This window comes from Brevundimonas sp. FG8 (assembly GCF_057808845.1).
On sequence record NZ_JBMDIU010000005.1, the window covers coordinates 1 to 55,448 of the forward strand.

The following is a 55,448-nucleotide window of genomic DNA, read 5'->3' on the forward strand; positions in this document are numbered from 1 at the left end:
CTGGGTCAGGAATCGCCCGAAGGCCTTTCGGCCCGTCTGATCGAGGGCACGACGCTGGCCGACCCGGCGGTGCGTCGCGCGCTGTGGGAAGGCGGGCTGGCGGCCATCGAGGCTTCGGATGATCCGCTGATCCAGTACCTGCTGCGCATCCAGGAGCCGACCCGCGCGGTTCGCGCCGCTTGGGAAGAGCAGGTGCAGGCCCCGACCGACCGCGCCTCGGAACGCCTCGCCGCCCTGCGCTTCGAGACCTATGGCGACACCGTCTATCCGGACGCCACCGGCACCCTGCGCCTGACCTACGGCCAGATCGAGGGGACAGACGTTCCGGGACAGCGGTTCGGCGCCTTCACCACCTTCGACGGCCTGTGGGACCGCGCGACCGGCGCCGCTCCGTTCGACGTGGCGCCGAAGCTGCTGGCCGCGCGCGACCGGATCGACGGATCGACCGTGCTCAACATGGCCGTGTCCTCCGACACCATCGGCGGCTCGTCGGGCAGCCCTGTCGTGACGGCGGCGGGCGAGATCGTGGGGGCGAACTTCGACTCCACCGTCCTGACCCAGCGCAACGCCTACGGCTATGATCGCAATGTCAACCGCTCGGTCATCGTGACCACCGGCGCGGTGACCACGGCCCTGCGCGATGTCTACGGCATGCAGTGGCTGGTGGAGGAACTCGGGGTCCGCTGAAGAGGGCTCGGTGGCTGTTGGCTAGTGGGCGACCTGCTTCGCCGTCCAGACAGAAAGAAGCCCCGCTCGGCGATCCGGGCGGGGCTTTTCATTGTCTGCTCGATGGCTGTTGCGGGACACTCGCCACTCGCAACTCCCTAGAGCTGGCTCATCTTTTGCTGGGCCTTCGAGAAATACTGCCAGCCGGTCCACAGGGTGATGATCGCGGCGAGCCAGGTCAGCGTGACGGCGAAGGTCTCGAAATGGCCCTGCCATTCCGGGGTCGTGCCGTCCGGGTTGGTCAAACCGAAGGCATCCCACAGCAGGGTCAGTTGCAGGGCCCCCAGCGCCAGCATCTGCAGGGTGGTCTTCCACTTGGCCAGCAGGGTGACCGGCAGCTTGACCTTGCCCGCGACGGTCTCGCGCAGGGCCGACACGGCGAACTCACGGAACAGGATCAGGCCACAGGGAATGGCAATGCCCGGCAAGGAGCCCGAGGCCAACACGCCCAGAATGGCGCCGGTGATCAGAACCTTGTCGGCGATAGGGTCGAGAATGGCGCCCCAACGGGTGGTGGCGTGCCAACGGCGTGCCAGGAAGCCGTCGACCCAGTCGGTCGAGGCCGCGACGGCGAAGATCCAGAACGCCCAGACTCCGAAGCTGAGTTGCTGTTCGGGCGACAGGAAGCCGTCCATGAAACCGGGCGCCGCGCCCGCCAGCATCAGGAACATCACCACGCCCGCCAGCAGGCGCAGGCCGGTCAGGATGTTGGGGATGGGATTGGCGTGGTGGGTGGGGGTCATCGCAGCCTTCCGAAAGGGGACGTCCGGTGTGCCATGCTTCGCGAGGCGAGGCGAGGCGTCAGAGAGCCGCTAGGTCAGGGGTTCGAAGCGGCCCGGTCCCTTCAACGCGCGAAGGACGCCGTCGGCTATGCCGAAATGCAGGCCGATCAGCTTGATCTGGCCCGCGGCCTCGCGTTCGGCGATCCACGGGAAGGTGCGCAGGTTATCCAGCGACAGGCGAACCACCGCCTCTTCCGCCGCCTGCCCCTGCTCGTTCTCGGACACTTCCTCGCAGACCCGGCGCACGACAGGCGCGCCCTGCGCGACCCAAGGGGCGACGAAGTCCTGCACATTGTCCGGCGCGCCGTGGATCATGGCGTTCACCCCGCCGCACGAGGCGTGGCCCATGACCACGATGCGCGAGACGTTCAGCACCTTCACGCCGAACTCCAGCGCCGCCGACACCCCATGCAGATGACCGTCGGGCTCATACGGCGGAACCAGATTGGCGACGTTGCGCACCACGAACAGCTCGCCCGGCGCGGCGTCGAAGATCAGGGCCGGATCGGCGCGGCTGTCGGAACAGGCGACGATCAGGGTATGCGGCTTCTGCCCCTTGGCGAGCGCTTCATATTCGGCGCGGGCCTCGGGCCAGTGGTCTTTGCGGAAGCGGCGATAGCCGGCGGCGATCTGGTCGGTCATGGGGGCGGTATAGGCGATCCGCTGCGCTTGGGGGAGAGGGTGACGTTCGACCCCGTCAGCGCCCCCTGCGCCCTTGCCCGTCGATCAGGACCGCCTGCTGCCACGGGCTGGGCGCCTTGTCGGTGCGGTGGATGCAGCCGACCCAGCAACAGGGCCGTTTCTTGCCCTCCCGCAGTTCCTCGGCTGTTCGGACGATGCGCCGCTGACGCGTGGCGGGCTGTTTGGCGTCCTCGACCCAGCAGATGAACTCGTTGCGGCCCAGCGGCGTCAGCCCCTGCCACAACGCCAGCACCTCCGGATCGGTCTGCAGGGCGGTCCTCATGTCTTCGCCCGCGACATGGACCGTGCCCTCCGCGAACTCGCTCATGCAAACGCCCTTCCCGCTCGACGCCCTATCCTACCCCCCGGCGCCCGGGCGGAAAAACCCGTAAATTCGTTCGGCCAACGCCTGACTTACACCATCGACCTTGACCAGATCGGCGACCGAGGCGCGACCGACGCCCTTGGCGGAGCCGAAGGCGTGCAGCAAGGCCTTCTTCCGACCCGGACCGACCCCTTCGATCTCGTCCAGCGGGTTCTTCTTGATGTCCATCGAACGCCGCTTGGCGTGGGCGCCGTTGGCGAACCGGTGCGCCTCATCGCGCAGACGCTGGACGTAATAGAGAACCGGCGACTTCAGCGGCAGCATGAAGGGCGGTTTGCCTGGAATAAAGAAATGCTCCTTGCCCGCGTCGCGGTCCGGTCCCTTGGCCACGCCCACGGCCACAATGTCGTCCAGCCCCAGATCGGCAAGCACCGCCTGCACCTCGGCCAGTTGCCCGGCGCCGCCGTCGATCAGCAGAAGGTCGGGACGGTCGACCTCCTCGCCCTCGTCCTCATCCTTCACCAGACGACTGAAGCGACGGCGCATGACCTCGCGCATCATGCCGTAGTCGTCGCCGGGGGTCAGTTCGTCGCCCCGGATGTTGAACTTGCGGTACTGGTTCTTGAGGAAGCCCTCGGGTCCCGCGACCACCATGCCGCCGACGGCGTTGGTCCCCTGGATGTGGGCGTTATCGTAGATTTCGATCCGCTCCGGACGGCTCTCCAGACCGAAGGCCTCGCACAGCTCATCAAGGATTTTCGACTGGGCGGAGTTCTCGGCCAGCTTGCGGCCCAGCGCCTCGCGCGCGTTGGTCAGGGCGTGATCGACCAAGGCCTTGCGGTCGCCCCGAGCGGGCTTTTCGATGCTGACGACCCGGCGGCCGTCATCCAGCTTGGCCTTCATGGAGAAGGCCTCTTCCAGAAGTTCCTTCTCATGCGGGATCACATTGGACAGGATCTGCCGGGGCACCGGCTTGTCCTCGTAGAACTGGCCCAGGAAGGCGGCCAGGATTTCCGGATCGGTATCGGTCCGGTCCACGCGGGGGAAGTAGGCGCGGCCGCCCCAGTTCTGGCCGCCCCGATAGAAGAAGACCTGCACACAGGCCTGACCGCCATCGGAGTACAGGGCGAAGACATCCGCCTCGGCCACGCCCTCGGCGCTGACCGAATTCTCCATCGAAATGGCCGACAGGGCGCGGATGCGGTCACGGACACGGGCGGCCTGTTCGAAATCCAGATCGTCCGAAGCCGCCTGCATCTCGGCGGACAGCCGCCCGATCACCGCGCGCGACTTGCCGCGCAGGAAGGCCTCGGCCTCATCGACCAGACCTTCATAGTCCTCCAGCGAGATCAACCCCGTGCAGGGCGCCGAGCAGCGCTTGATCTGGTGCAGCATGCAGGGTCGCGTCCGGGTCTCGTAGACGCTGTCCGAACAGGACCGCAGCAGGAAGGCCTTCTGCAGGGTCGTCAGGGTCCGGTTCACCGCCCAGGTCGAGGCGAAGGGGCCGAAATAGTCGCCCTTGATCGTGTGCGCCCCGCGGTGCTTTCGAACCTGCGGCGCCCGGTGATCGCGACGGATCATCAGTTCGGCGAAGGACTTGTCGTCGCGCAGCACCACGTTGAAGCGGGGCTTCAGTTTCTTGATGAAGTTGGATTCCAGCAGCAGGGCCTCGGTCTCGGACGCCGTGACCACCAGCTCCATCGAGCGGGTCAACGAGACCATCAGGCCGATGCGCTGGGTATGGAACCGCCCCTGCGCATACTGAAGGATGCGCTTCTTGATCGACCGCGCCTTGCCCACATACAGGCAGGCCCCGTCTTCGCCGTACATGCGATAGACGCCCGGCTTGTCGGGCGCGCGGCGCGCCTCATCCCTGATCAGGTCGGCGGCCTGCAAGGGCGAATCGGTGGCGGGCATCTCCTCGGTCATCGGGCGCAATATAGGCGTCCCCGCGCCGCCGCGAAGCGTCAGCAGTCGATCAGAACCGACGAACCATCACGACGCCCGCGATGACCAGCGCCACGCCGGCCATGCGGCCGAGACTGATCGGGTTCTGCGGCGTGCCGAAGGCGCCGAAATGGTCGAGGATCAGGCCGATCAGAAGTTGCCCCGCCACCATCAGGGTGATGGTCAGGGCGACGCCCAGACGCGGTACGCCCCAGGCGGCGGCGACCACGAAGATGGCGCCGTACAGACCGCCGATCCATGCGTACCAGGGCAGGGCGCGCGCGGCGGTCAGGTCCGGCTTGGCCTGCAGGATCATGGCGATGATGCCCAGCGCCGCCGTGCCGACCGCGAAGGAGACGAAGGCCGCGTTCACCGGCGAGCCGACGGCGGTCATCAACTTCGCATTGGTCGGCGCCTGAAGCGCGGTGGCGCCGCCGGCGAAGACGACAGCGATCATGGACAGCAGCATCGGGTTCATGCCGCCATGGCTATCACCCTTGTCGACGGCGCGCACCGGGTCTCAGCGACCGAGAATGAACCGGACGGCGCGTTCTCCCTCCGCGTCGCCTGCCTGACCGAACTCGACATTGATGTCGCGGTGGCTGTCGTCCGGAGCGACGATGACCTGCGCCTGACCGCCCGCGCGAGTCAGGGCGGCGGCCAGCGCCTCGCTCTGGCCCCGGGCGTCATCACGGCTGGAGATGTAGAAGATCAGATAGGGCGGATAGCGCACGCCCGCCCGGACAAGCAGGGTCGGCGACAAGGCCGCGGCGTTGTCGCCGAAGGCTTCCGAATAGAGATTGCCCAGGAGGCGTCCGGCGAGCCCGTTTCCACGGTCCCCGGTGGCGTCATAGCCCGCGCCGTCCAGCAGAATCACCCCCGCCAGATCGGACGGCTGAAGCCCCACACCGGCCAGATAGGTCGGATCGGCCCCGACCAACGCCGCCAGGTGGGCTCCGGCGGAATGGCCCATCAGGAAGAGCGGGCGGCCCGGATGGGTCCGCTTCAGCGCCGCGACGGCGGCGGCGACGTCCTGCGCCTGCTCACGCGGCGTGACCTGGGGCACCAGCCGATAGCCGATGGAGGCGAGGATCAGCCCGTGCCTTTGGGCGTACTCCGGCAGGCTGTGCACCATGGCCTTATCGCCCATCGACCAGCCGCCGCCGTGAATATAGGCGAGCACCGGTCCCGTCCCGGCTCCGGCGTAGAGATCATAGGCCTGCTTCGGATCGGAGCCGGTCGAGATCGAGGTGTGCGGGGCATTGGACCGGCCGCTCTCGACGGCGCGATCGGCCCGACGGCGGCGACGATCCCCCCGACGCGGACGGTCCTGTGCGGCGGCCGTTCCGGCGGCGAAGGCGGCGGCGAGCCCGATCATCAGGGCGGTGCGGCGATGCAGTTCACGCATGGTGTGTCTCCTGAAGCCCCCGGAGTCTCCAACGCCAAGCTTGGCCGGTTCCGTCGCTACCAGTGCGGCGTCGCCTCAGCCTCGCCGAACACCTCCGCCAATCGCGCTCGCGTCGAACGATGCGCGTCCTCGGGCAGGGCGGCCGGATCGAACCAGCCGATCTCGGCGATCTCCCCATGGCTGGAGCGCTCCGTCATCGTGAACCGGTCCATCCGGTAGACCAACACATGGTCGCCCCGGAAATAACGCTCGTTCGAATGAACACTGACCAGAACAGGCCGCCCCTCGACGATCAGACCGGCCTCCTCGCGCATTTCCCGGATCAGGGCGTCCTCGGCCGTCTGTCCGCGCTCCACCCCGCCGCCGGGCAGCCACCAGCCGTGGACATAGGTGTGCTTGACCAGCAGCACCCGCCCCTCGCCGTCCACCGCCACGCCCCGAACGCCCAGCGTCATGCCCCGGGTCGCCCGCGCAAAGGCGAAAAACAGGGACCGGGTGAAGGGCTCGATACGCGCGCGCCATGTCGTCATGCGACGACGATAGGCCCTGATGCGTTCTTGAACAGCAGGGCCGGTGCCTTTATTGCCGGTCGCATCAAGGAGCTTTCCATGCTGGCCCTCTACATCATCCTCGGCTTCGTCGTCGTTCTCGGCGTCATCAACTTCATCGAGTTTGGCCGGGTTGACTAAGCCCGCCGCCGATCGCGGCGCCGCGCTGGTCACCGGCGGCGGCAAGCGGATCGGCAAGGCGATCTGTCTGGAGCTGGCGCGCGCCGGCTTCGACGTTGTGATCCATTATCGCGGATCGAAAGACGCGGCGCAGGCCGTGGCCGATGAGGTGCGCGCTCTGGGCCGCCGGGCGGCCACCGTGCAGGGCGACCTGTCCATCGAAACCGAAGTGTGCGGGATCGTCCCCGCCGCCGTCGAGGCCCTCGGCCCGCTGACCGTGCTGGTGAACAACGCCTCGGTGTTCGAAGATGACCGGGTCGGTGCGCTGGAGCGCGATATCTGGGACGCCCACATCGAGACCAATCTGCGGGCGCCTATCGTCCTGTCCGAGGCCTTCGCGGCCCAGGCGCCCGACGGCGGCAGCATCGTCAATCTGCTGGATCAGCGGGTTCTGAAGCCCGATCCCCGCTTCTTCTCCTACGCCCTGTCGCGCAATGGCCTGTGGTGGGCGACGCGGACGATGGCGCAGGCCCTCGCGCCGCGCATCCGGGTGAACGGCGTCGGTCCCGGGCCGACCCTGCCCTCCATCCATCAGAGCCCCGAAGACTTCGCCGCCGAGGCCGCCGCCGTGCCCCTACAGAAGGCTGGAAGTCCTGAGGCCGTGGCCGCCGCCGTGCGTTGGCTGATTGAAGCCGATCTCGTGACGGGCCAGATGATCGCCGTCGACGGGGGCCAGCATCTGGCCTGGCAAACCCCGGACATCGTGGAGTAGCCCGTGGCAGCCCCGTCCCCACTTCCCTTCCCTGTTTCCGGCGCTCCGGTGCGCGAGGGCCTGACCGTCTTCGTCCGCGGGCTCGAAGTCGCCGCAGGCATCGGCGTCTATGATCACGAACAGGGCCGCCTGCAGCGACTGGTGATCGACGTGACGCTCGAGATGGCGCCCGCGCCGATCGAACGACTGGGCGACACGATCAACTACGAGACCGTCGCCGAGGCCGCCCGCGCCATCGTGGCGGCAGGGCACATCGGACTGGTCGAGACCTTTGCCGAACGGCTGGCGCTGGCCATGCTTGAGGACGCGCGCGTGCGCCGCTGCGCCGTGCGGATCGAAAAGCCGGGCGCCCTTGGAGGCGAAGCGGTTCCGGGCTGCGAGCTGGTTCTGGCCCGCTAGACGCCGGGTCGATCAGGACGCCACAGGTTGCGCCGCGCGAACGGGGCCGTCATACCTGACGGTGGACTTGAAGGACCTCCGATGGCCGAACCGGGCGATCCGCAACACCCTGATGATCATGACGATCATGTCGGTTTCTCTTCCGCGGCCTCGCTGCAGGGCCGCGCCCGCGAGGTCGCGCCGGAGCCCGGGCCGGAGCCGGAACCCGAACCCACGCCGGACCCCGAACCGGCGCCTGTCACCGCCATCAAGCCTGAGCGTGAGCCGGACCTGTTCGACCCGGCCCCGCCGCGCCCGGTGATCGAGACGCCCGAACCCGTGATCCCGCCGCCCGCGCCCGAGGCGGCGCCGAAGCCGAAGTCGCGTCCGGCCTCCGCCGATTCGATCTTTGAACCCTCGCCAGGCTTCACCGGCCGTTCGAAGGATCGGGAAGAGGTCCGCGATCCCCCCGGCGGCGGCACGGGCCTGTACTCGGTTTATGCGCTGATCCTGCTGGCCGTACCGACGGTCGGGGTGTCGGCGATGATCGCCCTGCTGGCCGTCACCGGCCGCCCGGGGCCGGAAGACGACCTGTCACGCTCGCACTTCATCTTCCAGCAGCGCACCCTGTGGGCCGCCGCCATCGCGGTCATGGCGGGGGTGATCCTGCTGGCCGCGCCGTTCGGCCTCGGCGTGCCCCTGCTGTTCCTCGCGGCGCTGTGGGTGGTGCTGCGCGGCGCCGTCGGCGTCTGGACCCTCAAGGCCGGCAAGCCCGTCACCCGCCCGCGCGGCTGGTGGATCTGAGGCCAGACTTCGGGAACGCGAAGCCGATCAGCGGATTGCAGCCGTGACGGCCGGCAAAGACCGGTCAGGAGTGTCCCATGACCACCTTCCGCGATGTCCCCGCCGAGCAACGTTTCGAACAGGACTTCACCGACACCGAAGGACAGGTGCGGCTCGTCTTCGCCGACTATGCGGTTCAGGGCGATACGCGCGTGATCCTGCATGTGGAGGCCGATCCCGTCCTGCGCGGCGGCGGCGCGGCGGGCCGGTTCATGCAGTCACTGGCCGCTCACGCGCGGAACGAGGGCCTGAAGCTCCAGCCGCGATGCAGCTATGCGATGCTGTGGCACCGACGCCATCCGGAGTACGACGACCTGCTGGCGTAGGCCTCGCCGGCCGGCGCGCGGCGGCGGCGTCAGATCACCCGGCTGACGATGGCTTTCAGGGTCTCGGACTTCGACGGCAGGTCCGAGGCCAGACGCCCGGCGATCTCGCGCGCGCCGACCGGATAGGCGTCTCCGCCTTCCGCGATCTCCTTGGCCATGGCGGCGGCCTGCATCAGGACCACCTCCAGCGCCTCGACCTGCTCGACGGCCAGCGCCTTCGCCTCAAGCTGAAGCCGCTTCACGCGATCCGCGGTGCTTTCGGGCCGGCGCATGAGATCATAGACCTCGGCTTCGGCCTGGACGAGGCGCAGATCGGGCTGGGCAGGCGGGGTGCGCTTGGGCATGGCGGTCTCTCCTGACCAACCAATGCGGGCTGAGTCCGCGAGGTTCCCGTGTTGACCGAGCCCGGCTTCACAAAAGCGGGGCCGTGACTTTCTCGCCTCAGGTGAGTTCCGGTCAGGCCGCGTCTTCGCGGGCCTCGAAGCGGGCCTCGGCTTCACGAACCGCCTCGACAGCCCGGTCCACGACGTCAATCCCCGCGCCCGGCTTCACGCTTTCAACCGTCAGGATACGGCGGAAGGCGCGGGCGCCGGCGCGGCCGTGCATGACGCCCAGTACATGCCGGGTCATGTGCGCCAGATGCACCCCCTCCTCCAGCCGGGCGACCAGATAGGGACGATAGCGTTCCAGCGCCTCATACGCGTCCACGTCCGGGGTCGTGACACCGAACATGCGGCGGTCGGCCTGCCCCAGCAGCGCGGGCTCGTGATAGGCGGCCCGCCCCAGCATGACGCCGTCCAGTTGGATACCGTCATCGGCGGCCATGTGCGCCTCGGCCTCGTCGAGATTGGCGATGCCGCCGTTGATGCTGATCGACAGATGCGGACGCTCGCGCTTCAGACGACGCACCAGCGCGTAGTCGAGCGGCGGTACGTCCCGGTTCTCCTTGGGCGACAGCCCCTTCAGCCAGGCCTTGCGGGCATGGACGATGAAGGTGTCGATGCCCACGGCTGCGCTGGCGTCGACGGTGGCGAACAGGCTGACCTCGGAGTCCTGATCATCGACTCCGATGCGGCATTTGACGGTGGCCGGGACCGAGACGGCGCTTTTGATGGCCGCCATACAGTCAGCGACCAGCTCCGGCTCACGCATCAGGCAGGCGCCGAACTTGCCGGACTGGACCCGGTCCGAGGGGCAGCCGACGTTGAGATTGATCTCGTCATAACCGTACTGCTCGCCGATGCGGGCGGCCTCGGCCAACTGGGCGGGGTTCGAGCCACCGATCTGAAGCGCCACCGGATGCTCGACATCGGCGAAGCCCAGCAGCTTGTCGCGGTCGCCGTTCAGCACCGCCGGAGCCGTGACCATCTCGGTGTACAGCAGGGCGCGGCTCGACAGCGCGCGGTGGAACGCCCGGCAGTGCCGGTCGGTCCAGTCCATCATCGGGGCCACGGACAGCCTACGGTCGAGGATCTTCGACATGGTGTGGGGTTTGAGCGTTCAGGCGGGAGGTCAGGAGCGCGCTATATAGGCGAGACCGTCCCGAAACGCGATGTTCGCCCCGAAAGGCGCGGCGGAGCCGAAGCCCCGACCGGATGCAGCGCACCCGGCCGGGTCCCGGTCCGACTTTAGCGGATCGACTGTTCCTCGATCGGCAGGCCCAAGGCCTCCAGTTGCGGGCGCACCACCGAGGCGTCGCCGACGACGACCCAGACGAATTGGTCCGGATGGATGTCGCGGCGGGCGGCGGCATCCATCTGGGCGGCGGTCAGGGCCCGCGTGCGGCTGGCGAGGGTCGACTGATAGTCGTCCGGGCGGCCGTACAGGGCGTTCGAACGCAGGGCGCCGAGGATCTGGCCCGAGGTCTCGAAGCCGCCCGCCAGCGACCGGGTGTTGCCGTTGATGGTCCGCTCCAGCTCTGTCGGCGAAACGCCGTCGGTTTCCAGGAAGCGGTCGTACTGGGCGATCAGGGCCGCGACGGAGTCACCGGTGCGGTTGGCTTGGACCGGCGCATTCACGATGTAGGGCACGCGGTGTTCGAGCGCGTTGATGCCGCCCCGCACGCCGTAGGACCAGCCCTTGGTCTCACGCAGGTCCGAGTTGATCCGCGACAGGAAGTCCGAACCCAGCGTCACGTTCGCCGCGTTCAGCGCCAGCAGGTCATCGGTGCCAGACACCGGCAGGACCGCGCCGCCGTAGATCAGCGACTGGGGCGACTGCGGACGGTCGATCAGGACGATACGGTTGCGCGGCGCGGGGATCGGGGCCGAGAAGTCCTTGGTCCCCTTCGGCGTCGAGGGGGCGCGCCAGTCGCCGAAGGCGGCTTCCAGCTGCGGCGTGACCTCGGCCAGCGGCAGATCCGAGACGACGAAGATCGTCGCATTGTCCGGGCGCACCCAGGCGTCGTGCGTCGCGACCAGATCGGCGCGGGTCAGGGCGGTCAGGCTCGCTTCGTCCCCAGACCCCGTGAACGAACGGCCATAGGGGCTGTTCGGGCCGTAGATCAGCGGCGGCAGGGCGCGCGCGGCGATAGCGCCGGGGTTGGTGCGTTCGCTGGCCAGACCCGAAAGACGGGTGGCGCGGATACGCTCGACTTCCGACGGAGCGAACGCCGGGTTGCGCACGACGTCCGACAGCAGGGCCAAGGCCGGCGTCAGGTTGGCCGTCACCGTCGAAAGGTCGGCCGAGGTGCGGTCCATCGAGGCGCCGACGTTGATCGAGGCGCCGAGGCGTTCCTCCTCTTCAGCCAGCTGGTTGGCGTCCCGGGTCGTGGTGCCCTCGTCCAGCAGGTCCAGCATCATGGCTTGGGCGCCCAGTTGGTCTGCGCGGTCGGCGGCGAAGCCGGCATTGAACTCGACCGCGACACGGGTCACCGGAACGGTGTCGACCTGGGCGTAGACCACCTCGATGCCGTTCGACAGCCGGGTGCGTTCCACGGCCGGGAAGCTCAGGTCCGGCACCTGACCGACTTCCGGCATAGGCATGCGGGCGACGCGTTCGATTTCAGCGGCCGGGGCCGGAGCGGCGCCCGGCGGGCTGGCGGCGGCCTCGGTGTAGGCTTCACGCTCGCCCGGCGCGATGGTCATGTCGAAGACCGGGCGCGTCAGCCAGCGCTGCATGGCGGCCGTGACCTGGGCCGGGGTGACCGAGGCGTATTCGGCCAGTTCCTTCTTGTAGTGGTCGGGATCGCCCGCATACAGCTGGCCCTCCGCCAGCACGTTGGCCTTGCCGTTGACCTGCTCGAGGCTCTGGATACGGCGCGAAACATACTGGGTGGCGACGCGCGAGACTTCTTCCTCGGTCGGGCCGTTGGCGATGAAGTCGGTGACGATGGCGTCCAGACGACGGCCCACCTCGGCGGCGTCCTGCCCCGGCTTGACGTCAACCGAAATGTCGAAAATGCCGACACGGTGGAAGTCCGAGAGCGACGAGGAGACCGACACGGCAGTTTGTTCGTCACGCACCAGCTGGGTGTCGAGGCGCGAGGAGGCCAGCCCGCCGAGCACCTGGGCGGCGACGGCCAGCGGCACGGCGTCATCGCTCAGCAGCCCCGGAACGGCCCAACTGCGGGTCAGACGGGTGTTGGCGACGCGGTCATGCATCGTCGCCACGATCGGGGCGGCGAGGGTCGGGACGTCAGCCTCCGCCGGGGTGTTCACCGGACCGCGCGGGATCGGACCGAAATAGCGGTTCATCAGGGTGCGAGCGGTCGTCTCGTCAATGTCGCCCGACAGGACGACGATGGCGTTGTTCGGACCATAGTTATCGCGGAACCAGTTCCGCACCGTTTCAAGGCTGGCGGCGTCGAGGTCGGCCATCGAACCGATGGTCGAGTGACGGTAGGGGTGGCCTTCCGGGAAGAGAGCTTCCAGCTGTGCGTACTCGAACATGCCGTAGGGCTGGTTGTCGCCCTGACGCTTCTCGTTCTGGACCACGCCGCGCTGCAGATCGAGCACGTCCTGTCCGACCTCGCCGAGCAGATAGCCCATGCGGTCGCTTTCAAGGAACAGGGCCTGTTCCAGCGCCGGGGTCGGGACGGTCTGGAAATAGTTGGTGCGGTCGAACCAGGTCGTGCCGTTCAGGTTCGACGGCCCGAGGTTGCGCATGCGGCCGAGGTAGCTGCCCGGAGCGTTCTCCGAACCGCCGAACATCAGGTGTTCGAACAGGTGGGCGAAACCGGTCGATCCGGCGGGCTCGTCCTTCGAGCCGACATTGTACCAGACCGAAATCGCCACCACCGGCGCCTTGCGGTCCTCGTGCACGATCACGGTCAGACCGTTGTCCAGCTGGAAGCGCTTCCAGGGAATGTTCACCTCGGACACCAGCTGCGACACGGGGGCCGCCTGCGACCGGGCGGGCTGGGCGGCCGCGGCCGCGTGGCCCGCATGTCCGGCATGTCCTGCGTGCTGGGCGAAGGCGATCGTCGGCGATGCGACGGCGATAAGGGCGGCAAGCGATACGGCGCGGAACTTCATCTACAGGATCCTCGGTAAGCAAAAGCTGCCGGACCTTAACGACAACCTCCCCAGACACAATCCAGACACCTTGCAGACGCGACGACATATCGCGAACATTGGCCTTGGACGGGAGAGGCGCCATGGCGGGTTGCGGTCATCTCAACACCATCAACCGGGTCAGGCCGGGGTCGAAGGGCTGCGAGGAATGCCTGAAGACGGGCGGCTGGTGGGTGCATCTGCGCCTGTGCAGGACCTGCGGCCACGTCGGCTGTTGCGATGACAGTCCCAGCCGCCACGCCAGCGCCCACCACCGGGCCACCCAGCACCCGATCATCGAGGGCTATGACCCGCCGGAGGGTTGGGGCTGGTGCTATGTCGATGAAGCGTTCGTCGATCTGCCCGACCAGACGCCGCAGCTGGGGCCGATCCCGAAATTCTTCTGACGTCCCGTAACCGGCGCGATCAGGCGCCGGTCTTCTCGCGCTCGTCTTCTTCCTCCAGCGCCTCGGCGGCTTCCTCGTTGAGGGCCTGACCTTCGCGATGCGGCTTGATGTAGGGTTCGGGCTTGGTGGTGCGGATGTTGCCGCGCATCAGTGAACGCCCGCCTGTGATGCCCTCGACCATCTGGATCGACAGCCGCTCCTCGTCACGACGCCGGACATCCTCGATGGTCTCCCCGGCCTGTTCGTGGGTGAAGCCGAGATCAATCAGCACCTGATAACCGAACACCAGGGCGCTCTCGAAGGTCTCGCGCAGCTGATACTCCACCCCGGCCTGGACCAGACGGATGGCGTGGCCGCGGTCATAGGCCCGCACGAACAGCTTGGTCAGCGGGAACTCCGCCTTACCAGTTCCACGATCTTGTCGGCGTCTTCCTGCTTGTCGACACAGACCAGAATGGTCTCGGCCTTTTCCGCCCCTGACGCCCGCAGCACGTCCAGCCGGGTGCCGTCGCCATAGTAGACCTTGAAGCCGAAATTCCCGGCGGCCTGGATCATCTCCACGTCCATGTCGATGATCGACACGTCCACGTCGCGCGCCAGCAGGGGCTGGGACACGACCTGGGCGAAGCGGCCGAAGCCGATGATCAGCACGCGCTCCCGCAGGTTCTTCGCCTTGTCGACGCCGTCCGCCTCTTCCGGATTCAGGGTCTCGGCGGGCATGAAGCGGCTGACGAGGATGGTGGTGATCGGGGTCAGCATCATCGACAGGATGACCACCGCGCTGGCGATGGCGGCGATACGCCCGTCGAACACGCCGGTCGCCAGCGCCGCGCCGTACAGGACGAAGGCGAACTCCCCGCCTTGGGCGAACAGGACGGCGCGCTCGACCGCCTCGCGCTCGCTGGCCTTGAAGATGCGGGCGACGCCGTAGATGGCGACGGCCTTCACCGCCATGAAGGCGATCACGCCACCGATGACCACCTGCCACTCTGCCAGCACCACCGCGAGGTCCAGCGACATGCCGACGCTGAGGAAGAACAGGCCCAGAAGGATCGCGCGGAAGGGCTCCACATCCGCTTCCAGTTGATGGCGGAAGGTGGATTCCGACAGCAGCACCCCCGCCAGAAAGGCGCCCATGGCCATCGACAGGCCGCCGAGGTCCATCAGCCAGGCGGCGCCGACCACGACCAGCAGAGCCGCCGCCGTCATGACCTCGCGGCCACCGTAGCGAGCGAGGATGCGGAACACCGGGTTCATCAGGAACTTGCCCGCGAACAGCACGATGGCGATGGCTCCGACGGCGAGCAGAAGGGTGCGCCACAGCGGCGGCCCGCCTTCACCGGCCAGTCCCATGACCGAAGCCATCACCGCCACGATCGCCAGCAGCGGCACGATGGCGAGGTCTTCCAGCAGCAGGATGGAGATGGCGCGACTGCCCTGCGGCGAGCCCATCTGGCCCCGCTCGTCCAGCATCTGCATGATGACGGCGGTCGAGCTGAGCACGAAGCCCATGGCGACGATGAAGGACACGGGCGCGGAATAGCCGGCGGCCATGCCGGTCAGGGTCAGCAGCAGCCCGGTGCCCAGCACCTGGGCGGCGCCCAGGCCGAAGATGTCCTTGCGCAGACTCCACAATCGGGTTGGCCGCATCTCCAGTCCGATGATGAACAGGAAGATGACCACCCCGAACTCGGCGACGTGCAGGATCGTCTCCGGTTCCTTGAACAGCCCGACGCCGAACGGGCCGATGGCCAGACCGGCCGCCAGATAGCCCAGCACGGAACCCAGTTGCAGGCGTCGGAACAGCGGCACGGCGACCACGCCCGCCGCCAGCAGGGCCGCAACATGCCCAAGCTCAAGTCCGCCAGCCTCGGCCATGCGTCATCCCCTTTCGCGAATGCCCATAGTGGGGGTTGGCGGCCTGAATCGCCACCCCCGTAACGTCAGGCTTCGTCAGGATCGCGCGCCACAGTTTGGCCTGACCTTCACTGGCCAGATGAGCGAACCAGCAAGGGGAGAGACGCAATGACCGACCGTCCGTTGAAGTCCGCCGTCGTCGTGGCGATGAGCGCCCTGATGACCATCGGCGCCGCACCCGCGCCGATCAACGCCCCGCAACGAAATCTCGCCCGGGACGGCGAGGTGTCCGCCGCCGCCTGCGCCGAGGTCGGCATTACGCTGCGAACGCCGGACAGACCGGTGGCCGCGCCGCCTCGTCTGCAGGTGCGCCCGGCGCCGACGCCCCCTCCCCCCGCCGCGGAGGCCACCCAGATCGATGAAGTCGTCGTCACCGGAGCGCGTGTGCAGCGCGATCCGACCACGTCGCCCACGCCCTTGATAACCGTCACCAGAGAGGAACTGATGACGACGGGCCAGAGCACCGTCGTCGACTATCTGGCCACTGTGCCGGCCGCCTCAAACTCGGTCGTTGCGGGCGCGCCGCCGCCCGCTGTCCATGCCGACACCGAGCGCTATCCCGACGCACGCCCCAATCCGGTCCACCGGGTCGCTGACCAGCCGGTCTCGACCTTCTCCATCGACGTGGACACCGCCAGCTATTCGAACACCCGCCGCTTCATCAACGAAGGCCGCACGCCGCCCGCCGATGCGGTCCGGGTCGAGGAGCTGGTCAATTATTTCGACTATGGCTACGCCCGTCCCCGCTCGGCGCGGGAGCCGTTCGCGGTCACGACGGTGGTCGCTGCCTCGCCCTGGTCGCCGGGGCGTCAGATCGTGCATGTCGGGCTACAGGGTTATGAGTTGCCCGACGCCGAGCGTCGGCCGCTGAACCTGACCTTCCTGGTGGACGTCTCCGGCTCGATGGGCAGTCAGGACAAGCTGGATCTGGCGCAAAAGTCGATGAACCTGATCATCGACCGGCTGCGTCCGCAGGACCGCGTCGCCGTCACCTACTACGCCGAAGGCGCCGGTACGACCCTGGCCCCGACGCCGGGCGACCAGAAGCTGAAACTGCGCTGCGCGGTCGCCAGCCTTTACGCCTCGGGCGGCACCGCCGGGGCGACCGGCATGACCAACGCCTACGATCAGGCCCAGGTCAGTTTCGCCCGGGACAAGGTCAACCGCATCCTGATGTTCACGGACGGCGACTTCAACGTCGGCCAGACGAACAACCAGCGTCTTGAGGACTACGTCGCCGCCAGGCGCGAGACCGGCATCTACCTGTCCGTCTACGGCTTCGGCCGGGGCAACTACCAGGACGAACGGATGCAGACCATCGCACAGGCCGGGAACGGCACGGCGGCCTACGTCGATGGTCTGAACGAGGCGCGCCGCCTGTTCGGGCCGATGTTTGACCGGGGCGCCTTCCCCATCGCCGACGATGTGAAGATCCAGGTCGAGTTCAACCCCGCCCGCGTCGCCGAGTACCGCCTGATCGGCTACGAGACCCGCCTGCTGAACGAGGCCGACTTCAATAATGACCGCGTGGATGCGGGCGAGGTCGGGTCCGGCGCCTCGGTCACGGCCCTGTATGAAATCACCCCGGTCGGAGGCCCGAGCCAGATCCCCGAGCGCCGCTACGACCAGAACCGGGTCGGTGTCGGCGGCGGTGATGCATCGGGTGAGCTCGGCTTCGTACAGGTGCGCTACAAACTGCCCGGACAGGATCGTTCGCGCCTGATCCAGCAGGTGGTGTCGAACCGCGGGCGATCGGCCGCCTCGGCCCAGCCGCCGGAGAGCACCCGCTGGGCCATCGCGGTCGCGGCCTTCGGCCAGCGCCTGCGCGGCGACCCGTGGATGCCCGCCCAATATGGCTGGAACGAGATCGTGGAACAGGCGCAAGGCGCGCGTGGGCAGGACCCCTGGGGCGGCCGGGCCGAGTTCGTGCAACTGGTCCGCGCCGCGCAGGGTCTGCCGACCGGGCAGGCGGCGCCGTAGCCGTTTCCCGCCACCACTGACATGGCGTGGCGGGAGAGTTCCGGTAGGCTGCCTGCGTGACCGAAACGATCAGCCTCAGGACCGCCCGCCGCATCGCCCTGGCCGCGCAAGGTTTCGGACGGCTTCGTCCCGGTTCGCCGGGGCGGAGCCATGTCCGCGATCTCGTCCGCAAGCTGGGCGTGGTGCAGATCGACAGCGTCAATGTGGTGACGCGCACCCACTACCTGCCCGGCTTCTCACGCCTCGGACACTATCCGCGCGAGGCGCTGGAGGCCGAGGCCTGGGGGCCGAAGCGCAGCCTGTTCGAGTACTGGGGCCATGAGGCCTCGCTGATGCCGATGGAGCTTCAGCCCCTGTTCCGCTGGCGGATGCAGCGGGCGCAGGAGGGCGCGATGTGGACCGGCATCGCCCGCTTCGGACGCGAGCGACGGGACTATATCGACGGGGTGCTGGCCGAGATCCAACGGCGCGGGCCGGTCACCGGCGGCGACTTCGCGAGCGGCCCACGCGGACAACCGGGCTGGTGGGAGTGGTCGGACGGCAAGCGGGCGCTGGAGTGGTTGTTCTGGGCCGGGATGATCACGACCAAGACCCGCAATGGCTTCGAGCGGGTCTATGATTTGACCGAACGCGCCCTGCCCGCTCGCATCATCGACCTGCCAACGCCGGACGAGGCGGACGCCCAGCGCGAGCTGGTGCGTATCGCGGCGCGGGCGCTGGGGGTGGCGACCGAAGCGGACCTGCGCGACTGGTTCCGAATGCCGGTGGCCGAGACGAAGGCCCGGATCGCCGAACTGGTCGAGGCGGGCGAATTGACCCCGGTGCAGGTCAAGGGCTGGCGGCAGATCGCGTATCTGGCCCCCGACGCCAGGACGCCGCGCAAGGTGACGGGACAGGCCCTGCTGTCGCCGTTCGACAACCTGATCTGGGCGCGCGACCGCACCGAGCGGCTGTTCGGCGTGCGGGTGCGGCTGGAGATATACACCCCCGCCCACAAGCGCGAGCACGGGTACTATGTCCTGCCTTTCCTTGAGGACGAGGCGATCACCGCGCGGGTCGATCTGAAGTCCGACCGCAAGGCCGGGGTGCTGCTGGTGCAGGCCGCCTGGCGCGAGCCGGACACCACCCCTGACACCCCCATGCGCCTTGCGACTGAACTGAAGTTGATGGCCGGCTGGCTGGGGCTGGACCGCGTGAAGGTCGTCGGCAAGGGCGATCTGGCGGAGGCCCTGGAGAGCGCGCTCTGAGAAAAGGGGAGGCGCGCCCTTGATTAAGTGGACACCAGTGTCCACTTAGCCGCGATCATGGAACGTCCCCTCAGAAAAGACGCCGCGGATCGACGCGCCGCGTTGCTGGGCGCCGCCCGCGCGGTGTTCGCCGAGGAAGGCATCGACGCCCCGCTGGATCGCATCGCCGAACGGGCGGGCGTCGGGCGGGCGACCCTTTACCGGAACTTCCCCGGCCGGACCGAGATCGCCTTGGCGGTGCTGCTGGATGACGTGGCCGAACTGGGCGAGCTGTTCTCGCGGCCGACCGAAACCGACGCCTTCCTCGACTTCCTGACCGACCTGTCCGGACGACTGGTGCGCAACACGGCGCTGGGCGGGGTGGTGCGGGCCTCGCCATCCCCGGACATTCTGGCACCCCTGCGTCAGGCCATGGTCAGGGCGGCCATGCCTTCGCTCAAGCTGTCGCAGACCGCAGGGATCGTTCGCCCTGATCTGAAAGCCTCCGACATCCGGGTTCTGGCCGCCATGCTGGGCGGCGGCATTCACAACGCAAAGCCCGCCGAACGGAACGCCATCGCCCGACGAACGCTGGAGCTTGTGCTGGACGCGGTGAGGGCGCCCGCGGGAGGCGGGGCATGAGCCGTCAGAACTTCAACCTGCCCTGGGCGGAGTACGTCCAGACACTGAAGCCGCACGAGCGGCCGATGTTCCCCGGCTCGCCCGCCACGCCGGATCACACCCTCCCCTATCGCCTGGCCTATTTCACCGTCGGCATGCTGGTCACCGCGACCGGCGGCATCGGCGCGGCCATGGTCACGGCCAACACCCAACAGCTGGCCGGCGCGCTCGGCGTCACCACAACCGAGGCCGCGTGGCTGCCGGTGGTGTTCGTGATGACGAACGCCTGCATGAACCTGCTGCTGGTCAAGTTCCGCATGCAGTACGGCTTGCGGCTGTTCGCCCAGATTTTCCTGATCGCCTACGTCCTGATCGGGTTCGGCGCCCTGTTCTTCGAGGACTACCAATCGACGCTGATCGTCCGGGCCTTCGCGGGCATGGCGTCCGCGGCGCTGACCACGCTGGGCGTCCTCTACACCATTCAGGCCTTCCCGGCGGCGCACCGGTTGAAGGGGCTGGTGCTGGCTATCGGCGCATCGACGCTGGCCGTGCCCGCCGTTCGCATCTTCTCCAACCATCTGGTCGACCTGTCCGAGTGGCGCGGTTTTCACGTCTTCGAACTGGGCCTGTCCCTGTTGTCGCTCGCCGCCGTGTTCGCGCTGAAGGCGCCGCCGTCGGAGCGGTTCAGGGCGTTCGAGAAGCTGGACTTCCTGACCTTCGCCCTGTTTGCGCCGGGGATCGCCCTGCTGTGCGCGGTGCTGGGGCTGGGCCGGATCGTATGGTGGACCGAAGCCCCGTGGGTCGGCTGGGCGCTGGTCGGCTCGATCCTCCTGCTGACCACCGCCGTGGTGATCGAGTACAATCGCAAGACCCCGCTGATTAATCTGAAATGGATGGCCGGACCGGACATCATCCGACTGGCGCTGATCATCGTCGGCATACGGGTGGTGCTGTCGGAGCAAACCTATGGCGCGGTCGGCCTGCTGACCCAGATGGGTCTGGGCCCCGACCAGATGCACGGCCTGTTCCTGCTGATCCTGATCGCCACCGTGGCGGGATCACTGACCAGCGCCTTCACCATGAACCCGGCCAAGCTCTACAAGCCTATCGCCATCGCGCTCGCCATGATCGCGGTCGGGGCCTATCTCGACTCGCATGCGACGGTGCTGACGCGGCCGGCCCAGCTCTATTTCAGCCAGACCCTGCTGGCTTTCGCCGCCGCCTTCTTCATCGGTCCGGCCATGATGAGCGGCGTGGTGCAGGTGCTGCAGAAGGGCGCCCACAACTTCGTCAGCTTCATCGTCATCTTCGGCATCGGCCAGAACGTCGGCGGACTGCTGGGGTCGGCCGTGGTCGGCACGCTCCAGACCGTGCGCGAAAAATTCCACTCCAGCCAGCTGACGGAACAGATCAACCTTGGCGACCCCGACGTCACCCAGCGTCTGCAGCAACTGTCCGGCGCCTATGCCCGGGTGATCGGCGACCCCGCCCTGCGCACCGCCGAAGGCCAGGTCCTGCTGCAACAGCAGATCAGCCAGCAGGCCCATGTGCTGGCCTACAACGACGTCTTCCTGCTGATCGCGGTCTTCGCCGCCATCGGCTGCCTGTGGGTGACCTTCCATCATTTCAGACCCCGCATCGCCGCCCGTCGCGCCGCGCGACAGGCCGCGAGCGTCGACGCCGCATCGGCCGCCGCCGCCATCGACTGACCCCTTTCACGCCCCCCGAACCGTTATCCCCATGACCGACACCACCGCCCCCTCTCCCGCCCCGCAACCGGCGGCCCAACCGGCCCCGCCGCCTCCGGCCACCGCCCCGGTCGAACCGCCGAAGAAGCGCGTTCTGATCAGCGTCCTGCTGATCGCCATCGCGGTGGCCGGGGTGCTGCTGGTGCTGTGGGCTTGGCGACTGCCGCCGTTCACCTCGGGCGTCCAGCACACCGACAATGCCTATGTGCGTGGGCAGGTGACGGTGATCGCCCCGCAGGTGACCGGCTATGTCACATCGGTCGAGGTGCAGGACTTCCAGACGGTGACGCAGGGCCAGCTTCTGGCCACGGTGGATGACCGCATCTATCGCCAGCGTCTGGAGCAGGCGCGGGCCCAACTTCACGCGGCAGAGGCCGCGCTGGCCAACTCGACCCAGACCCGGAACTCGGCCCGCGGCTCCGTCGCCCAGAGCAATGCCAACATCGCCGCCGCCCGCGCCGCCGTCGCCAAGGCGCAGGCCGACCACAACCGCGCCCGCACCCTGTTCGAGGGCGGCTGGGTCGCGCAGGCGCAGGTGGACGTGACCCGCACCGCCCTTCAGGCCGCGCAGGCCCAGTTGGCGGCGGCGCAGGCCGCCACCGGCATCGCCGAGACCGGCGTGACCTCGGCCATCGTCAGCAGGGGCTCGCTGGAGGCGGCGGTCGAGAACGCCCGCGCCGCCGTGCATCTGGCCGAGATCGACCTGTCCAACACGCGTATCCTCGCGCCGCGCGACGGTCGTCTGGGCGAGATCACCGTGCGGCAGGGCCAGCAGGTCGCCGTCGGCGCCCAGCTGATGGCGCTGGTCCCGGACCGCATATGGGTGACGGCGAACTACAAGGAGAACCAGCTGCGCGACATCCGTGTCGGCCAGCCGGTCGAACTGTCGGTCGATGCGCTGGGCGGCCGCACCCTGACGGGCAAGGTCGAACAGATCGCCCCCGCGACAGGTTCGGAGTTCAGCGTCATCCGCCCCGACAACGCCACCGGCAACTTCACCAAGGTGGCGCAGCGGGTGCCGGTGCGGATCGCGCTTGATCCCGGTCAGGACGGGCTGGACCGTCTGCGCCCCGGCCTGTCGGTGGTGGCGCGGGTGGATACCCGGGCCGGCCGATAACAGTGAAAAGTGAGTGGTGAGTAGTGATTGGAAGGGCGACCGTTCCCGCCCGGCTACTCACCACTCACTCGTCACCACTCACCTGCGCCCTAGACGTCGAACTTCACGCCCTGAGCCAACGGCAGGGCGGAGCTGAAATTCACCGTCTGGGTCTGGCGACGCATATAGGCCTTCCACGCATCCGAGCCGGACTCACGACCGCCGCCGGTGTCCTTCTCGCCGCCGAAGGCCCCGCCGATCTCGGCGCCCGAGGGGCCGATGTTGACGTTGGCGATGCCGCAGTCCGAGCCCCAGGCCGACAGGAATTGCTCGGCCTCTCGCACGCTGTCGGTGAAGACACAGGAGGACAGGCCCTGCGGCACGGCGTTCTGAAGATCGACCGCCTGATTAAAGTCCGTCCAGCTCAGAACATAGAGGATCGGAGCGAAGGTCTCGTGCTCGACCACCGCCGTCTGGGCGGGCATGCGGACGATGGCGGGCTTGACGTAAACGCCCCCGGCCCCGACCCGACCGCCGCCGGTGATGATCTCGCCGCCCTGCTGCACGGCCTGTTCCAGCGCTGCCTCGAAAGCTTCGGCGGCAGGGATGTCGATCAGCGGACCGACCAGCGTCCCGGCCTCGCGCGGATCGCCGATGGGCAGGGTCTCGTAGGCGGCTTTCAGCCGGGCGATCAGCGCATCGGCCACGCTTTCATGCACCAGCAGACGGCGCAGGGTGGTGCAGCGCTGGCCCGCCGTACCGACCGCCGAGAAGGCGACCGCGCGCACGGCCATGTCGAGGTCCGCGCTCGGCGTCACGACCATGGCGTTGTTGCCGCCCAGTTCCAGCAGCGAGCGGCCCAGACGCGCCGCTACCGTCTGCGCCACCGCCTTGCCCATACGGGTCGAACCGGTGGCCGAAACCAGCGGGATGCGGGCGTCGGCGGCCAGCGCTTCGCCTGCCTCGCGCCCGCCGATGACCAGTTGTGACAGACCGTCGGGCGCATCCGCGAACCGGGCCAGCGCCCGCTCGAACACCGCCTGCGTACCCAACGCCGTCAGCGGCGTCTTCTCCGATGGCTTCCAGATCACGGGGTCGCCGCAGACCATCGCCAGACAGGCGTTCCACGCCCACACCGCGACCGGGAAGTTGAACGCCGAGATGACCAGCACCGGGCCCAGCGGCTGATACGTCTCGCGCATGTGGTGGCCCGGCCGTTCGCTGGCCAGCGTCAGGCCGTACAGCTGACGGGACAGGCCGACGGCGAAGTCGCAGATGTCGATCATCTCCTGAACCTCGCCGAGGCCCTCGGACACGATCTTCCCGGCTTCAAGCGTCACCAGTCGGGCGAGGTCGTCTTTCGACGCCCGCAGCTCCTCGCCGAACAGGCGGACCAGCTCTCCACGGCGCGGGGCCGGGACACGCTTCCATGCGCGGAAGGCGTCGACCGAGCGAGCGACGACGTCATCCAGATGCGGCGTCTCGACGACCGATCCGGCGGTCGATCCGTCGATGGGCGAGCGGGTCGGCAGATGGCCGGTCCAGACCGCATCGTCCACGCCCAGTCGCTTAAGGATGGCCTTCGCCTCGTTCGCCGCCGTCATCGTTCTTCTCCCAGCCCCTGAACGGCTGTAGCCCGGTGACGCCCGGGGCGGAAGCGGAACCGCCGCCATGCGCGCGGGTTCTTTAGCGCCCCCCCGACCAAGGAGAGACCCCGATGAAGGTTCGCGATCTGATGAGCAAGGACGTGCAGGTGGCTCGCCCCGGCGACACCCTGCAGGAGGTCGCCCGGCGTATGCACGACGGCGGCTTCGGCTTCATGCCCGTGGCCGACGGCGACGCCCTGATCGGCACGATCACCGACCGCGACATCGTCGTGCGGGCGGTCTCCAGCGGGGTTCCGACCACCGCGCCGGTCGTGGAGTTCATCTCCCGTGATCCCTACACCGCGCAGGACGACGACGATCTGAAAGCCGTTCTGGACGCCATGAGCCAGCGCCAGATCCGTCGCCTGCCGGTGCTGGACAAGAACAAGCGTCTGGTGGGCGTGGTCTCGCTCGGCGACCTGTCGACGCGGGTTAAGGAAAAGTACGCCGGCGAGGCCCTGGAAGACATCTCGCGCAACTGATCCGGCGCGGCGGTTAAGGTCTGCTTCACCCTTTCGCCAAACGGCCTGTTCATCGCCGTGCCCCATGGTGCGCTGTCGCAATAACGGGAGCGGACCATGGCGCGCGCGCAATTCCAGAAGGGCCAGAAGGTCTGGGTCGAGTGCGTCGGCGCATGGGCCCAGATCGAGAAGGTTCAGCCCGTCTGGGCCAAGGGCTTCGAGGAGCCCGTGCGCGTCACCTACGATGTGGGCCTCGGTCGCGAGTTTCTGGGCCACGAACTGCTGCTGCCCGCTGAGGACCCGGCCGCGGATCTGGGCCAGAACTGGCGTCTGATGCGCGCGCGGAACAAATGGCAGGCCGCGGAGGACACCCCCCACCATCCCTTCCCCGGCACCTATCCGGTCGTGGTCACCGACAAGGCCGACTGGGGCGGCTGGCGCGTGCCGGGCGCCGAGTATGACCGCGATCCCGACCAGATCGAATTCCAGGCGCGTCTGATCGCCGCCGCGCCGAAGCTGATGGCGCTGGCGACCCAGTTGCTGGCGTCGGTGGACGAGGCTCCGGACGACGCACCGCCCGAGATGCGCGCCCTCGCCAAGGAGGCCCGGACGGTGCTCAGGAGCATCACCGACATCCTCGCGGCGCCGACCGTCGAGACCACGACGCCGGCGACTTTTCAGGCCGCCTGAGTCCCCCAGAGGCGCAGAGTGCGACTCTCGTGACTCACCCCGTTCGAGAACGTTGATTCAGGGTTAACCCTGCTCGACAGGAATCCGCGACGCAGCCTAGATTCGGGCTTCGTTGTCGAATCGTCCGGGAGAGCGCCTTGCGGGGTGAGGAGCGCCGCATATCACCACAAGGACGGCGCGCCTCCGATCGTGAGCGTGGCGCGCCCGCGTGGCTGCGCATCTCCATCCTCGCGCTGGCGCTGGCGATCACCGCCCATGTGCTGCTGGTGGCGCGCGATGTCGCGACGCCGCACGCCCGATCAACAGGCTTCGCCTTCTCCGACCTGTGGGTGCTGGGGCCGCCCATCGCCATCGGCCTGTTCACCCTCGCCCTCGTGGTCATCATGCAGCGGCGCCAGATGGGCATCAGCCGCGCCTGGGCCGCGTCGGAACGTCGGTTCCGGGGCGCCGTCGAGGCCGCCCATTGCGGGGTCTGGGACTGGGACATCGAAGCCGGGCAGGTGATGATCTCGGACTACATGGCCAGTCTGATGGGAATCGACCGCAGCGGCTCCCTGCCGGAAGAAGTCTTCATGGAGCGCATCCACCCGCGCTACCGCGACGCCGTCCAGCACGCCCTGCGTCAGGCCCAGACCTACGGCTCTTTTGAAGTCAGTTTCCCGGTGCCTGACGAGCACGGTCGCGCCCGCTGGATCGACGCCCGCGGTCAGGCGCGCGGCGAGCGGGGGCAGGACGGGTTCACCTCGGTGCTGGGCGTCGCGCTGGACACCACGGAGGCCCGCCGCGCCAAGGCCCAGGCCCAGTCCGCCGAAGGCCGCCTGCGCGACGGCATCGAAAGCGTAAGCGACGCCTTCGTGCTGTTCGACAAGTCGGGCCGCCTGATCCTGTCCAATCAGGCCTTCCAGGACGCCTTCGCGTTCGAGGAAGGCGTGGTGCGCAAGGGCGCCTACAAACAGGACCTGAACCGCATCGCGGCGCTGGCGATCAAGTCGGAGCAGCCCGCCGCCGGTGGTCGCGCCGGCGCACGCGAAGTCGAACTGGTCGACGGCCGCTGGCTGCAACTGGTCGAGCGCTTCACCTCGGACGGCGGCTCGGTGGTTTCGGCCGCCGACATCACCGCAATCAAGCAGAAGGAAGCCGAGCGTCAGCGCGCGGTCGAGCGTCTGCACGCCACCATCGCCGAACTGGAGGACCGCGAGGAGAAGCTGTCCCTGCTGGCGCGCAAATACGAGGTCGCCATGACCCGGGCCGAGGCCGCCAATCAGGCCAAGTCCGAGTTTCTGGCGAATATGAGCCACGAACTGCGCACCCCGCTGAACGCCATCAACGGCTTCTCGGAGATCATGGCCGGCGAGCTGTTCGGCCCGCTGGGGCACGACAAGTACAAGGGCTACGCCGCGGACATCCTGAAGTCCGGCCAGCACCTGCTCAGCCTGATCAACGATATTCTGGACATGGCCAAGATCGAGGCCGGCAAGTTGACACTGCACTATGAGCAGGTGTCGCTGAAGGAGCTGGTCGAGGACGCCACCCGCCTGATGCGCGGCAAGATCGAGGAAGCCGGACTGAAGCTGGTGGTCGATGCGCCGGAACTGCCGGAGATCGAGGCCGACCATCGTGGGCTGAAGCAGGTGATCCTGAACCTGATCTCGAACGCGGTGAAGTTCACGCCCGAGGGCGGCGACATTCTGGTGTCCCTGTCACGGTTGGACGACGACCGTGTGCGGGTGGCGGTGTCCGACACCGGCATCGGCATCGCGCCCGAGGACCTGGCCCGTCTGGCGCGGCCGTTCGAACAGGTCGAGGGTCAGCACTCCAAAACCACGCAGGGCACAGGCCTGGGCTTGGCCCTGACCAAGTCCCTGATCGAACTGCACGGCGGCGAACTGGTGATGGAGAGCGAGCCGGGACGCGGCACGACCGTAAGCTTCGACCTGCCGATCCGTCGCCCGTCGGAGACGACGCAGGCACAGCCCCTGCCCCAGGTCCAGTCCCGAGCCCGCGCGGCCTGACCCTATTTCTTGTCGGCCTGAGGGCCGTCTTGACGATCACGCGGGGCGGTCTTGCCGCGACGGGACAGGATCTGCGAGAGCACGGCGCGGTCCTCGGGCGACAGCGTGCCGAACAGCTGAACCGAGTCCGCCTCAAGCCGGGCGCGTCCGCGCAGTTCCGCCGCGCGGGATTCCCCGAGCAGGGCCCGAACCCGCGCCGGGTCGAACTGGGGGGAGGCCGACAGCTCGATCGCGGCCCGGCGCTTGGACCGCGCCTCCTCGAAGTCGGGCTTCGCGGCCAGCGCGGAGGCCTTCAGTGTCTGACGCACGCGCTGGCGCACCTCCGGGCTGAGCTGTCCGATCAGGCTCATGGTCGAGCCCGTGCGGGCGGGGCGTTGTTGCGCCTCGATCCGGCGCTCGGCGCGCTCATGCGCGACCCAGATCGTCCCCACGGTCGCGATCCCGAACAGGTTCAGCGCGACGGAGGCCGCCAGAGCGATCTTGAGGGTCTTCGGACTCACCCCAGAACCTCCGAGTCATCCACCCCCTGCAGGGTCGACTGATACAGGATCGCGTCAGCCTGGGCGTCGGCGGTCATGTGGGACGTCATGATGACACCGGCGGCGACACCGGCGCAGGCGGCGACCGCCCAGCCGGCGCCGAAGATCAGGGTCAGGCGGTCGAGCCAGCGACGGCCCTGACGGCGCGCCTTCAGTCCGGCTTCAGCCGCCGAGGCGATCACGCGATCCCGCAGCGCCGTTGACAGCCGGGGCGTCGGCGCGGCGTGCAGCAGGGCGTCGACGGCGTCGGCTTCCGCCAGCGCCTCCCGCACGATCTCGGGCCGGGCCTCCATGAAGGCCCGCGCCGCGTCCCGCTCAGCCTCGGGCCAGCGCCGCGCATCGACGCCATAGGCCGAGATCAGGGCGATGAACCGTTCCGCCGTCATCACACTCACGCTCCTTCAGCGTCCGGCCGCATATCGGCCAGAGCCAGTCTCAACGCTCGCCGTCCTCGTGACAGCAGGCTTTCCAACGCCTCGACACTAACCTCCATCAGGGCCGCGGCCTCGATGTTGGTCAACTCCTGATAGTGACACAGGACGATGGCCTCTCTCTGGCGATCCGGCAAACGGGCCAGAGCCGCCTCCACACGCACGCCCACGTCCGCCGCCAGCAATCCCCGATCCGGAGCCGCGCCCTCGTCCGGACGATCCGGCGGCGTGTCCGTGGTGATCTCGCGCCGTCTCCGCAGCCGGTCGTAACAGAGGTTCAGCGCCACCCGGTGCAGCCAGGTGTCGAACCGCGCCTTGCCCGGCGCCCAGCGCGGCGCCTGTCGCCAGGCCCGCAGCATGGCTTCCTGCGCCACGTCCTCGGCCTCGACGGCGTCGCCCAGCATGCGCCGCGCCAGCGACAGCATGCGGGGCAGCTTCCTCGCCACCATGGACTGGATGGCCGCGGGATCGCCTTGACCCACGCGGCGCACCAGATCCTCGTCGGGGTCGGCGATCAGCGCCAATAGGCCCTCGTTCGAACGTCATCGAAAGGGCCGTTCGGCGCAGAACCGGCGTCCCCGACATCTCCTTACTCCGAAGCGGGGTCTTGAGGCGACGCTTCTCGTGCGGCGCGATGTTGCTGCATCCGCTCACGGCCCCGCTCGCGCCCGGCGCGACGTTCCTCCACGCTCAGGAAGCCGTCGCTGTCGGTGTCCAGACGGGTGAAGGCCTGGTCGGCGCGGGCGCGGACATCGGCGATCCGCACCGGTCCCCGCTCGCCGCGCGGACCATGGTCGCGACGCGCATGCTCGGGGCGAGAACGCGCGGCGCCCCGCTCGGCCATGGCGACGAATTCCTCACGGCTAAGCTTGCCGTCGTTGTCAGTATCCAGTCGTTCGAAGCGGGCCCCGGCCCGCTCCTGACGCACGACCATGGCCCGCGCACGGCGTTCCTCACGGGTGACGGTCCCGTCGCCGTCAGCGTCGGCGGCGGCCAGAGGCTGAACGCGGCGCTCCACGAAATCAGTCCGACTAACCGGCGCGTTCGGGGCCGCCTGCGGCGCCGGCTCGATCGGCGGACGCGCGGTCGCAACGCCCGCGGCGGCGGCCAGAGCCACGACGGCAAAGCCGCCGATCAGAAGGGTTCTGCTCATTCGATGATCTCCATGGCCCTGCGGCCTTGTCATCCCTGTCAGGAGATCGAACGCACCGGCGGCTAATCTCCGTCGCGAAGCGGCGGCAGCGCCCTGTCGAACGCCCCGCGCGCGGCGCGGCGGACCTCGGCCAGACGCGCCGTGAGACTGTCGAAATCGGGCGATCCGGCCGCCTCGGCCAACCGTCGCCGAAACCCTTCCGGTTCGTTCGACGGGTCGCCCGCATCGTCAAAGGCGGCGGCCAGCACCTGCCCAAGCGCCTGTTGCAGACGCCAGGCCTCCGCCAGTTCCGGTTCTCCGGTCAGGGCCTCAAGGGTGGAGACCGTCAGCGGCTCTCCGATCGCGGCGGCCTGCAACTGGCTGACCTGGGCCACGAACTCGGCATCGACCTGACCGCCGGGCGCCAGCTTGAGATCCCACGCCCCCTGCCCCGGTCGCTCGCGCTCCATCAGATCCCGCATCCGCCGGGCGTCGGCGGCGATGTTCACGCCCGGTCGCGGTCGACGCAGGATCGCCTCCAGCATGGCGGTGACCTCGGTCCCGAAGGCCTTGTCGTCCGTCCAGACCACACGAGCGCGCGTCAGGGCCATGAACTCCCATGTGTCGCCTTCAGCCGCATAGTAGTCGCGCAGAGCCGACAGCCGCAGGGAGACCGGGCCCTTGGCCGCGCCCGGACGCAGCCGCATGTCCACCTCATAAAGCCCGCCCTCGGCGGTGTGGGCGGACAGGGCCGCGATCAGCCGCTGGGTGAACCGGGAATAGAAGACCCCCGCCGCCCATCCCTTGCCCGACGACACGACATCCGCCGGCGCCTCGTACAGGGTCATCAGGTCCAGATCGGAGCTGGCCCGCATCTCACGCGATCCGGCCTTGCCCAGGGCGATCACGGCGACCCGACCGCCGGGCAGGGTTCCGCCCTGCCGCTCCGCCTCGGCGAGGGCCGCCGGCGCCAGCGCCGCCATCACCGCGTCCGCAAGCTTGGTCAGCGCCTGTCCCGCCGCCTCCGGCCCGGCCCGTCCGGTCAGGATCTGCAGGCCGATACGGAACATCTGATCCCGGTGGATGCGGCGCACGGCGTTCATCGCCGCCTCGAAATCAGGCGCGGCTTCGGCCTCGGCCAGCATCTGCTCGGTCAGGCCAGAGTCTTCCTCCAGATCGCGGGCGAAGCGGGCGTCCAGCATGCTGTCCAGCGCCGCCGGATATCGCCCCAGCGCCCGCGCCAGACGCGGGGCGAAGGCCATGACTCCGACCACCAGTTCGAACAGGCGCGGCTGATTGAGGAACAGGGCCTGCACCTGCACGCCGGCGTTAAGTCCGGCGAAGAAGACGGCGAAGCGGCGGAAGGCGTCGTCGGCCGCCCCGGTGTCCGCCAGCGCGGTCAGCAGGCGGGGCGCCAGCCGGGTGAACAACTCCCGTCCGCGCGCGGTGCGGGTCGCGGGGATGCGGCCGTGGTGCCAGCTGCGGATGGTGTCCGCGACGGTCGCGGGCTCCGGGAAGCCCATGCGCGCGAGTGTCTCCAGCGTCTCCGGATCATTCTCGACCCCGGTGAAGACCAGCGAGCCATAGGGCGACGACAGTTCCTCCTCGCCCTCGAACAGTTCGCCGTAGCGGCGATTCACCCCGACCAGCAGGACCTCGACCCGGGCGTCGAAGGCCGCCAGATCGCCCTCCCCGGCCAGTGCGCCGACGGCGGCGCGACGGACCGGATCGACCGGCAGGCTGTGCGTCTGCTCATCGTCCAGCATCTGGACCCGATGCTCCAGCCCGCGCAGTTCGACATAGGCGGCGGTCAGTTCCTCGCAGACCCCGGCCTCGATATGACCGTCGTCACGCAGGGCGGCCAGCGCCTCGACAGTGCGTGGCTTCCGCAGCTTCGCATTGCGGCCGCCGAGGATCAGTTGCTGGGTCTGGGCGAAGAACTCGATCTCGCGGATGCCGCCGCGCCCGAGCTTCAGATTGGCCCCGGCGGCCTCCAGTCCCTCGCCGGTCTTGTGGACATGGATCTGTCGCTTGATGGACTGGATGTCCAGGATGGCCGGATAGTCGAGACTGCGCCGCCAGATGAAGGGCGCCAGCGCCTTGATGAAGGCCTTGCCCTCGCGGATATCCCCGAGCATGGCGCGCGCCTTGATGAAGGCCGCCCGCTCCCAGTTCTGGCCGACGCCCTCGTAATAGGTCAGGGCGAAGGGCACGGCGACGACCGGCGGGGTCGAGGACGGGTCCGGGCGCAGGCGAAGGTCCACCCGGAAAACATAGCCGTCGCCGGTCCGCTCCTGCATCAGGGTGGCGAAGGCGTGGGCCAGCCGATCCACGAACCGCTGGGGCTCCACGCCGTCGGCCAGGGCGGTGATGAGCACCTCCGGCGCCCAGAACAGACTGATGTCGATATCCGACGAGTAGTTCAGTTCGTCCGCGCCATGCTTGCCCATGGCCAGACCGAACAGGCCGGGGACCGGCCCTCGCTTGTCATCCGCCTTCGAGATCAGCTTGCCCCGCTCGCGTTGGTCATGCGCGACGGCGGACAGGGCGGCGCGGGACGAGATGTCGGCGAACCGGCTCAGGGCGACGGTGACCTGATCCAGATCCCACACCCCGCCGAGATCGGCGAGGGCGGTCAGCAGATGCAGTTCCCCCTTCAACCGCCGCAGGGGCGAGCGCACATCGTCCGCGCCCCCGGTCAGGCCGCCGGTGCGCCGAAGCACATCCGCCAGACGCATATCCGGTCCCTGCTCCAGCAGGGCGCGCAGGGTGTCAGGCCAGCGCCGGGCGATGCCGAACAGGTAGGGGGAGGCGGCGAAGATCGGCTCCAGCGCCGCCCAGCTTCCCTCCAGCGTCTCTCGCCAGCCGCCGTCGTCCGCGGCCTGGGACAGACGCTCATGCGCCCGGGCGGCGGCGGCTTGATCCAGCACCGGCCCGCAGGGCTTCAGCGCCGCGACGGCCTGAGCGGCGTCCGTCATGCCTCCGCCGCCGGCAGGACCAGCGCCACGCGCAGGCCGGGGCCGGAGCCTTCATAGGCGCCGGGACCTTCATCCAGGGTGATGCGCCCGCCGTGGGCCTCCATCACCGCGCCGACCAGCGACAGGCCCAGACCCGAGCCGGGCTCGGTGCGGCTGTTGTCCAGACGGACGAAGCGCTGGATGACGCGCTCGCGGTCTTCCTCGGGCACGCCCGGACCGGTGTCGGTGACCGAGAACTCGATCTCGCCGGACGAGCGCCGCCGGGCGCGCAGCATGACCGCCCCGCCCACGGGCGTGTACTTGATCGCATTGTCGATGATGTTGGCCAACGCCTGCGCCAGGAAAGGCTGGTTGGCGTTGACCGTCAGGCCGCGCTCGATCTCGGCCGAGAACTCCAGCCCCTTGTCCTCGCTGGCGGGTTCGTAGAGCTCGGCCATGTCGGCGGCCAGATCCGCCGCGTCGAACAGGGCGGGGTCGGGGATGCGCCCCGAACCGGCGGCGGCCTGAAGCCGGGCGATGGCCAGAACGGTGTTGAAGGTCTTCAGCAGGTCGTCGGCCTCGGACAGGGCCAGCTCCAGCGCCTCGGTTCCGTCGATCTTGCCCGCCTCGGCATCGATCAGCGCCACCTCCAGCTTGGCCCGCATCCGGGTCAGGGGCGAGCGCAGGTCGTGGGCGATGGCGTCACCGGCGTGGCGGATGGAGGCCATCGAGCTCTCAAGCTGATCCAGCATCCCGTTGAGGCCCTGCCCCAGCTCGTCCCACTCGTCGCCCGAGTTGCGGACCACGGCGCGCGCCTTGAGGTCGCCCTCCTGCACGGCGGCGACGACGCCCTTCAGCCGCCCCATGGCGCGTTCCAGATTGCGGCTGACCAGCAGCCCGCCCGCAAGCCCGAGCAGCAGAACGATGCCCATCGCCCCCCAGAGCGCCTGCGTCAGCCGGCCCAGATAGGCCTCGATGTCGCCCATCGACTGACCGACGAACAGCATCTCCCCGCCCGACAGCCGAACCTGCACGCCCCGCACCTGCGGCCGGATCACCCGCCCGTCGGGAAGGTTGTCGGTCATGGGGAAGGTCACCCACTGGACGCCCTGATTGTATTGCTCGATCGGGGACATGGTCAGGCTGCCGGTGATCCGGCTGCCGTCCCGCTCCATCAGCAGATAGACGAAGCTGCTGCGGGTCAGGGTCCGGTCGATCAGCGCCCGGTTCACGGCGTCCAGACCGCGCTGGTCATAGATGCCGCGCAGCACCTGAAGCTCGCCCCGCACATCCTGCTCGGCCCGAACCCGCGCCTCGTTGGCCGAGGCGATATAGACATAGGCCAGCACCGCGCTGGCCGCCGCGGCGAACAGGGCGACGAACAACAGGGTCAGCCGGAACGGCGTCCGACGAAGGAGGGAGGGCAGACGCACTAGGCTTCTCCCTCCCCGGCACGGGGAGGGTGGTCGGCGCGCAGCGACGACCGGGTGGGGCGGGCAAGGCAACGCATCCGCACCTGTTCAATCACTTCCTGAACCCTGTCCCGCACAGCCTCATTACTCACCCGAAACGTCAGAAAGCCCAGCCGCGCAAGCACCGCATCCCTGACCCGATCCTTGCGCGCCCGGTCTTCATCTCTGTGCGATGCTCCATCGACTTCAATGATCACAGCTCGATCCAGACACACGAAGTCGGGAATGTATCCCCGCTCCGGGTGCTGCCTTCGGAAAGGCAGACCTTCCTGACGAAGCTTACGCAGCCTCACCCAGAGCCGCGCTTCGGCGGGCGTCATTGCCTTCCTGAGGGCCCTTGCCCTGGCGATGACGGCCATGTTGCCTTAGCCCTCCCCACCCGGTCGCTGCGCGACCACCCTCCCCTGCCGGGGAGGGAAACCACCTAGGCTTCCAATCTATAACCTGCGCCCCGGACCGTCTGCAGCATCGCCTTGTCGAAACCCTTGTCGATCTTGGCGCGCAGGCGGCTGATGTGGACGTCGATGACGTTGGTCTGGGGGTCGAAATGATATTCCCACACCTTCTCCAGCAGCATGGTGCGGGTCACCGACTGGCCGGCGTGGCGCATCAGGAATTCCAGCAGCTGGAACTCGCGCGGCTGCAGGTCGATCTCCTGACCGGCGCGGTGCACGGTGCGGGCGATGAGGTTCATCTCCAGATCGCCGACCTTCAGAACGGTGGCGACCGAGCCGGTCTCGCGGCGACGCGACAGGGCCTCGACGCGGGCGATCAGTTCGGCGAAGGCGTAGGGCTTGACCAGATAGTCGTCGCCGCCGGCCTTCAGGCCCACGACGCGATCCTCGACCTCGCCCAGCGCCGACAGGAACAGAACCGGGGTCTGGTCGCCGTCCTTGCGCAAGGTCTCGACCATGCCGATGCCGTCCAGACGCGGCATCATGCGATCCACGACATAGACGTCATAGCCGCCCTTCTGGGCTTCCAGCAGGCCGAAGGCGCCGTCGACGGCGTGGGTCACCTCGTGACCGGCCTCGGTCAGTCCCCGGACCATCGCGGTCGCGGCCTCGGCGTCGTCCTCGACCACCAGAATGCGCATGGAATCAGCCCCTGAATGCAAAATCGCCGCCGATGTTAGCGCATCGGCGGCGACTTGGTCAGTTAAGCGTTGTTCAGGTTGCAGACGATCATTCGTCGGCGAACTTCAGCACCACCAAGGCATTGCCCTGCGGCGTCCAGACCGACAGCAGAATGCTGGGACGACCCGACCGCTTCACGGCCTCGACGGCAGTGCGGAACTCGGCGACGGACCGGACCGGACGGTTGTCCGCACGGGTGATCACGAGACCTTCCTGAAGCTGGGCGCGGGCGCCCGGCGTGCGCGGGGCGACGCCGGTGATCAGCACCCCCGCCACCGTATCCGGCATGCCGTTACGCTGACGGGTTTGCGCGGTCAGCGGCGCGACGCTGATGCCCTCGACAGGCTCACCTTGCGCGGCGGGAGGAGCGCTCGGCGCCGCCTGACCGGAACCGCCGCCGTCCTGATTCAGCAGCTCGGCTTCCGACGGACGGGTGCCGGCCTGAATGCTGACGGTCTGGCGACGTCCATCCCGCAGAACCTCCATGCGAACCGTATCGCCGGGGCTGACCGCGCCGACCGCACGGGTGATTTCGGTGCCGTCCGCGACCGGGCGACCGTTCACGCCGACGACCAGATCGCCGATCTGCAAGCCGCCACGCTCGGCGGGCGCGCCCGGGGTCAGGGTGTCGACCAGCGCGCCCTTGAAGTTGCGCGGCTGTCCGAGCGCTTCCCAGGCTTCCGGGGTCAGGGTGCGCAGACCGGCGCCGATATAGCCCCGACGGATCGTCTCCCCCCTCATCAGACGGTCGGTGATCGGTTTGGCGACCGAGGCCGGGATGGCGAAGCCGATGCCTACCGAGCCGCCCGACGGCGACAGGATGGCCGAGTTCACGCCGATGACGCGCCCGTAGATATCGAAGGTCGGACCGCCCGAGTTGCCCCGGTTAATGGCGGCGTCGATCTGGATGTAGTCCGTATAGGGCGTGCGCGAATCCAGCTGGTTGCGACCCTGCGCCGAAACAATGCCCGCCGTGGCGGTGCCGCCCAGACCGAAGGGGTTGCCCACCGCGATGACCCAGTCGCCCACGCGCGGGTTGGCGGTCTCCTCGAAAGTCACATAGGGGAAGTCCGTCCCCTCGACCTTCAGCACGGCCAGATCGGTCGATTCATCGCGGCCGACCACGCGGGCGGTCAGCTCGCGCGCGTCCGCCAGCTTTACGGTGATCTCCACCGCGTCGGCGACGACGTGGTTGTTGGTGACGATGAAGCCGTCGTCCGAGATGAAAAAGCCCGAGCCGGAGCCCATGGCCGTCGTGCCTTCATCCTCGCCGCCCTCGCCAGAGCCGTCTTCGCCCTGCCCGTTCGGCAGCGGCACGGCGCCTAGACCGGGAATCTGGAGGAAGCCCTGCGGGCGGGCGGCCACCCGGGTCTTCACGTCGATCTGCACGACGGCCGGGGCGACCTGTTCGAAGATGTCGGCGAAGCTGCGGGGCGCGCCCTGCGGCGGAGCGAAATTGGCGCCCGCGGCGCCGGCGCTGGGGATCAGGCGTCCGCTGACGCCCGCCACGGGCCCGGCGTTCGCCGCGGGCCACTCTATCACCCCGCCCGCGGTCGCGGCGGCGGCGAAGGCCAGGCCGGCGACGGCTCCGAGCATGAATTCCTTGCGCTTCATCATAGGCGGTCGACAATCCTCTCACCGGGCGACGGAAGCGCCCGTTACGGCGATGATTACAGGGCGTTCGCGAGTTTCAGCAACGTCCATATGACGATGTTGGCTCCCGCCTCGCGTCAGTCGTCAGACCGATTTGCGTCAGGATCGCGGCGAAGCTGTCCTTCGAAGAGAATATCGGCCAGCCGGGCCTCCTCCTCGGGCGAAAGCGGCGCGACCTCGGCCTTGCGGCGGCGGGCGAAAGTCAGCAGCAGAGCCCCGACCGCCAGCACCACGGCGAACGGCCCGAACCAGAGAAGCCAGGTCCCGGCCCTCATGGGCGGGGTGAACAGGACAAAGTCGCCATAGCGACGGACCAGATCCTCGCGAATGGCCTGATCGCTGCGTCCTGCGGCGATCTGGTCACGCACCAGCCCGCGCATGTCGGACGCGATGCCCGCCGGACTGTCGGCGATGGCCTCGTGCTGACAGACGACGCAGCGGATGTCCTCGAACAGACGTTTGGCGCGGGCTTCCTGAGCCGCATCGGGCAGGGGACGATCAGGCGCGGGCGCCGGTTCAGCGGCGATCAGCCCCACGGCGGCGACAGCGATCAGCAGGACGCGCTTCATGCGGCGACCTTCCGTGCTCCGACGGCCAGCCGCAAGCGGCGATCCATCAGCGACAGCACGCCCCCCAGCGCCATGATCAGCGGGCCGACGAAGATCAGCCGCGCCCACGGGTTCCACCAGACGCGGACGTTCCAGGCCGGAGCGCCGTCGGCGGTCTGCGCCCGCTCGCCCAGCACCACATACACATCGTCCAGCCCGCGAAAATCGAGCCCGACCTCGGTCGTCGTCTGGCCGCCTGTGGGGAAGAAGCGGCGCTCGGCGGTGACGGTGCGGCTCCGCCCGCCGGGAACCGACACGATCAGATGGCCCTGCTCGGCCAGATAGTTCGGCCCCTCGACCACGCGGACATCATCCAGCGTGACGGTCCACTTGCCCGCCTCAAGCGACTGGCCGACAGCCAGCGGGCGCGCGGCCTCGATGCGATAGCCGGTCTCGACCACCGCCCCCAGGACGAAGACCCCCAGCCCGGCGTGAGCCAGGGTCATGCCCCAGGCGCCCAGCGGCAGGCCCTTGGCCCGGCGCAGGGTCTCGGCCACCGGCGCGCGGAACAGCTTGATACGTTCCGCTGTCTCGGACAGGGCGCCGAGGATCAGCCAGACCCCCATGCCGATGCCCGCCGCCGACAAGGCCTTGCGCGGCTCGAACACGGCGAAGGCCAGCAGGGCGAACACCACCGTCAGACCGGCCGCCACGGCCAGCCGCTGGGCCGCGCCCTTCGCGTCACCGCGCTTCCACGCCAGCAAGGGTCCGGCGGGCAGGATGATCAGGGCCACCGTCATCAGCGGGACGAAGGTCAGGTTGAAGTAGGGCGGACCGACCGAGATGGCGGCGCCCGACGCCGCCTCGAGGATCAGCGGATACAGGGTGCCCAGCAGCACCGTCGCGGCGGCGGCGGTCAGGAACAGGTTGTTGATCACCAGTGCGCCCTCGCGGCTGATCGGGGCGAACAGGCCGCCGCCCTTCAGCTGCGGCGCCCGCCAGGCGAACAGGGCGAAGGCCAGGCCGGCGGTCACCCCGAGGATGGCCAGCAGCACCAGACCTCGCTCGGGGTCGACGGCGAACGCATGAACGCTGGTCAGCACGCCGGACCGGACGAGGAAGGCGCCCAGCATGGAGAAGGTGAAGGCGAGCAAAGCGAGGAAGGTCGTCCAGCCCGCCAGCGCCCCGCGCCGCTCGGTCACCACCGCGCTGTGCAGAAGGGCGGCGCCCGCCAGCCAAGGCATGAAGCTGGCGTTCTCGACCGGGTCCCAGAACCACCAGCCGCCCCAGCCCAATTCATAGTAGGCCCAGAAGCTGCCCAGCAGGATACCGACGGTCAGGAAGGCCCAGCTGGCCAGCGCCCAGGGACGCACCCAACGGCCCCATGCGGGCCAGAAGCTGGCGTTGGCCCGTCCCTCGATCAGGGCGGCGACCGCCAGCGAGAAACAGACCGAGAAGCCGACATAGCCGCAGTAGAGCAGCGGCGGGTGGAACGCCAGGGCCGGGTCTTGCAACAGCGGGTTCAGGGACTGGCCCTGGAACGGCGCGGGGTTCAGGCGTGTGAAGGGGTTGGAGGTGAAGACGGTGAAGGCCAGGAACAGGGCGCCCAGCAGGCCCTGGGTGGCGACCGCGCAGGTCTTCAATCCGAACGGCAGATTCTGCGCCCGCGCCAGAGCGGCGCCGAACACGGTCATCACCAGACACCACAGCAGCAGCGAGCCCTCGTGGCTGCCCCAGGCGGCCGCCACCTTGTAGAGCATGGGCTTGTCGGTGTGGCTGTTGGCCGCGACGTTGGCGACCGAGAAGTCCGACACCGCGAAGGCGAAGATCAGGCACAGGAAGGCCACCAGCACCAGACCGGCGGCGGCGATGGCCGCCCCGTTGGCGGCGCCCGCGAGAACGGGGCTGCGCCGGATGCGCCCGGCGGCGGCGATCACCGCCTGCAACACCGACAGGACAAGCGCGAGAATGAGGGCGAAGGCGCCGGTTTCAATGATCACGAGGCGGGGCCTCCGGCTTCAGGACGCCATTCGCCCTTGGCCTTCAGGCTCTCCTGAACCTCGCGCGGCATATAGTTTTCATCGTGCTTGGCCAGCACTTGTGTCGCGCGGAAAGAGCGGTCCGGAAGGAAGGCGCCCTGCGCCACGATTCCCTGCCCCTCGCGGAACAGGTCCGGCAGATCGCCACGATAGACCACCCGGATGGTGGCGACATTGTCGGTGACGACGAAGGCGACCTCGCCGTCGCCGGCGCGCTGCACGCTGCCGACCTCGACCAGCCCGCCCAGACGGATCACCCGGCCCTCGGGCGCCTTTTCCAGCGTCGCCTCGGACGGAGAGAAGAAAAAGGTCACGCTGTCACGCATGGCGTAAAGCGACAGGCCGACAGCCAGCGCGAGGATCGGCGCCACGGCGATGAAGATCCACAGACGGCGACGCGCCTTGGGCGATTTGGGCAACCAGCTCATTGGACGCCTCCGGGCGGCAGGCGGCGTTCCAGATCGGTCCGTCGCGGATCCTGCGGGTCGAGCGCGGCGATCAGGGGCGCCCACATCCGGCGGGTCTCGGCGGCGTCGCCGCGCGCGAGCGCCGCCTCGCCGAGGAAGTACAGGGCGCCCAGTTGGCCGGGGTCCAGCTTCAAGGCTTCGCGGAAGGCGGCCTCGGCGTCCGCGCCGATAGTCCCTCCGTTGGCGCGAACGAGGCTTTCGCCCAGTCGCGCCCAGCCCTGTGCGTCGCCCGGAGTCAGCTCTAGCAGACGGCGGAAGGCGGAGGCGGCGCCGATGGCGTCCCCGGCCTCGAACCGCGCCGCGCCCAGCATGGCCAGCGCCTGCGTATTGTCCGGCTGTTCGCGCACCTGCCGTTCGATCACGGCGGCGATCTGCACCGGAACAAGCGGCTCGGACAGGGTCGCCCATTCATCGACCCGGCGTTCATAGGGCTGGTCCGGCAGGCCCGAGGCGCCGAACACCAGATACAGGCCCAGCGCCGCCGCCACGGACAAGCCAATCCCCGCCAGCACGACGACCCGATCCTTCGACCCGGCGCGCAGTTCGGCGGGGGCCCGCTGCGCCGCCAGGATACGGCGACCGGCCTCGGCGCGCGCCGCGACCCACGCGGCCTCGTCCATCAGTCCCCGGGCCTTCAGCCGGTCCAGTTCAGCCAGTTCGGCGACCGAGGCGGCGTTTTCGACTGCTTCGCCCGCGTCCGCGCCACGCCGGGCGCCGGTCAGCACAAGCAGCCCCGAGAGGGCCGCCAGCAGGCCTGTCATGATCCAGAAGAACATCATCGCCGCGCGATGTAGCCGATCAGGCCGCCCGCGACGAGGCCCCGCTTGTCGCGGGGCCGCCCCCGGCGACCGCGGCCCGGCGCCGCACCGTCCGCGCGGCGTCCTTTGATTCAATCAGTTCGAGGTAGCGGGCCGCGACGGAGACCAGCCGAAGGGCATGCGTCTCATCCGGCGCCTCGCCGTCGTTGACCATCGTCAGGACCTCGTCCGCATAGCCGCTGAGCCGCTCGGTCAGGGTGTCGACCAGCGCCTTGCGCGCCGCCTCGCTGCCGAAGATGGCGGCGGCGCCGCGCGTGGCCCCGACCAGCCGCAGCAGGGCCAGGGCCGCGTCGGCGGCCTCGCCCCGCGCGGCGGCGTCCAGCATCGGCGCCATCCGGCTCATTCGCCCCGAGGTCTGCACGCGGGTCAGCGGCAGGGCCTTGTCCACCGCCTTGTCCGCCGTGCGCAGCAGGCCCGAGAGCCAGCCGGACACCTTCACGCGGCTGTCCCGGACACGGCGGCCCCATTCGGAGTCCGGATCGAGCGTCAGGGTCACGTCCAGTTCGGCCAGAACGCCCGCGCACCAGTCCAGATCAGCGATGGCCGTGTCGACGCCCCCGGCGGTCTTGCCGGGCTGATAGGCCGCCAGCCGGGCCGAGCGCTCGTCCACCCCGTCCAGCAGACGATCCACGAAGCCCGCCAGCTCGGAGGCGCTGAGGAAGCCGCGCCGTCCCGCGACACCGGACGTCCGGGTGATGATCCGCAGCACCAACACCGCGTCATCCAGTTGGGAGAACAACATCTCCAGCAGGCGCCCGGCTCCATCGTCGTGGATGTCGGAGCAGTCCTTCACCAGCAGGCGCAGTTCGGCCAACTGGTCGCCATCGGGACGTTTCAGCCAGACCTCGATCGAAGGCAGGCCGCGCCGGGCCAGATGGGCGAGGTCCAGACAGCTGGCGAGATCGAACAGCCCCTGCTCCCGCCGCGCGGGCTCAAGATCCTCGGGCCAGACCAGCGCCGGGCGGTCGCGCACGGCGGCGGCGGCGGACAGGCAGTAGCGGTTGGCGACCGCCACGGCGTCGGGGCCGCCCGGATCGTCCAGGCGGGGCAACAGGCCAGGTTCGCGCTCGATGGCGGCGCGCCACAGGCGGGGCAGAACCGCTGGAGGAAAGCTCATGGAGCCGATGCCGTCCGCCCGCCGCTGGAACATCCGGGCGACGGGAGCCAGCACGAAGGCCCGCCGGGCGCGGTCGCGCATCTCCTCGGCCAGCATCAGGCGCAGCTCGGCCGCCCGACCACCCGGCAGGGCGGCGACCGCGGCGGCAACCGATTTCAGGACAGTCTCCGGGCATCGCCCGATCAGGGCGGCCAACGCGATGCGATGGGCGGCGGTCAGCCCGGACATGAAACCTCTTCCAACCGCACCCGGTGAGGAGACAGGATGAAGGCTCAGGGTTAACAGCCCCTGACTGAAGGTCTCAGATTTCAGCGGTCGGGAGCTCGAGCAGGACCTTCAGCCCGCCCATGTCGCTGTCGCCCAGGGTGATCTTCCCGCCATAGGCGCGGGTCAGCTCGACCACGATGGACAGACCGAGCCCCGAACCCGGCGTGGTCTCGTCCATCCGCATGCCGCGTTGCAGGGCGGCCTCGCGCTGGTCGGCGGGCAGGCCGGGGCCGTCGTCCTCGACCACCACGACCATCTGGCCCAGATGAGTCGGGCCGGCGGAGATGCGGACGCGCCGCTTCGCCCATTTGCAGGCGTTCTCCATCAGATTGCCGAGGATCTCCTGCAGGTCCTGACGCTCGCCACGGAAGCCCAGTTCATCCGGGGCGCGCCAGTCGATCTCGACGTTCTTCCACTCGAACACCCGTTCAAGCATCACGGCCAGTTCGTCGATCACCTCGGCGATGGGGGTGCGCTCGCCCAGCAACTGGGCGCGGGCGGCGGCGCGGGCGCGGCGCAGGTGATGATCGACCTGGGCCTTCATCACCTCGGTCTGCTTGCGGACCATGTCGGGCAGCACGCCCTCCTGCGTCCCCGCCTCGGCCAGCATGACCGACAGCGGGGTCTTCAGGGCATGGGCCAGATTGCCGACGTGGGTGCGCTGGCGCTCCACCGTCTCCTGGTTCTGGTCCAGCAGGCGATTCACCTGCTCGGCCAGCGGCTGGATTTCCACCGGATAGCTGTGCACGATCCGCGCGGCCTTGCCCTTGCGAACGTCGGCGATCTCGTTGCGCAGACCGAACAGGGGGCGCAGGCCGATCTGCACCTGCAGGAAGACCGCGATCACCAGCCCCACGCCGAGGATCAGCAGGGCGATCCAGGTGAAGGTCGCGAACTGGCGGGCGTCCGCGTCGATGGTCGAGCGGTCGATCCCGGCCATCAGCACCAGCGGCGCATCGCGCCCCGGCAGGGTCTTCAGGCTGGCGGCGACCCGCAGCGGCCTGTCGATGGGCCCCTCGGCATTATAGCTGATCGTCTGGCCGAAGGCGTCGCTGAGCCGGTCGGCCAGCCCCGCCGGTACGATCAAATCCTCGCCTGCCAGAGACGGCGACCGGGCCAGCATGCGCACGCCGCCCCGCCCGTCCAGCTCGCCGATCGCCCAGTACTTCCCCGACAGGGGCCGCAGGGTCAGCGAATCCTTGATCTCGGCCACCGTCACGCCCTCCGGCGTCACGGTGGTGGCCAGCACGACGTCGTCGATGGTCTCGTTCAGCACGAAGCCGAGACGACGCAAGGTGCTTTCCTCATACTGGCGCGTCAGGGCCCAGCCGGTCAGCAGCAGGGCGACCACGATCCACGCGGCGGCCAGCCAGATCAGGCGACGGGTCAGACTGCGGCCGGGGCGACCGATCCAGCGCCCCCAGCTTTTCGGCCCGGCGGCCGCCGTTTCGCCCCCCGTCGCGTCGGTCACGCGGCTTCGGACTCGCCCGCCAGCGGCGTCAGCCGGTATCCGAGACCGCGCACGGTCTCGATCCGGTCAGAACCGATCTTCTTGCGCAGGCGACCGACGAACACCTCGATGGTGTTCGAGTCGCGGTCGAAGTCCTGATCGTACAGGTGCTCGACCAGCTCCGTGCGGCTGATGACCCGGCCCTGGTGCATCATCATGTAGTGCAGCAGGCGGTACTCCAGCGAGGTCAGGCGCAGGGGCTCGCCGTTGACGCTGGCGCGCGCCGCGCGCGGGTCGAGCCGCAGGCCGCCGCACGACAGGGTCGCCGAGGCGATGCCCGCCGACCGGCGCAGCAGGGCCCGCAGGCGGGCCAGCAGCTCCTCGGTGTGGAAGGGCTTGGTCAGATAGTCGTCAGCCCCGGCGTCGAAGCCCGACACCTTGTCCGACCAGGCGCCGCGCGCCGTCAGGATCAGGACCGGCGTGGTCTTGCCGTCCCGGCGCCAGCGCTCCAGCACCGACACGCCGTCGATCTTGGGCAGGCCGAGGTCCAGAACCACAACGTCATAGGGTTCATTGTCGCCCAGATAGTGGGCTTCCTCACCGTCCGAGGCGTGATCCACCGCATAGCCGGCGTCACCGAGGGCCGTCTTCAGTTGGCGGGACAGATCGACGTCGTCTTCGACCAGAAGCACTCGCATTGGGGTATCCTACCGACTGGCGTCGACGGTGACGTTGAAGATGCGGCCGTCGCGCTCGAAGGCGAAGACGTAGCTGCTGCCCGACTGGCCGCGGTAACCCACGAAGCGGGCGCCGCCGGCGCGGGACTGGGCGATGCGTTGGGCCTCGGCCTGACTCATCTGCGGGCGCTCGCGCTCCCGAGGCGGTTGCTGCTGCTCACGCCCCGGCGGACGGCGATCACCGCGCGGACCATCCTGAGCGGCGGCGACCGAGAAGGGCGCGACAGCCAGCAGGGCGGCGGCAAGAATGACGGACATCCGTTTCATGGTGACGGGTTTAGTCTCGCGGCTCTGAACGACGGCTGAACGAACAGTCTAGACATATTTCAGTTCGTCCGCGCGGACGAAGCATCTTTTTGGGGCCACGGACCGTCGGCCCTTCGGGACCTCCCGACCCCACGCGGCCAAATAGCCCCTTACGCGCGCGCGGATCATTTCTCCCCTCGCAGGACGACGGCCCAAAGCGTGACGGCGATTTCATGCAGATGAACGTTAACTGACTTTCGCTGTTCAGATCGGGCTCAGGCCGGGGCTGCTTTTATCCACGTCAACGCAGCCACATCGGTTGCGAGAACAGGAGAGACCCGATGTTCAAGAAAGCCATCATCCCCGCCCTCGTCCTGGCCGCGGCTTCCGTCGCGGTCCCGGCCACCGCCTCGGCCCAGCAACACCGCGGCGATCGCGGCGACCGGTACGAGCAGAACTACCGCGGCTGGCAGCCGATCGCGCAGCGCAAGTACAACCTGGATCGTCGCATCGACCAGGGCGCGCGCAACGGTCAGCTGAGCCGTCGTGAAGCCACCCGCCTGCGCAGCGAGCTGAACTCGCTGGTGCGCCTGGAGTACAGCTACCAACGCGGTGGCCTGTCGCTCCGCGAGCGTCAGGATCTGGACCGTCGCTACGACCGCCTGTCGCAGCAGGTCCGCTACGAGCGTCGCGATCGCGACGACCGTCGCTGGTAACACCTGGCCTTCCCTCCCCGAGAGGTCAGCGAGGGGCGCGATCCGATAGGGTCGCGCCCCTTTCCTTTGGTCAAAGCCGCAGCATGCTCTCGATGACTGTCACCGCCTGTCCCCGCAACAGGACGCGGTCGCCGTTCAGGACCGTGCCGATATCGCCGCCACGACCGGGGAAGACCTGCCGGAAACGCACCCCGGCCCGTCCCAGCTTGTCCGCATACAGCGGCGCCAGGATGCAGTGCGCCGAGCCGGTGGCCGGGTCCTCGTCCACGCCGCAGCCCGGCGCGAAGAAGCGGTCGACGACATCGACGTCGTCGGACGGATCAGCGGGGGCGCAGACGATCACCTGCCCCGGCTCGCCCGCCTCGCCCTGAAGCGCCGCCAGCGCCCGGATGTCCGGCGCTGCCGCATGAACAGCGGCGGCGTCCGCCAGAACGGCGACCAGATAGCGCCCGGCCCAGAACTCCACCGGCTCCACGCCCAGCGCCTCGGCCAGCCCCGCGAGCGGCCCGGTGCGGCGCGGCGGATCAGACGGGAAGTCCATCTCGTAACCACCCTGGGTGGCCCGCACGATCAGCGGGCCGGAGCGGGTATCGAAGGTCAGGGCGTCAACCGACAGGCCCAGCTCCGCCAGCAGCACATGGGCCGAGGCCAGCGTGGCGTGGCCGCACAGATCGACCTCCGTCCCCGGCGTGAACCAGCGCAGACCGAACCGCGCGGGATCATTGGTGCGCAGCAGGAAGGCCGTCTCGGCCTGATTGTTCTCCTTGGCCAGCGCCTGCATCCACGACGCATCGGGCCACTGGTCGAAGGGCTCGACCACGCAGGCGGGGTTGCCCCGGAACGGCGCGGCGGCGAAGGCGTCGATGGTCCATTGTTTCACGGCAGTACATTTCCTTCGGCGTCGCAGACATAGGCCTCGCGATAGGGCCGGTCGAAGCAGGCGAGGAAGCCCTCGACCTTGTCGCGGTTCAGGGGCCAGGTGAGGGGCGGCAGGTCCGGATAGTTCACGGCGTAGCGCTCGGCCGCGCGGGTGAAATAGTCGGGGACCGGCAGGGACATCAGGCGGGCATAGGCCGCCTCCAGCGCCGGGCGGTCCTGACGCAGGAAGGCGACCGAGGCGTCGACATAGGGCTGGATGGCGTCGGACTCGGCATCCCGAACTTCCAGCATCAACGCGATGGCGGCATCGGTCTGGCCTGCGGCGGCGTGTAGCTGGGCCTCATGCCAGACCAGCGTGCCGGCGTCCTGCCCCGCCAGAGCCTCGCGGTTCTGGACGCGATAACGGGCGATGGTCTCCGCTGCCACGGCCTCGCAACCCGCGGCGTCGAGCGAGCGCCACCCGGCGTCGGTCTGGTCGAACTCGTGCAGCGGCAGGGCCAGCATGGCGGCGTCCGGCTGGCGGCATTCAACCGGCGTGGTCTGGAGGGCCAAGGCGGCCAACAGAGACGTGACGATCATCGAACCACCCTCAACTCCGGCCACCGCTCTTTCGCACTCGCCACCACCTTGTCCCAGCCCTTCGCCAGCGGGCGGTTGGGATTGGGGCGCAGGATCATGTCGAACATGTCTTCAAGGCCGAACGGCGCCGCGACGCTGATCGTGTCATCGGCCTCCAGCCGGACGCCGACCGAGAAGGCCGGGGCGACGAAGCGGGACAGGGCCGTGTCGGTGTCGGGCAGGGCCTCATAAGGCTCGCCGAACCGGTCGGGGAACCAGATGTGGACACGGGCCTGATTGCGGACCTCGACGATGTCGCGGAAGGGCGGTTCGAAGGCGGTGGCCACCTGCTTGATCACAACGTCCTCGGCGTCCCAGTTGGTGTCCGGGTCGAAATAGCCGAGGTCGTAGTCCTTGATCCCGTAGCCCGCCGGGCGGCCGGTGAGGTCGTTCCAGACGGCCTGATAGACAGCGCCGGAAAAGACCCGCCAGTCGTTCAGGCCGAGCGCCCGCACCGTGGTGAGGACGTGCATCAGGTCGGGGGTGGCGCGGACGATCTGACCGAGCCGGGCCTCGAGATCGCTCATCGGCGCAGCGTCCAGCCGTGGTCCAGCGGGCCGTGGCCGCCGCCGAGGCCTGGGGCGCGGCGGATCGCTTCGGCGACATAGGCCCAGGCTTCGGTGACGGCGAGTTCGAGCGGCAGCCCCTTGGCCAGACCGGCGGCGCAGGCGCTGGCCAGGGTGCAGCCGGTGCCGTGGGTGTGGCGGGTATCGACGCGTTCGCCCTCCAGCAGGGTCTCGCCATCGGGAGTAACCAGAACGTCGATGACGCGGTCGCCGGTGGCGACGTGGCCGCCCTTCATCAGGACCGCCTTGGCGCCCATGCCCAGCAGGAACTCGCCCGCCCGGCGCTGGCCGTCCAGATCGGCGACGGTGAGCCCGGTCAGGGCCTCGGCCTCGGGCGCGTTGGGGGTCAGCAGGGAGGCGCGCGGGATCATCAGCGAGCGCACCGCCTGCACGGCCTCGTCCGGCAGCAGGGGATGGCCGCCCTTGGCGATCATGACGGGGTCCACGACCGTCGCGGCGTCGGAGCTGTCGAGGATGGCCGCCACCCGTTCGACCACGTCGGTGGAGCCCAGCATTCCGGTCTTGATGGCGTCGGCGCCGATGTCATCCAGCACCGCCCGCGCCTGCGCCTCGATCAGGTCCAGCGGCAGGGGATGGACGCCGTGAACGCCCAGGGTGTTCTGAACCGTGATGGCGGTGATCGCCGTGGCCGCGAAACCGCCCATGGCCGTCACGGCCTTGGTGTCCGCCTGTATGCCCGCGCCGCCGCCCGAGTCAGAGCCGGCGATGATCAGGACGCGTCCGAGAGAGGTCATCCCCTGCGAATGGCCGAGTCCGCAGCGGCGGGCAAGGGCGCGACAAACTGAACCCGGGTCCGCCCGCCTTCGGACGGGCATTCGTCTCCGGTATTCACTACATAGGGAAATGTCGGAACAGGAGATCGTCGTGTCGCGAAAGACCGTGGTGATCGTGGGCGCCGGGTTCGGCGGGCTGGCTGCGGCCCGGGCCTTCAAGGGCGCCGAAGTGGACGTGGTGCTGATCGACCGCACCAACCATCACCTGTTCCAGCCCCTGCTCTATCAGGTCGCCACCGCCGCCCTGTCGCCCGCCGACATCGCCACCGCCTCGCGCACCCTGCTGCGGGGCCAGAAGAACGTCACCGTCCTGATGGGCGAGGTGACCGGGGTCGATGCGGCGGCGAAGGTCGTGCGGCTGAAGGACGGGCCGGATCAGGCCTATGACTGGCTGATCCTCGCCACCGGCGCGGCCTACAGCTTCTTCGGCCACCCGGAGTGGAGCGATGACGCCGAGGTGCTGAAATCGCTGGATGACGCCCTGACCATCCGTCGCAAACTGCTGGCGGCCTTCGAGAAGGCGGAGCTGGCCGACGCTCCGGAAGAGGCGCGCCGGCTGATGACCTTCGTCGTCGTCGGGGCCGGACCGACAGGGGTGGAGACCGCCGGCACGATTGCAGAGATGGCGCGGATGACCCTGCGCCACGACTTCCGCCGCATCGACCCTACCAAGGCGCGGGTCATCCTGTTCGAGGCGGGACCGAGGGTGCTGACCGCCTTCCCCGAAGACCTGTCCGCCTATGCGAAGAGGGCTCTGGAGGAGCTGGGTGTCGAGGTGCGCACAGGTACGGCGGTGGAGGCCATAGCGGACGGCGTGGTGCGCGCGGGCGGCGAGACCATCGCGGCGGCGGCCGTGCTGTGGAGCGCCGGGGTCGAGGCGCGTCCGGCGGCGAAATGGCTGGGCGCCGAGGCGGTGCGGAACGGCGGGGTGGTGGTCGATGCGACCTGCGCCGTGCCGGGCGTTCCCGACGTCTTCGCCATTGGCGACGTGGCCAGCTTCCGGCAGGACGGAAAGCCCCTGCCCGGTCTGGCGCCGGTGGCCAAGCAGCAGGGACAGTGGGTCGGGAAACTGGTCCGCGCCCGCGCCGAGGGACGGCCCGATCCGCCCGCGTTCCGGTATCGCGACTGGGGGACCATGGCGGTGATCGGACGGTCGAAGGCGGTGGCCCTGCTGGGGCCGTGGAAGCTGACCGGCTTCATCGCCTGGCTGGCCTGGTCGCTGGTCCACCTGATGCTGCTGATCGACTTCCGCAGCCGGGTGATCGTCTATGTGAACTGGACCTGGGCCTGGTTCACCATGGGGCGTGGGGCGAGGCTGCTCACCCGGCTGCCGTGACCGCCGCCTGCACCGCCAGCGCCTGAACGGTCTCGCGGACATCGTGGACGCGGATGATGGCCGCGCCGCGCCGGGCGGCCTCGAGCGCGAGGGCCAGCGAGCCGCCGAGGCGGTCGGAGGCGTCCACGGCGGTGGGGTCGATGGCGGCGATGGTGCGCTTCCGGCTGGCCGCGTAGAGCACCGGCAGGCCGGTCGCGCCGAGGCGTTCAAGGTTGGCGGTCAGGGCCATGTTGTGGGCCAGTGTCTTGCCGAAGCCGATGCCGGGGTCGAGCCAGAGGCGTTCCGGCGCCACGCCCGCGGCCATGACCTCCCCTGCCCGGATCGCCAGCCAGTCCACAACCTCGGACACCACGTCATCGTAGTGAGGCGCGTCCTGCATGGTGCGCGGCTCGCCCTTCATGTGCATCAGGACCACGTCGCAGCCGAGGTCCACGGCGGTCGGCAGGCTGGCGGGCGAGAAGCCGAGGGCCGTCACGTCGTTCCACATGTTGGCCCCGGCGCCGATGGCGGCGGCGGCGACCTCGGGCTTCATGGTGTCGATGCTGATGGGGCCATCCCAGAGAGCGCGCAGGCCCGCGACGACGGGCGCGGTGCGCATGACCTCGTCCTCAAGGCTGACCGGCTCGGCGCCGGGCCGGGTGCTCTCGCCGCCAATGTCGAGGATGTCGGCGCCCTGCCGGACCAGCTCCAGCCCATGGGCGACGGCGGCCTCGATCGTGTCGTGCCGCCCGCCGTCCGAAAAGCTGTCGGGGGTGACGTTGACGATGCCCATGACGCGGGGACGGAGAACGGCCATCAGGTCTTGCCCCCGATCAGGTTGCCGAGCGCGAACAGATAGCTCTTGAAGGCGTTGCGGCCGGGCTCGGTGATGGAGACGCGGGTCAGGGGCTTGTTGTTCACGAAGCTCTTGTCGATGGCGACATAGCCCGCCTCCTCCAGCTTCTTGAGGTGGACGGAGAGGTTGCCCTGGGTGGCTTCCAGAACGGTCTTCAGTTCGGTGAAGTCGGCGGTCTCGACGTCGGCCAGATAGACCATGATCCCCAGCCGCATGCGACCGTGGATGACCTCGTCGATCCGTCCGAGATCGGCCAGTCCCATGCTCAGTCGGCCTTCGGTCCGGCGGCCTTGCGGGCGTCGCGGTACAGGACCCAGCCCGGCAGGGCGAACAGCAGGAACAGGGCGGCGGTGCAGACGCCCAGATAGGCCATCGGCTGGCGCACCAGCACGCCCAACGCCACCGCCGCGACCCAGCCGCCCAGGGCGACGGCCAGCATCCAGCCCTTCTTCTTGAGCATCCAGGCGACGTACCAGGCGGCGGCCTGAAGGGCGAAGACGATGGCGGCGTAGTAGAGCCAGACGGCGAAGTCCTGATCGCGCCAGGCGCCGACCGCGAAGACGATCACGACGGCGGAGTTGGCCATGCCGGAGGCGCTGAAGGCGGCGCTGGTGACGCGCGAGGCCAGCGGCCCGCGATTGCCCGCGCCGGTCTTGCGGTCCCGCAGGATGGCCCAGGTCAGGATGGCCAGAAACGTCCCGGTGATCCCGACCACGAACAGCAGGTTGGCGAGGTCCGGCCAGCGGATCACGCCGAAGACCTGACCGATGTGGAACAGGCACTGGAGCCCGTACAGCAGCCCGCCCGCGAGGTAGCAGACGGCGAGGGTCATCGGGACGCCGCCGCCACCGCCGCCCTCGACGATGGAGCGCATGAAGGCGAGGTCGTCCTCGGGCGAATGCAGGCGGGGCTTGGCGGGCATGGCGACTCTCTCCGAACCGGCTCATCCATCGGGTGGACGAGCCGGAAGGGGTTGGCAAGCTATTCGGCAGGCAAGACGGCGGGATCGACCGCCGGACGGCGCCAGGGGATGCGGCGGCCGTTCAGCCATTTGCCCATGAAGCCGTGGCGGACCGTCAGCTCATAGGACAGCAGGCAGACGGCGAAGACGCCCAGCGACACCCCGATCAGCTTGGCCCACCAGGGCGCGGGCCAGTCCTGCATCCAGACCTGGGCCAGCATGATCAGCGGCAGGTGCAGGATGTAGACCCAGTAGGAGGCGTCGGCGAGGTAGCGGCGCACCGGGCTGTGGCCCGACAGGAAGCGCAGACACAGGGCGACGGCGGCCAGAGCCGAGCTGAAGACCGCCACGGCGACGACGGCGGCGGCGATGGCCTTGGCCTGCGTCGGCTCGGCCATCGGCGTGATCTCCGGACCGCCGGCGAGGATGTAGCTCCACACGCCCGAGACCACGGCCAGTCCCAGATAGACGGGCCACCCGCCGGCGAGGCGGTCCAGCAGGTCGCGGCGGCGATCCAGCAGGAAGCCGAGCGCGAAAGCCGAGCCGAAGCCGACCAGGGCGGCGGTGTGCGGAACCAGCCCGGCATCGGGGGTCGGGACGGCGAAGAAGGCGATCCACTTCGGGTCCAGCCAGAAGGCGACGGCCAGAGGCGCGGCCAGCACGAAGGGCGTCCACCAGCCGACCAGGGCGCCGGTCAGGCGGTCCACGGCCCGGCCCCAGCCCCCGCTCCGGTCCAGCGCCGCGAAGGGGGCGCGCAGGATCAGGGTCGCCAGACAGAACAGGGTCAGGACGTAGAGGAACCAAAGATGGGTCAGCGGGAGGTTGGTCCAGTCATAGGTCGGCGGCGGGGGCGGCTCGGCGCCGGGGACGACCCAGCCCTGAACATGGGCGTTCCAGACCAGAGCCGTGACGATGCCCGCCATGACCGGGAACCAGAAGGCCAGCAGCGGGCCGGTGATGCGGACGGCGCGATCCTTCGCGAAGCCCAGCCAGCCCTTCCGGGCGATCATCATGTGGGCGAACAGGCCCGCGATCAGGAAGAACGCGGTCATCCGGAACAGGTGGATGGCGAAGAAGACCCAGGCTGCGCCGATGGAGGTGTTCTCGTCGGCGACGATCCAGATCTGCTGCGGGAAGAAGGACAGGCTGGCGTGCAGGACGACGCCCAGCAGCAGGGCGCCGCCTCTCAGGGCGTCGAGGCCGTGCAGGCGCTCGGTCGGATGGGTGGACATGACGGGGCTCCCCTCGTTGATAGCGCCGATCTACGACAGACTTGTTTGAATTGCAAACTTGTTCATTGAGAGTTCTTCGATGAGATAGGCAAGGACGGGTGGGGCTTGGGGAAATATCCAGCCGAAACAGTCGGCTGCGCCGTCCTCGGCCCGGGTCCGTAGACGGGTGAGACGGTGGAGACGGATGCAAATACACCGTCTATCCCGTCTATCCCGTCTATCCCGTCTATACCGTCTATCCCGTCTATGGGTTTTGGGTGCAGGCAGCAGGCAGCAGGCAGCAGGCAGCAGGCAGTAGGCAGTAGGCAGTAGGTTATCAGGTGGGTGCGTCAGAATTGGACGTACCGTCTCCCCTGCTATCGGACCTGTTCACCGCGGCCATGACCCGGTTTGACTTCCCTGCCCGTCAGCCTAGCCTGAGGGGATGTGCGGATTGTCCGAACAGGGCCGGTTGCTGAACCACGCGGGACGCCTCGTCGCAGGCGATTGACCCGGGAGCGATGACGCGTGTCGCGCTTCCGGGTGACACGACCTGTTCCCCCTGAGGCTTGCGCCCGATGACACGCGGCGGCCTCGACACATCGAGATCAATCCCATGACCACCCGCTCCTCCGGCGCCGCGCCCGCGCGCCTGCCCACCATTCATCTGAGCGCATCCGACCACGCCCTGCTGACCACCTTCGTCGGCGAGACCGAGGCCGAGGGCGTCGCCGGCCTGTTGCAGCAGGAACTGGCGCGCGCCCATGTGCACGGCCACGGCCGCCGACTGCACACCGTCGGCCTGAACTGCTGGGTCCACTACACCGACGAACGCAGCAGCCGGACCCGCCGGGTCAAGATCGTGCCCCCCGCCGAGGCCGACATTGATGCAGGCCTGATCTCGCCCCTGTCCCACGTCGGGTCCGGGCTGCTGGGCCTCGCGCAGGGCCAGTCGATCCGCTGGCCCGATCCGTCTGGCCGCGTGCGCGTGCTGACCCCGGTTCTGATCGAGGACTGCGAAGCACCGATCTGAGGCGCGCAAACAGAAAGGGCCGGGGACCGCTCCCCGGGCCTCCTGTTGGTTGGACGTCAGGTTCAGTGAACCGTCGGCGTCGAGACGGCTGCCTCTTCCGGAGCCGGGGTGATCGGCACGGAGACCGACGGGCCCGAGTTGGGGAAGTTGTCCTCGTCCCGGTTCGGGGCGATGCCCTTCTCCAGCAGGTCCTTGATCTCCTGACCCGACAGGGTCTCGTACTCGAGCAGGGCCTGGGCCAGCTTTTCCCAGTCGTCGTTCTTCTCGGTCAGGATTTCACGGGCGCGGGTTTCACCGGCCTCGATCAGCTTGCGGACCTCGGCGTCGATCATCTTGGCCGTCTCGCCGGAGATGTTGGTGCTCTGCGACACCGAGTGACCGAGGAAGACCTCCTGCTGGTTGCTCTGGTAACGGACGCGGCCGAGGGTCTCGGACATGCCCCATTCCATGACCATGGCGCGAGCCAGACCTGTCGCCTGCTGGATGTCGCCGGACGCGCCGTTGGTGACGCGCTCGGGGCCGAACTTCATGATCTCGGCTTCACGACCGCCGAACATCATGGCCAGCTTCGAGACGCACCATTCGCGGGTGTACGAATAGCGATCGCCTTCCGGCAGCGACATGACCATGCCCAGGGCGCGACCACGCGGGATGATGGTCGCCTTGTGGATCGGGTCGTGGCTGGGGACGTTCAGGCCGACGATGGCGTGACCGGCCTCGTGATAGGCGGTCAGCTTCTTCTCTTCCTCGTTCATGGCCATCGACTTGCGCTCGGCGCCCATCATGACCTTGTCCTTGGCGTCCTCGAAGTCGCGGTGGGTGACCATTCGACGGTCCTTGCGGGCCGCCATCAGGGCCGCCTCGTTGACGAGGTTGGCCAGGTCGGCGCCCGAGAAGCCCGGGGTGCCGCGCGCGATGGTCTTGACGTTGACGTCGGCGGCCAGCGGCACGTCCTTCATGTGGACGCGCAGGATCTTCTCGCGACCGGCGACGTCGGGGTTCGGCACCACGACCTGACGGTCGAAGCGGCCCGGACGCAGCAGGGCCGGGTCCAGAACGTCGGGACGGTTGGTGGCGGCGATCAGGATGATGTTCTCCGACGCCTCGAAGCCGTCCATCTCGACGAGCAGCTGGTTCAGGGTCTGCTCGCGCTCGTCGTTGCCGCCGCCCAGACCGGCGCCGCGATGGCGACCGACGGCGTCGATTTCGTCGATGAAGATGATGCAGGGCGCATTCTTCTTGGCCTGTTCGAACATGTCGCGGACGCGCGAGGCGCCGACGCCGACGAACATTTCAACGAAGTCCGAGCCGGAGATCGAGAAGAAGGGCACGCCCGCCTCGCCCGCGACGGCGCGGGCCAGCAGGGTTTTACCCGTACCGGGAGGGCCGACCAGCAGGGCGCCCTTGGGGATCTTGCCGCCCAGCCGCTGGAATTTGCTGGGGTCCTTGAGGAAGTCGACGACCTCCTGCAGTTCTTCCTTGGCCTCGTCCACGCCGGCGACGTCGTCGAAGGTCTTGCGACCCTTGTGCTCGGTCAGCAGCTTGGCCTTGGACTTGCCGAAGCCCATGGCGCCGCGGGCGCCGCCCTGCATCTGACGCATGATCAGAATCCACAGGCCGATGATCAGGATGAAGGGCAGCAGACCGATCAGGGCGCTGACCCACCATTGCTGGCGGGTGTTCTTGACCTCGACCGTGGCGCCGCGTTCGGCGATGCTGTCGATCAGCGACGCGTTCGGCAGCGAGGTGACGACGGTGACGACCTTGTCGTTCTTCAGCGTGGCCTTCACGGTCTCGCCGGCGACTTCAATGCTGGCGATCTGGTTGGCGTCGCGGACGCGGAGCAGTTCCGAATAGCTCATCTGTTCGGGCCGCTGGTTCGCCCCGGCGGCGGCGGCCCCGGTGGTCGGCAGGGCGCCGGTCCGGCTCAGGGCCATGTAGCCCGCCGAGACCAGCAGGACGATGACGCCGAAGATGGCCAATGTGCGCAGATTCATTCTTGTCTCGTTTCCCTGAAACGCGCGGGCGTTTCGTTACGCATTATGTTGTCACGCAGAAAATAGGTGCTTCCGGGGCGGCGCGCCATGCGTGTTCGCATCCGGATCCTGTTCATGCGTCATTCCGTCCAGCGCCCGGGCCAGTCTCGCTTCGACAAGGGCGTGCGCCTTGAACGCGCTTCCTGCAAGAAGCGGGGCGCCCGGATCGTTCCGGATCAGCACAGGCCGCCCGGCCCGCGCCGCCGCCGGAAGGGGCTGCAGCCGTGCGCGATCCGCCCCGGACAGCGCCGCCAGACGCCCGACGGCGGCGGTCGCGAACCAGCCGGGTTCCGGCGCGGTC

The 55,448-nt window shown here is 68.8% G+C and carries 58 protein-coding genes (1 of these 58 running past the window's edge); 18 read left to right on the plus strand and 40 right to left on the minus strand.

All coding sequences use genetic code 11. The features are described from left to right. Positions 1-687 (plus strand): S46 family peptidase (locus ACODRV_RS10235; RefSeq protein WP_488908246.1); only part of this gene is annotated, 687 nt, incomplete at its 5' end. Positions 688-824: 137 nt separating this feature from the next. Here the strand turns inward: ACODRV_RS10235 and pgsA are convergent. The 7 genes from pgsA to ACODRV_RS10270 all read right to left on the minus strand — a co-directional run bounded on the left by pgsA (position 825) and on the right by ACODRV_RS10270 (position 6,399). Further along, positions 825-1,469: a CDP-diacylglycerol--glycerol-3-phosphate 3-phosphatidyltransferase gene (gene pgsA, locus ACODRV_RS10240; RefSeq protein ID WP_488908247.1), complete on the minus strand. Its 645-nt coding sequence runs from the start codon at positions 1,467-1,469 to the stop codon at positions 825-827. Positions 1,470-1,538: 69 nt separating this feature from the next. Continuing rightward, the gene (locus ACODRV_RS10245; RefSeq protein ID WP_141627616.1) at positions 1,539-2,150 is read right to left on the minus strand and encodes a carbonic anhydrase; all 612 of its coding nucleotides are present in this window, start codon (positions 2,148-2,150) and stop codon (positions 1,539-1,541) included. Between the two features lie 55 nt (positions 2,151-2,205). Continuing rightward, entirely contained in the window at positions 2,206-2,517 is a 312-nt protein-coding gene (locus ACODRV_RS10250; protein ID WP_141627617.1) for a YdeI/OmpD-associated family protein, read from the minus strand. A 30-nt stretch (positions 2,518-2,547) separates the two neighbouring features. Then, positions 2,548-4,443 (minus strand): excinuclease ABC subunit UvrC, encoded by a 1,896-nt coding sequence (gene uvrC, locus ACODRV_RS10255; protein ID WP_141627618.1) that lies wholly within the window; start codon positions 4,441-4,443, stop codon positions 2,548-2,550. A 49-nt stretch (positions 4,444-4,492) separates the two neighbouring features. Next, positions 4,493-4,975: a DMT family transporter gene (locus ACODRV_RS10260; RefSeq protein ID WP_240811656.1), complete on the minus strand. Its 483-nt coding sequence runs from the start codon at positions 4,973-4,975 to the stop codon at positions 4,493-4,495. Between the two features lie 6 nt (positions 4,976-4,981). Next, complete coding sequence (locus ACODRV_RS10265) at positions 4,982-5,869, minus strand: alpha/beta hydrolase (protein WP_488908248.1); 888 nt, start codon at positions 5,867-5,869, stop codon at positions 4,982-4,984. A gap of 56 nt (positions 5,870-5,925) precedes the next feature. Beyond that, positions 5,926-6,399 (minus strand): NUDIX domain-containing protein, encoded by a 474-nt coding sequence (locus ACODRV_RS10270; protein ID WP_488908249.1) that lies wholly within the window; start codon positions 6,397-6,399, stop codon positions 5,926-5,928. Between the two features lie 27 nt (positions 6,400-6,426). On the opposite strand from ACODRV_RS10270, the gene ACODRV_RS10275 reads away from it, so the two are divergent. The 5 genes from ACODRV_RS10275 to ACODRV_RS10295 all read left to right on the plus strand — a co-directional run bounded on the left by ACODRV_RS10275 (position 6,427) and on the right by ACODRV_RS10295 (position 8,856). Next, positions 6,427-6,558 (plus strand): hypothetical protein, encoded by a 132-nt coding sequence (locus ACODRV_RS10275; protein ID WP_255431408.1) that lies wholly within the window; start codon positions 6,427-6,429, stop codon positions 6,556-6,558. Then, positions 6,551-7,309 (plus strand): SDR family oxidoreductase, encoded by a 759-nt coding sequence (locus ACODRV_RS10280; protein ID WP_488908250.1) that lies wholly within the window; start codon positions 6,551-6,553, stop codon positions 7,307-7,309. The genes ACODRV_RS10275 and ACODRV_RS10280 overlap by 8 nt, the downstream gene beginning before the upstream one ends. Positions 7,310-7,312: 3 nt before the next feature. After that, a complete protein-coding gene (gene folB / locus ACODRV_RS10285; RefSeq protein WP_488908251.1) occupies positions 7,313-7,708 on the plus strand; it encodes a dihydroneopterin aldolase in 396 nt (131 codons plus the stop codon). An 81-nt stretch (positions 7,709-7,789) separates the two neighbouring features. Continuing rightward, positions 7,790-8,491, plus strand: a complete 702-nt coding sequence (locus ACODRV_RS10290; RefSeq protein WP_488908252.1) for a hypothetical protein — start codon at positions 7,790-7,792, stop codon at positions 8,489-8,491. A gap of 77 nt (positions 8,492-8,568) precedes the next feature. Further along, complete coding sequence (locus ACODRV_RS10295; protein WP_488908253.1) at positions 8,569-8,856, plus strand: GNAT family N-acetyltransferase; 288 nt, start codon at positions 8,569-8,571, stop codon at positions 8,854-8,856. A gap of 29 nt (positions 8,857-8,885) precedes the next feature. Here the strand turns inward: ACODRV_RS10295 and ACODRV_RS10300 are convergent, their stop codons facing one another. The 3 genes from ACODRV_RS10300 to ACODRV_RS10310 all read right to left on the minus strand — a co-directional run bounded on the left by ACODRV_RS10300 (position 8,886) and on the right by ACODRV_RS10310 (position 13,331). Continuing rightward, positions 8,886-9,200 carry a hypothetical protein gene (locus ACODRV_RS10300; protein ID WP_488908254.1) on the minus strand — a complete coding sequence of 105 codons (315 nt, stop codon included), beginning with the start codon at positions 9,198-9,200 and terminating at the stop codon, positions 8,886-8,888. Between the two features lie 112 nt (positions 9,201-9,312). Further along, a complete protein-coding gene (dusA, locus tag ACODRV_RS10305; RefSeq protein ID WP_141627624.1) occupies positions 9,313-10,338 on the minus strand; it encodes a tRNA dihydrouridine(20/20a) synthase DusA in 1,026 nt (341 codons plus the stop codon). A gap of 146 nt (positions 10,339-10,484) precedes the next feature. Then, on the minus strand, positions 10,485-13,331 hold the full coding sequence (locus ACODRV_RS10310; protein ID WP_488908255.1) for a M16 family metallopeptidase: 2,847 nt from the start codon (positions 13,329-13,331) through the stop codon (positions 10,485-10,487). Between the two features lie 122 nt (positions 13,332-13,453). On the opposite strand from ACODRV_RS10310, the gene ACODRV_RS10315 reads away from it, so the two are divergent. After that, the gene (locus ACODRV_RS10315) at positions 13,454-13,756 is read left to right on the plus strand and encodes a UBP-type zinc finger domain-containing protein (RefSeq protein ID WP_488908256.1); all 303 of its coding nucleotides are present in this window, start codon (positions 13,454-13,456) and stop codon (positions 13,754-13,756) included. A gap of 19 nt (positions 13,757-13,775) precedes the next feature. Here the strand turns inward: ACODRV_RS10315 and ACODRV_RS10320 are convergent, their stop codons facing one another. After that, entirely contained in the window at positions 13,776-14,129 is a 354-nt protein-coding gene (locus ACODRV_RS10320) for a hypothetical protein (RefSeq protein WP_488908257.1), read from the minus strand. Positions 14,130-14,140: 11 nt separating this feature from the next. Beyond that, positions 14,141-15,634: a monovalent cation:proton antiporter-2 (CPA2) family protein gene (locus ACODRV_RS10325; RefSeq protein WP_488908258.1), complete on the minus strand. Its 1,494-nt coding sequence runs from the start codon at positions 15,632-15,634 to the stop codon at positions 14,141-14,143. A gap of 147 nt (positions 15,635-15,781) precedes the next feature. On the opposite strand from ACODRV_RS10325, the gene ACODRV_RS10330 reads away from it, so the two are divergent. From ACODRV_RS10330 to ACODRV_RS10350, 5 genes are read left to right on the plus strand one after another with little or no spacing between them, the layout of a single operon-like run. Then, the gene (locus ACODRV_RS10330) at positions 15,782-17,653 is read left to right on the plus strand and encodes a vWA domain-containing protein (protein ID WP_488908259.1); all 1,872 of its coding nucleotides are present in this window, start codon (positions 15,782-15,784) and stop codon (positions 17,651-17,653) included. 56 nt (positions 17,654-17,709) lie between these two features. Then, positions 17,710-18,900, plus strand: a complete 1,191-nt coding sequence (locus ACODRV_RS10335) for a winged helix-turn-helix domain-containing protein (protein ID WP_488908260.1) — start codon at positions 17,710-17,712, stop codon at positions 18,898-18,900. A gap of 57 nt (positions 18,901-18,957) precedes the next feature. Continuing rightward, a complete protein-coding gene (locus tag ACODRV_RS10340; RefSeq protein WP_488908261.1) occupies positions 18,958-19,521 on the plus strand; it encodes a TetR/AcrR family transcriptional regulator in 564 nt (187 codons plus the stop codon). Continuing rightward, positions 19,518-21,209, plus strand: coding sequence for an MFS transporter (locus tag ACODRV_RS10345; protein WP_488908262.1), 1,692 nt, complete (start codon positions 19,518-19,520; stop codon positions 21,207-21,209). The genes ACODRV_RS10340 and ACODRV_RS10345 overlap by 4 nt, the downstream gene beginning before the upstream one ends. A 31-nt stretch (positions 21,210-21,240) precedes the next feature. Then, positions 21,241-22,365 carry an HlyD family secretion protein gene (locus ACODRV_RS10350; protein WP_141627631.1) on the plus strand — a complete coding sequence of 375 codons (1,125 nt, stop codon included), beginning with the start codon at positions 21,241-21,243 and terminating at the stop codon, positions 22,363-22,365. An 89-nt stretch (positions 22,366-22,454) separates the two neighbouring features. On the opposite strand, the gene amaB is transcribed toward ACODRV_RS10350, so the two are convergent. Then, the gene (gene amaB / locus ACODRV_RS10355) at positions 22,455-23,948 is read right to left on the minus strand and encodes an L-piperidine-6-carboxylate dehydrogenase (protein WP_141627632.1); all 1,494 of its coding nucleotides are present in this window, start codon (positions 23,946-23,948) and stop codon (positions 22,455-22,457) included. Between the two features lie 113 nt (positions 23,949-24,061). Between amaB and ACODRV_RS10360 the strand changes: the two genes are divergently transcribed. From ACODRV_RS10360 to ACODRV_RS10370, 3 genes are all read left to right on the plus strand, one after another. Further along, the gene (locus ACODRV_RS10360; protein WP_488908263.1) at positions 24,062-24,472 is read left to right on the plus strand and encodes a CBS domain-containing protein; all 411 of its coding nucleotides are present in this window, start codon (positions 24,062-24,064) and stop codon (positions 24,470-24,472) included. 96 nt (positions 24,473-24,568) lie between these two features. Continuing rightward, positions 24,569-25,141 (plus strand): hypothetical protein, encoded by a 573-nt coding sequence (locus ACODRV_RS10365; protein ID WP_488908264.1) that lies wholly within the window; start codon positions 24,569-24,571, stop codon positions 25,139-25,141. Between the two features lie 137 nt (positions 25,142-25,278). Next, complete coding sequence (locus tag ACODRV_RS10370; RefSeq protein WP_488908265.1) at positions 25,279-27,153, plus strand: PAS domain-containing sensor histidine kinase; 1,875 nt, start codon at positions 25,279-25,281, stop codon at positions 27,151-27,153. A 2-nt stretch (positions 27,154-27,155) separates the two neighbouring features. On the opposite strand, the gene ACODRV_RS10375 is transcribed toward ACODRV_RS10370, so the two are convergent. The 17 genes from ACODRV_RS10375 to ACODRV_RS10455 all read right to left on the minus strand — a co-directional run bounded on the left by ACODRV_RS10375 (position 27,156) and on the right by ACODRV_RS10455 (position 44,174). Next, entirely contained in the window at positions 27,156-27,653 is a 498-nt protein-coding gene (locus tag ACODRV_RS10375) for a periplasmic heavy metal sensor (protein ID WP_141627635.1), read from the minus strand. Continuing rightward, positions 27,650-28,078, minus strand: coding sequence for a hypothetical protein (locus tag ACODRV_RS10380; RefSeq protein ID WP_488908396.1), 429 nt, complete (start codon positions 28,076-28,078; stop codon positions 27,650-27,652). The genes ACODRV_RS10375 and ACODRV_RS10380 overlap by 4 nt, the downstream gene beginning before the upstream one ends. A 5-nt stretch (positions 28,079-28,083) precedes the next feature. Continuing rightward, positions 28,084-28,647 (minus strand): RNA polymerase sigma factor, encoded by a 564-nt coding sequence (locus tag ACODRV_RS10385; RefSeq protein ID WP_141627636.1) that lies wholly within the window; start codon positions 28,645-28,647, stop codon positions 28,084-28,086. Between the two features lie 65 nt (positions 28,648-28,712). Then, positions 28,713-29,276 carry an EF-hand domain-containing protein gene (locus ACODRV_RS10390; RefSeq protein ID WP_488908266.1) on the minus strand — a complete coding sequence of 188 codons (564 nt, stop codon included), beginning with the start codon at positions 29,274-29,276 and terminating at the stop codon, positions 28,713-28,715. 62 nt (positions 29,277-29,338) lie between these two features. Next, positions 29,339-32,233: a bifunctional [glutamine synthetase] adenylyltransferase/[glutamine synthetase]-adenylyl-L-tyrosine phosphorylase gene (locus tag ACODRV_RS10395; protein ID WP_488908267.1), complete on the minus strand. Its 2,895-nt coding sequence runs from the start codon at positions 32,231-32,233 to the stop codon at positions 29,339-29,341. Next, the gene (locus ACODRV_RS10400; protein WP_488908268.1) at positions 32,230-33,645 is read right to left on the minus strand and encodes a sensor histidine kinase; all 1,416 of its coding nucleotides are present in this window, start codon (positions 33,643-33,645) and stop codon (positions 32,230-32,232) included. Before ACODRV_RS10400 ends, ACODRV_RS10395 begins: the two co-directional genes overlap by 4 nt. Beyond that, on the minus strand, positions 33,645-34,043 hold the full coding sequence (locus ACODRV_RS10405) for an endonuclease domain-containing protein (RefSeq protein ID WP_488908269.1): 399 nt from the start codon (positions 34,041-34,043) through the stop codon (positions 33,645-33,647). The genes ACODRV_RS10400 and ACODRV_RS10405 overlap by 1 nt, the downstream gene beginning before the upstream one ends. Before the next feature lie 65 nt (positions 34,044-34,108). Then, positions 34,109-34,780: a response regulator transcription factor gene (locus ACODRV_RS10410; RefSeq protein ID WP_488908270.1), complete on the minus strand. Its 672-nt coding sequence runs from the start codon at positions 34,778-34,780 to the stop codon at positions 34,109-34,111. Between the two features lie 88 nt (positions 34,781-34,868). Then, the gene (locus ACODRV_RS10415; protein WP_141627642.1) at positions 34,869-36,437 is read right to left on the minus strand and encodes a trypsin-like peptidase domain-containing protein; all 1,569 of its coding nucleotides are present in this window, start codon (positions 36,435-36,437) and stop codon (positions 34,869-34,871) included. Positions 36,438-36,550: 113 nt separating this feature from the next. Beyond that, positions 36,551-37,042 carry a cytochrome c-type biogenesis protein gene (locus ACODRV_RS10420; protein WP_488908271.1) on the minus strand — a complete coding sequence of 164 codons (492 nt, stop codon included), beginning with the start codon at positions 37,040-37,042 and terminating at the stop codon, positions 36,551-36,553. Next, positions 37,039-39,021: a heme lyase CcmF/NrfE family subunit gene (locus ACODRV_RS10425; protein WP_488908272.1), complete on the minus strand. Its 1,983-nt coding sequence runs from the start codon at positions 39,019-39,021 to the stop codon at positions 37,039-37,041. Before ACODRV_RS10425 ends, ACODRV_RS10420 begins: the two co-directional genes overlap by 4 nt. Further along, a complete protein-coding gene (gene ccmE / locus ACODRV_RS10430; protein WP_488908273.1) occupies positions 39,018-39,488 on the minus strand; it encodes a cytochrome c maturation protein CcmE in 471 nt (156 codons plus the stop codon). Before ccmE ends, ACODRV_RS10425 begins: the two co-directional genes overlap by 4 nt. After that, complete coding sequence (ccmI, locus tag ACODRV_RS10435; RefSeq protein ID WP_488908274.1) at positions 39,485-40,303, minus strand: c-type cytochrome biogenesis protein CcmI; 819 nt, start codon at positions 40,301-40,303, stop codon at positions 39,485-39,487. Before ccmI ends, ccmE begins: the two co-directional genes overlap by 4 nt. Before the next feature lie 22 nt (positions 40,304-40,325). After that, positions 40,326-41,690 carry a hypothetical protein gene (locus tag ACODRV_RS10440; RefSeq protein ID WP_488908275.1) on the minus strand — a complete coding sequence of 455 codons (1,365 nt, stop codon included), beginning with the start codon at positions 41,688-41,690 and terminating at the stop codon, positions 40,326-40,328. Positions 41,691-41,763: 73 nt separating this feature from the next. Then, complete coding sequence (locus tag ACODRV_RS10445) at positions 41,764-43,200, minus strand: sensor histidine kinase (RefSeq protein WP_488908276.1); 1,437 nt, start codon at positions 43,198-43,200, stop codon at positions 41,764-41,766. Further along, the gene (locus tag ACODRV_RS10450; RefSeq protein ID WP_141627649.1) at positions 43,197-43,877 is read right to left on the minus strand and encodes a response regulator transcription factor; all 681 of its coding nucleotides are present in this window, start codon (positions 43,875-43,877) and stop codon (positions 43,197-43,199) included. The genes ACODRV_RS10445 and ACODRV_RS10450 overlap by 4 nt, the downstream gene beginning before the upstream one ends. Before the next feature lie 9 nt (positions 43,878-43,886). After that, positions 43,887-44,174: a hypothetical protein gene (locus ACODRV_RS10455; protein ID WP_488908277.1), complete on the minus strand. Its 288-nt coding sequence runs from the start codon at positions 44,172-44,174 to the stop codon at positions 43,887-43,889. Positions 44,175-44,503: 329 nt separating this feature from the next. On the opposite strand from ACODRV_RS10455, the gene ACODRV_RS10460 reads away from it, so the two are divergent. After that, positions 44,504-44,878, plus strand: a complete 375-nt coding sequence (locus ACODRV_RS10460) for a hypothetical protein (RefSeq protein WP_141627651.1) — start codon at positions 44,504-44,506, stop codon at positions 44,876-44,878. Positions 44,879-44,948: 70 nt separating this feature from the next. On the opposite strand, the gene ACODRV_RS10465 is transcribed toward ACODRV_RS10460, so the two are convergent. The 4 genes from ACODRV_RS10465 to thiD are packed head-to-tail and all read right to left on the minus strand — an operon-like array spanning position 44,949 to position 47,696. Beyond that, positions 44,949-45,758 carry a PhzF family phenazine biosynthesis protein gene (locus ACODRV_RS10465; protein ID WP_488908278.1) on the minus strand — a complete coding sequence of 270 codons (810 nt, stop codon included), beginning with the start codon at positions 45,756-45,758 and terminating at the stop codon, positions 44,949-44,951. Continuing rightward, on the minus strand, positions 45,755-46,336 hold the full coding sequence (locus ACODRV_RS10470) for a hypothetical protein (protein WP_488908279.1): 582 nt from the start codon (positions 46,334-46,336) through the stop codon (positions 45,755-45,757). The genes ACODRV_RS10465 and ACODRV_RS10470 overlap by 4 nt, the downstream gene beginning before the upstream one ends. Further along, positions 46,333-46,902 carry a nucleotidyltransferase family protein gene (locus ACODRV_RS10475; RefSeq protein WP_488908280.1) on the minus strand — a complete coding sequence of 190 codons (570 nt, stop codon included), beginning with the start codon at positions 46,900-46,902 and terminating at the stop codon, positions 46,333-46,335. Before ACODRV_RS10475 ends, ACODRV_RS10470 begins: the two co-directional genes overlap by 4 nt. Then, entirely contained in the window at positions 46,899-47,696 is a 798-nt protein-coding gene (gene thiD / locus ACODRV_RS10480; RefSeq protein ID WP_488908281.1) for a bifunctional hydroxymethylpyrimidine kinase/phosphomethylpyrimidine kinase, read from the minus strand. Before thiD ends, ACODRV_RS10475 begins: the two co-directional genes overlap by 4 nt. A gap of 130 nt (positions 47,697-47,826) precedes the next feature. On the opposite strand from thiD, the gene ACODRV_RS10485 reads away from it, so the two are divergent. After that, positions 47,827-49,071: an NAD(P)/FAD-dependent oxidoreductase gene (locus tag ACODRV_RS10485; protein ID WP_488908282.1), complete on the plus strand. Its 1,245-nt coding sequence runs from the start codon at positions 47,827-47,829 to the stop codon at positions 49,069-49,071. On the opposite strand, the gene folP is transcribed toward ACODRV_RS10485, so the two are convergent. The 4 genes from folP to ACODRV_RS10505 are packed head-to-tail and all read right to left on the minus strand — an operon-like array spanning position 49,055 to position 52,099. After that, complete coding sequence (gene folP, locus ACODRV_RS10490; protein ID WP_488908283.1) at positions 49,055-49,867, minus strand: dihydropteroate synthase; 813 nt, start codon at positions 49,865-49,867, stop codon at positions 49,055-49,057. The two genes, ACODRV_RS10485 and folP, sit on opposite strands and share 17 nt — an antisense overlap. Continuing rightward, positions 49,867-50,169 carry a winged helix-turn-helix domain-containing protein gene (locus ACODRV_RS10495; RefSeq protein WP_488908284.1) on the minus strand — a complete coding sequence of 101 codons (303 nt, stop codon included), beginning with the start codon at positions 50,167-50,169 and terminating at the stop codon, positions 49,867-49,869. The genes folP and ACODRV_RS10495 overlap by 1 nt, the downstream gene beginning before the upstream one ends. A 2-nt stretch (positions 50,170-50,171) precedes the next feature. Continuing rightward, positions 50,172-50,828 (minus strand): hypothetical protein, encoded by a 657-nt coding sequence (locus ACODRV_RS10500; protein WP_488908285.1) that lies wholly within the window; start codon positions 50,826-50,828, stop codon positions 50,172-50,174. Positions 50,829-50,887: 59 nt separating this feature from the next. Next, on the minus strand, positions 50,888-52,099 hold the full coding sequence (locus ACODRV_RS10505) for an acyltransferase family protein (protein WP_488908286.1): 1,212 nt from the start codon (positions 52,097-52,099) through the stop codon (positions 50,888-50,890). Positions 52,100-52,694: 595 nt separating this feature from the next. Between ACODRV_RS10505 and ACODRV_RS10510 the strand changes: the two genes are divergently transcribed. Further along, a complete protein-coding gene (locus tag ACODRV_RS10510) occupies positions 52,695-53,111 on the plus strand; it encodes a GreA/GreB family elongation factor (protein WP_488908287.1) in 417 nt (138 codons plus the stop codon). A 62-nt stretch (positions 53,112-53,173) separates the two neighbouring features. Here ACODRV_RS10510 and ftsH read toward each other — a convergent pair whose 3' ends face one another. Both ftsH and tilS read right to left on the minus strand, forming a co-directional pair. After that, positions 53,174-55,108, minus strand: a complete 1,935-nt coding sequence (gene ftsH / locus ACODRV_RS10515) for an ATP-dependent zinc metalloprotease FtsH (RefSeq protein WP_141627661.1) — start codon at positions 55,106-55,108, stop codon at positions 53,174-53,176. A 51-nt stretch (positions 55,109-55,159) separates the two neighbouring features. Beyond that, positions 55,160-55,448 carry the 3' portion of a tRNA lysidine(34) synthetase TilS gene (gene tilS, locus ACODRV_RS10520; protein WP_488908397.1) on the minus strand. Its footprint extends 1,043 nt past the window's final position, so the window shows 289 of its 1,332 coding nt (coding positions 1,044-1,332); its start codon lies off the right edge, out of view — the gene reads right to left on this strand; it ends in the stop codon at positions 55,160-55,162.

Excerpts from the sequence above, each read along its gene's own strand:
- amaB (WP_141627632.1), bottom strand. The coding sequence starts at position 23,948 with ATGACGGCGGCGAACGAGGCGAAGGCCATCCTTAAGCGACTGGGCGTG.
- ACODRV_RS10310 (WP_488908255.1), bottom strand. The coding sequence starts at position 13,331 with ATGAAGTTCCGCGCCGTATCGCTTGCCGCCCTTATCGCCGTCGCATCG.
- ACODRV_RS10460 (WP_141627651.1), top strand. The coding sequence starts at position 44,504 with ATGTTCAAGAAAGCCATCATCCCCGCCCTCGTCCTGGCCGCGGCTTCC.
- ACODRV_RS10420 (WP_488908271.1), bottom strand. The coding sequence starts at position 37,042 with ATGAAGCGCGTCCTGCTGATCGCTGTCGCCGCCGTGGGGCTGATCGCC.
- ACODRV_RS10390 (WP_488908266.1), bottom strand. The coding sequence starts at position 29,276 with ATGAGCAGAACCCTTCTGATCGGCGGCTTTGCCGTCGTGGCTCTGGCC.
- ACODRV_RS10440 (WP_488908275.1), bottom strand. The coding sequence starts at position 41,690 with ATGTCCGGGCTGACCGCCGCCCATCGCATCGCGTTGGCCGCCCTGATC.
- ACODRV_RS10315 (WP_488908256.1), top strand. The coding sequence starts at position 13,454 with ATGGCGGGTTGCGGTCATCTCAACACCATCAACCGGGTCAGGCCGGGG.
- ACODRV_RS10290 (WP_488908252.1), top strand. The coding sequence starts at position 7,790 with ATGGCCGAACCGGGCGATCCGCAACACCCTGATGATCATGACGATCAT.
- ACODRV_RS10505 (WP_488908286.1), bottom strand. The coding sequence starts at position 52,099 with ATGTCCACCCATCCGACCGAGCGCCTGCACGGCCTCGACGCCCTGAGA.
- ACODRV_RS10300 (WP_488908254.1), bottom strand. The coding sequence starts at position 9,200 with ATGCCCAAGCGCACCCCGCCTGCCCAGCCCGATCTGCGCCTCGTCCAG.
- dusA (WP_141627624.1), bottom strand. The coding sequence starts at position 10,338 with ATGTCGAAGATCCTCGACCGTAGGCTGTCCGTGGCCCCGATGATGGAC.
- ACODRV_RS10270 (WP_488908249.1), bottom strand. The coding sequence starts at position 6,399 with ATGACGACATGGCGCGCGCGTATCGAGCCCTTCACCCGGTCCCTGTTT.
- thiD (WP_488908281.1), bottom strand. The coding sequence starts at position 47,696 with ATGACCTCTCTCGGACGCGTCCTGATCATCGCCGGCTCTGACTCGGGC.
- folP (WP_488908283.1), bottom strand. The coding sequence starts at position 49,867 with ATGGCCGTTCTCCGTCCCCGCGTCATGGGCATCGTCAACGTCACCCCC.
- ACODRV_RS10345 (WP_488908262.1), top strand. The coding sequence starts at position 19,518 with ATGAGCCGTCAGAACTTCAACCTGCCCTGGGCGGAGTACGTCCAGACA.
- ccmI (WP_488908274.1), bottom strand. The coding sequence starts at position 40,303 with ATGTTCTTCTGGATCATGACAGGCCTGCTGGCGGCCCTCTCGGGGCTG.
- ftsH (WP_141627661.1), bottom strand. The coding sequence starts at position 55,108 with ATGAATCTGCGCACATTGGCCATCTTCGGCGTCATCGTCCTGCTGGTC.
- ACODRV_RS10365 (WP_488908264.1), top strand. The coding sequence starts at position 24,569 with ATGGCGCGCGCGCAATTCCAGAAGGGCCAGAAGGTCTGGGTCGAGTGC.
- ACODRV_RS10340 (WP_488908261.1), top strand. The coding sequence starts at position 18,958 with ATGGAACGTCCCCTCAGAAAAGACGCCGCGGATCGACGCGCCGCGTTG.
- ACODRV_RS10510 (WP_488908287.1), top strand. The coding sequence starts at position 52,695 with ATGACCACCCGCTCCTCCGGCGCCGCGCCCGCGCGCCTGCCCACCATT.
- ACODRV_RS10395 (WP_488908267.1), bottom strand. The coding sequence starts at position 32,233 with ATGACGGACGCCGCTCAGGCCGTCGCGGCGCTGAAGCCCTGCGGGCCG.
- ACODRV_RS10250 (WP_141627617.1), bottom strand. The coding sequence starts at position 2,517 with ATGAGCGAGTTCGCGGAGGGCACGGTCCATGTCGCGGGCGAAGACATG.
- ACODRV_RS10350 (WP_141627631.1), top strand. The coding sequence starts at position 21,241 with ATGACCGACACCACCGCCCCCTCTCCCGCCCCGCAACCGGCGGCCCAA.
- ACODRV_RS10295 (WP_488908253.1), top strand. The coding sequence starts at position 8,569 with ATGACCACCTTCCGCGATGTCCCCGCCGAGCAACGTTTCGAACAGGAC.
- ACODRV_RS10265 (WP_488908248.1), bottom strand. The coding sequence starts at position 5,869 with ATGCGTGAACTGCATCGCCGCACCGCCCTGATGATCGGGCTCGCCGCC.
- ccmE (WP_488908273.1), bottom strand. The coding sequence starts at position 39,488 with ATGAGCTGGTTGCCCAAATCGCCCAAGGCGCGTCGCCGTCTGTGGATC.
- ACODRV_RS10450 (WP_141627649.1), bottom strand. The coding sequence starts at position 43,877 with ATGCGAGTGCTTCTGGTCGAAGACGACGTCGATCTGTCCCGCCAACTG.
- ACODRV_RS10380 (WP_488908396.1), bottom strand. The coding sequence starts at position 28,078 with ATGACGGCGGAACGGTTCATCGCCCTGATCTCGGCCTATGGCGTCGAT.
- ACODRV_RS10325 (WP_488908258.1), bottom strand. The coding sequence starts at position 15,634 with ATGGCCGAGGCTGGCGGACTTGAGCTTGGGCATGTTGCGGCCCTGCTG.
- ACODRV_RS10405 (WP_488908269.1), bottom strand. The coding sequence starts at position 34,043 with ATGGCCGTCATCGCCAGGGCAAGGGCCCTCAGGAAGGCAATGACGCCC.
- ACODRV_RS10415 (WP_141627642.1), bottom strand. The coding sequence starts at position 36,437 with ATGATGAAGCGCAAGGAATTCATGCTCGGAGCCGTCGCCGGCCTGGCC.
- ACODRV_RS10455 (WP_488908277.1), bottom strand. The coding sequence starts at position 44,174 with ATGTCCGTCATTCTTGCCGCCGCCCTGCTGGCTGTCGCGCCCTTCTCG.
- ACODRV_RS10245 (WP_141627616.1), bottom strand. The coding sequence starts at position 2,150 with ATGACCGACCAGATCGCCGCCGGCTATCGCCGCTTCCGCAAAGACCAC.
- uvrC (WP_141627618.1), bottom strand. The coding sequence starts at position 4,443 with ATGACCGAGGAGATGCCCGCCACCGATTCGCCCTTGCAGGCCGCCGAC.
- pgsA (WP_488908247.1), bottom strand. The coding sequence starts at position 1,469 with ATGACCCCCACCCACCACGCCAATCCCATCCCCAACATCCTGACCGGC.
- ACODRV_RS10410 (WP_488908270.1), bottom strand. The coding sequence starts at position 34,780 with ATGCGCATTCTGGTGGTCGAGGACGACGCCGAGGCCGCGACCGCGATG.
- ACODRV_RS10495 (WP_488908284.1), bottom strand. The coding sequence starts at position 50,169 with ATGGGACTGGCCGATCTCGGACGGATCGACGAGGTCATCCACGGTCGC.
- ACODRV_RS10360 (WP_488908263.1), top strand. The coding sequence starts at position 24,062 with ATGAAGGTTCGCGATCTGATGAGCAAGGACGTGCAGGTGGCTCGCCCC.
- ACODRV_RS10470 (WP_488908279.1), bottom strand. The coding sequence starts at position 46,336 with ATGATCGTCACGTCTCTGTTGGCCGCCTTGGCCCTCCAGACCACGCCG.
- ACODRV_RS10500 (WP_488908285.1), bottom strand. The coding sequence starts at position 50,828 with ATGCCCGCCAAGCCCCGCCTGCATTCGCCCGAGGACGACCTCGCCTTC.
- ACODRV_RS10330 (WP_488908259.1), top strand. The coding sequence starts at position 15,782 with ATGACCGACCGTCCGTTGAAGTCCGCCGTCGTCGTGGCGATGAGCGCC.
- ACODRV_RS10475 (WP_488908280.1), bottom strand. The coding sequence starts at position 46,902 with ATGAGCGATCTCGAGGCCCGGCTCGGTCAGATCGTCCGCGCCACCCCC.